The organism is Streptosporangium amethystogenes, assembly GCF_000721075.1.
Taxonomy (GTDB): domain Bacteria; phylum Actinomycetota; class Actinomycetes; order Streptosporangiales; family Streptosporangiaceae; genus Streptosporangium; species Streptosporangium amethystogenes.
The window spans coordinates 630,201-685,785 of the sequence record NZ_JOEQ01000005.1 but is presented as its reverse complement, the minus strand read 5'-3'; the positions used below and the strand labels follow the sequence as shown (position 1 = coordinate 685,785).

58 protein-coding genes (2 of these 58 only partly in view) are annotated in these 55,585 nt (G+C 70.5%); 39 read left to right on the top strand and 19 right to left on the bottom strand.

Annotated elements, in window-relative coordinates; genetic code table 11:
* Positions 1-853, top strand: the 3' portion of a protein-coding gene (locus IG98_RS0110920; protein ID WP_030909397.1) for a threo-3-hydroxy-L-aspartate ammonia-lyase. 110 nt of this gene lie to the left of the window's left edge; 853 of the gene's 963 nt are visible here — the last part of the coding sequence; its start codon lies off the left edge, out of view; the stop codon is at positions 851-853.
* Positions 854-974: 121 nt separating this feature from the next.
* Here IG98_RS0110920 and IG98_RS0110915 read toward each other — a convergent pair whose 3' ends face one another.
* From IG98_RS0110915 to IG98_RS0110905, 3 genes are all read right to left on the bottom strand, one after another.
* Complete coding sequence (locus IG98_RS0110915) at positions 975-1,430, bottom strand: NUDIX hydrolase (protein WP_030909394.1); 456 nt, start codon at positions 1,428-1,430, stop codon at positions 975-977.
* Between the two features lie 90 nt (positions 1,431-1,520).
* On the bottom strand, positions 1,521-2,528 hold the full coding sequence (locus IG98_RS0110910) for a 1-aminocyclopropane-1-carboxylate deaminase (RefSeq protein ID WP_030909391.1): 1,008 nt from the start codon (positions 2,526-2,528) through the stop codon (positions 1,521-1,523).
* A 28-nt stretch (positions 2,529-2,556) separates the two neighbouring features.
* Entirely contained in the window at positions 2,557-3,252 is a 696-nt protein-coding gene (locus IG98_RS0110905; RefSeq protein WP_030909387.1) for a GntR family transcriptional regulator, read from the bottom strand.
* 160 nt (positions 3,253-3,412) lie between these two features.
* Between IG98_RS0110905 and IG98_RS0110900 the strand changes: the two genes are divergently transcribed.
* The 3 genes from IG98_RS0110900 to IG98_RS0110890 all read left to right on the top strand — a co-directional run bounded on the left by IG98_RS0110900 (position 3,413) and on the right by IG98_RS0110890 (position 6,426).
* Positions 3,413-4,114, top strand: coding sequence for a CBS domain-containing protein (locus IG98_RS0110900; RefSeq protein WP_030909384.1), 702 nt, complete (start codon positions 3,413-3,415; stop codon positions 4,112-4,114).
* A 466-nt stretch (positions 4,115-4,580) separates the two neighbouring features.
* On the top strand, positions 4,581-5,564 hold the full coding sequence (locus IG98_RS0110895; RefSeq protein WP_030909381.1) for an alpha/beta hydrolase family protein: 984 nt from the start codon (positions 4,581-4,583) through the stop codon (positions 5,562-5,564).
* A gap of 154 nt (positions 5,565-5,718) precedes the next feature.
* Positions 5,719-6,426, top strand: coding sequence for a hypothetical protein (locus IG98_RS0110890; RefSeq protein ID WP_030909378.1), 708 nt, complete (start codon positions 5,719-5,721; stop codon positions 6,424-6,426).
* Between the two features lie 91 nt (positions 6,427-6,517).
* Here the strand turns inward: IG98_RS0110890 and IG98_RS0110885 are convergent, their stop codons facing one another.
* Positions 6,518-7,333 (bottom strand): IclR family transcriptional regulator, encoded by an 816-nt coding sequence (locus tag IG98_RS0110885; protein ID WP_245651488.1) that lies wholly within the window; start codon positions 7,331-7,333, stop codon positions 6,518-6,520.
* Positions 7,334-7,501: 168 nt separating this feature from the next.
* Between IG98_RS0110885 and IG98_RS46775 the strand changes: the two genes are divergently transcribed.
* The 9 genes from IG98_RS46775 (at position 7,502) to IG98_RS44725 (ending at position 18,442) form a co-directional block, all read left to right on the top strand.
* On the top strand, positions 7,502-8,791 hold the full coding sequence (locus IG98_RS46775) for a flavin reductase (protein ID WP_084195258.1): 1,290 nt from the start codon (positions 7,502-7,504) through the stop codon (positions 8,789-8,791).
* A gap of 40 nt (positions 8,792-8,831) precedes the next feature.
* Positions 8,832-10,109, top strand: a complete 1,278-nt coding sequence (locus tag IG98_RS0110875; RefSeq protein ID WP_030909368.1) for an acyl-CoA dehydrogenase family protein — start codon at positions 8,832-8,834, stop codon at positions 10,107-10,109.
* Positions 10,110-10,147: 38 nt separating this feature from the next.
* Positions 10,148-11,587 carry an aldehyde dehydrogenase family protein gene (locus IG98_RS0110870; protein WP_030909364.1) on the top strand — a complete coding sequence of 480 codons (1,440 nt, stop codon included), beginning with the start codon at positions 10,148-10,150 and terminating at the stop codon, positions 11,585-11,587.
* A gap of 205 nt (positions 11,588-11,792) precedes the next feature.
* On the top strand, positions 11,793-13,226 hold the full coding sequence (locus IG98_RS0110865; RefSeq protein ID WP_030909361.1) for an aldehyde dehydrogenase family protein: 1,434 nt from the start codon (positions 11,793-11,795) through the stop codon (positions 13,224-13,226).
* Positions 13,227-13,504: 278 nt separating this feature from the next.
* On the top strand, positions 13,505-15,031 hold the full coding sequence (locus tag IG98_RS0110860) for an ABC transporter substrate-binding protein (protein ID WP_157594267.1): 1,527 nt from the start codon (positions 13,505-13,507) through the stop codon (positions 15,029-15,031).
* The gene (locus IG98_RS0110855; RefSeq protein ID WP_063766188.1) at positions 15,028-15,981 is read left to right on the top strand and encodes an ABC transporter permease; all 954 of its coding nucleotides are present in this window, start codon (positions 15,028-15,030) and stop codon (positions 15,979-15,981) included. The genes IG98_RS0110860 and IG98_RS0110855 overlap by 4 nt, the downstream gene beginning before the upstream one ends.
* Positions 15,978-16,805 carry an ABC transporter permease gene (locus IG98_RS0110850; protein WP_030909352.1) on the top strand — a complete coding sequence of 276 codons (828 nt, stop codon included), beginning with the start codon at positions 15,978-15,980 and terminating at the stop codon, positions 16,803-16,805. Before IG98_RS0110855 ends, IG98_RS0110850 begins: the two co-directional genes overlap by 4 nt.
* Positions 16,798-17,712: an ABC transporter ATP-binding protein gene (locus tag IG98_RS0110845; RefSeq protein ID WP_051751958.1), complete on the top strand. Its 915-nt coding sequence runs from the start codon at positions 16,798-16,800 to the stop codon at positions 17,710-17,712. The genes IG98_RS0110850 and IG98_RS0110845 overlap by 8 nt, the downstream gene beginning before the upstream one ends.
* Positions 17,705-18,442, top strand: coding sequence for an ATP-binding cassette domain-containing protein (locus IG98_RS44725; RefSeq protein ID WP_051751957.1), 738 nt, complete (start codon positions 17,705-17,707; stop codon positions 18,440-18,442). Before IG98_RS0110845 ends, IG98_RS44725 begins: the two co-directional genes overlap by 8 nt.
* A gap of 3 nt (positions 18,443-18,445) precedes the next feature.
* Here the strand turns inward: IG98_RS44725 and IG98_RS51880 are convergent, their stop codons facing one another.
* A complete protein-coding gene (locus tag IG98_RS51880; RefSeq protein ID WP_211263950.1) occupies positions 18,446-18,595 on the bottom strand; it encodes a hypothetical protein in 150 nt (49 codons plus the stop codon).
* A 12-nt stretch (positions 18,596-18,607) separates the two neighbouring features.
* Positions 18,608-18,889, bottom strand: coding sequence for a Dabb family protein (locus IG98_RS0110835; RefSeq protein ID WP_030909697.1), 282 nt, complete (start codon positions 18,887-18,889; stop codon positions 18,608-18,610).
* Positions 18,890-18,977: 88 nt separating this feature from the next.
* Here IG98_RS0110835 and IG98_RS0110830 point away from each other — a divergent pair, with 88 nt between their 5' ends.
* From IG98_RS0110830 to IG98_RS52435, 14 genes are all read left to right on the top strand, one after another.
* Positions 18,978-20,612 carry a nitrilase-related carbon-nitrogen hydrolase gene (locus tag IG98_RS0110830; RefSeq protein WP_030909345.1) on the top strand — a complete coding sequence of 545 codons (1,635 nt, stop codon included), beginning with the start codon at positions 18,978-18,980 and terminating at the stop codon, positions 20,610-20,612.
* Positions 20,609-21,415: an oxidoreductase gene (locus IG98_RS0110825; RefSeq protein ID WP_030909342.1), complete on the top strand. Its 807-nt coding sequence runs from the start codon at positions 20,609-20,611 to the stop codon at positions 21,413-21,415. The genes IG98_RS0110830 and IG98_RS0110825 overlap by 4 nt, the downstream gene beginning before the upstream one ends.
* A complete protein-coding gene (locus IG98_RS0110820; RefSeq protein ID WP_030909339.1) occupies positions 21,412-22,323 on the top strand; it encodes an alpha/beta hydrolase family protein in 912 nt (303 codons plus the stop codon). Before IG98_RS0110825 ends, IG98_RS0110820 begins: the two co-directional genes overlap by 4 nt.
* Before the next feature lie 9 nt (positions 22,324-22,332).
* Positions 22,333-23,475: an aromatic ring-hydroxylating dioxygenase subunit alpha gene (locus IG98_RS0110815; protein WP_030909336.1), complete on the top strand. Its 1,143-nt coding sequence runs from the start codon at positions 22,333-22,335 to the stop codon at positions 23,473-23,475.
* Positions 23,450-24,157 carry a hypothetical protein gene (locus IG98_RS0110810; protein WP_030909332.1) on the top strand — a complete coding sequence of 236 codons (708 nt, stop codon included), beginning with the start codon at positions 23,450-23,452 and terminating at the stop codon, positions 24,155-24,157. Before IG98_RS0110815 ends, IG98_RS0110810 begins: the two co-directional genes overlap by 26 nt.
* Positions 24,154-25,077 carry a hypothetical protein gene (locus IG98_RS0110805; RefSeq protein ID WP_030909329.1) on the top strand — a complete coding sequence of 308 codons (924 nt, stop codon included), beginning with the start codon at positions 24,154-24,156 and terminating at the stop codon, positions 25,075-25,077. The genes IG98_RS0110810 and IG98_RS0110805 overlap by 4 nt, the downstream gene beginning before the upstream one ends.
* Positions 25,068-25,832: an SDR family oxidoreductase gene (locus IG98_RS0110800; protein WP_030909326.1), complete on the top strand. Its 765-nt coding sequence runs from the start codon at positions 25,068-25,070 to the stop codon at positions 25,830-25,832. Before IG98_RS0110805 ends, IG98_RS0110800 begins: the two co-directional genes overlap by 10 nt.
* Positions 25,829-26,461 (top strand): hypothetical protein, encoded by a 633-nt coding sequence (locus IG98_RS0110795; protein WP_030909323.1) that lies wholly within the window; start codon positions 25,829-25,831, stop codon positions 26,459-26,461. The genes IG98_RS0110800 and IG98_RS0110795 overlap by 4 nt, the downstream gene beginning before the upstream one ends.
* Positions 26,458-27,201, top strand: coding sequence for a maleate cis-trans isomerase family protein (locus IG98_RS0110790; protein WP_030909320.1), 744 nt, complete (start codon positions 26,458-26,460; stop codon positions 27,199-27,201). Before IG98_RS0110795 ends, IG98_RS0110790 begins: the two co-directional genes overlap by 4 nt.
* A gap of 230 nt (positions 27,202-27,431) precedes the next feature.
* On the top strand, positions 27,432-28,397 hold the full coding sequence (locus IG98_RS0110780) for an alpha/beta hydrolase family protein (protein WP_063766187.1): 966 nt from the start codon (positions 27,432-27,434) through the stop codon (positions 28,395-28,397).
* 95 nt (positions 28,398-28,492) lie between these two features.
* A complete protein-coding gene (locus tag IG98_RS0110775; protein ID WP_245651487.1) occupies positions 28,493-29,398 on the top strand; it encodes a hydroxymethylglutaryl-CoA lyase in 906 nt (301 codons plus the stop codon).
* 72 nt (positions 29,399-29,470) lie between these two features.
* Positions 29,471-29,689, top strand: a complete 219-nt coding sequence (locus IG98_RS52445; protein ID WP_030909307.1) for an AMP-binding protein — start codon at positions 29,471-29,473, stop codon at positions 29,687-29,689.
* Positions 29,682-30,008, top strand: coding sequence for an AMP-binding protein (locus tag IG98_RS52440; RefSeq protein WP_030909303.1), 327 nt, complete (start codon positions 29,682-29,684; stop codon positions 30,006-30,008). Before IG98_RS52445 ends, IG98_RS52440 begins: the two co-directional genes overlap by 8 nt.
* The gene (locus IG98_RS52435) at positions 30,005-30,283 is read left to right on the top strand and encodes an AMP-binding enzyme (protein WP_030909299.1); all 279 of its coding nucleotides are present in this window, start codon (positions 30,005-30,007) and stop codon (positions 30,281-30,283) included. The genes IG98_RS52440 and IG98_RS52435 overlap by 4 nt, the downstream gene beginning before the upstream one ends.
* A gap of 1 nt (position 30,284) precedes the next feature.
* Here IG98_RS52435 and IG98_RS0110755 read toward each other — a convergent pair whose 3' ends face one another.
* The 5 genes from IG98_RS0110755 to IG98_RS0110730 form a co-directional block, all read right to left on the bottom strand.
* Complete coding sequence (locus IG98_RS0110755) at positions 30,285-30,884, bottom strand: hypothetical protein (protein WP_030909297.1); 600 nt, start codon at positions 30,882-30,884, stop codon at positions 30,285-30,287.
* Positions 30,885-31,297: 413 nt separating this feature from the next.
* Positions 31,298-31,678 (bottom strand): poly(ethylene terephthalate) hydrolase family protein, encoded by a 381-nt coding sequence (locus tag IG98_RS55130; protein ID WP_483855310.1) that lies wholly within the window; start codon positions 31,676-31,678, stop codon positions 31,298-31,300.
* A 169-nt stretch (positions 31,679-31,847) separates the two neighbouring features.
* Entirely contained in the window at positions 31,848-32,489 is a 642-nt protein-coding gene (locus IG98_RS0110740; protein ID WP_037969803.1) for an isochorismatase family protein, read from the bottom strand.
* A 107-nt stretch (positions 32,490-32,596) separates the two neighbouring features.
* Positions 32,597-33,793 carry a CaiB/BaiF CoA transferase family protein gene (locus tag IG98_RS0110735; RefSeq protein ID WP_030909287.1) on the bottom strand — a complete coding sequence of 399 codons (1,197 nt, stop codon included), beginning with the start codon at positions 33,791-33,793 and terminating at the stop codon, positions 32,597-32,599.
* Entirely contained in the window at positions 33,790-34,422 is a 633-nt protein-coding gene (locus tag IG98_RS0110730; RefSeq protein ID WP_030909284.1) for a GntR family transcriptional regulator, read from the bottom strand. The genes IG98_RS0110735 and IG98_RS0110730 overlap by 4 nt, the downstream gene beginning before the upstream one ends.
* A gap of 313 nt (positions 34,423-34,735) precedes the next feature.
* On the opposite strand from IG98_RS0110730, the gene IG98_RS0110725 reads away from it, so the two are divergent.
* The 3 genes from IG98_RS0110725 to IG98_RS0110710 all read left to right on the top strand — a co-directional run bounded on the left by IG98_RS0110725 (position 34,736) and on the right by IG98_RS0110710 (position 38,194).
* A complete protein-coding gene (locus IG98_RS0110725; RefSeq protein ID WP_051751998.1) occupies positions 34,736-35,422 on the top strand; it encodes a class I SAM-dependent methyltransferase in 687 nt (228 codons plus the stop codon).
* A gap of 634 nt (positions 35,423-36,056) precedes the next feature.
* Positions 36,057-36,680 carry a TetR/AcrR family transcriptional regulator gene (locus IG98_RS0110715; RefSeq protein WP_084195254.1) on the top strand — a complete coding sequence of 208 codons (624 nt, stop codon included), beginning with the start codon at positions 36,057-36,059 and terminating at the stop codon, positions 36,678-36,680.
* Positions 36,677-38,194 (top strand): MFS transporter, encoded by a 1,518-nt coding sequence (locus IG98_RS0110710; protein WP_030909271.1) that lies wholly within the window; start codon positions 36,677-36,679, stop codon positions 38,192-38,194. Before IG98_RS0110715 ends, IG98_RS0110710 begins: the two co-directional genes overlap by 4 nt.
* Positions 38,195-38,290: 96 nt before the next feature.
* Here IG98_RS0110710 and IG98_RS0110705 read toward each other — a convergent pair whose 3' ends face one another.
* Both IG98_RS0110705 and IG98_RS0110700 read right to left on the bottom strand, forming a co-directional pair.
* Positions 38,291-39,505: an acyl-CoA dehydrogenase family protein gene (locus IG98_RS0110705; protein ID WP_030909268.1), complete on the bottom strand. Its 1,215-nt coding sequence runs from the start codon at positions 39,503-39,505 to the stop codon at positions 38,291-38,293.
* A 245-nt stretch (positions 39,506-39,750) separates the two neighbouring features.
* The gene (locus IG98_RS0110700) at positions 39,751-40,701 is read right to left on the bottom strand and encodes a glucosyl-3-phosphoglycerate synthase (protein WP_030909265.1); all 951 of its coding nucleotides are present in this window, start codon (positions 40,699-40,701) and stop codon (positions 39,751-39,753) included.
* A gap of 132 nt (positions 40,702-40,833) precedes the next feature.
* Here IG98_RS0110700 and IG98_RS0110695 point away from each other — a divergent pair, with 132 nt between their 5' ends.
* Positions 40,834-42,633, top strand: a complete 1,800-nt coding sequence (locus tag IG98_RS0110695) for a hypothetical protein (protein WP_030909262.1) — start codon at positions 40,834-40,836, stop codon at positions 42,631-42,633.
* Positions 42,634-42,656: 23 nt separating this feature from the next.
* On the opposite strand, the gene IG98_RS0110690 is transcribed toward IG98_RS0110695, so the two are convergent.
* Positions 42,657-44,126, bottom strand: a complete 1,470-nt coding sequence (locus tag IG98_RS0110690; RefSeq protein WP_051751955.1) for a helix-turn-helix domain-containing protein — start codon at positions 44,124-44,126, stop codon at positions 42,657-42,659.
* Between the two features lie 372 nt (positions 44,127-44,498).
* Between IG98_RS0110690 and aceA the strand changes: the two genes are divergently transcribed.
* Positions 44,499-45,791: an isocitrate lyase gene (aceA, locus tag IG98_RS0110685; protein WP_030909255.1), complete on the top strand. Its 1,293-nt coding sequence runs from the start codon at positions 44,499-44,501 to the stop codon at positions 45,789-45,791.
* Between the two features lie 190 nt (positions 45,792-45,981).
* Here the strand turns inward: aceA and mihF are convergent, their stop codons facing one another.
* Positions 45,982-46,290 (bottom strand): integration host factor, actinobacterial type, encoded by a 309-nt coding sequence (mihF, locus tag IG98_RS0110680; protein ID WP_030909252.1) that lies wholly within the window; start codon positions 46,288-46,290, stop codon positions 45,982-45,984.
* Between the two features lie 163 nt (positions 46,291-46,453).
* Here mihF and IG98_RS50355 point away from each other — a divergent pair, with 163 nt between their 5' ends.
* On the top strand, positions 46,454-46,627 hold the full coding sequence (locus IG98_RS50355; RefSeq protein WP_157594266.1) for a hypothetical protein: 174 nt from the start codon (positions 46,454-46,456) through the stop codon (positions 46,625-46,627).
* A gap of 361 nt (positions 46,628-46,988) precedes the next feature.
* A complete protein-coding gene (locus IG98_RS0110665; RefSeq protein ID WP_030909250.1) occupies positions 46,989-47,276 on the top strand; it encodes an HU family DNA-binding protein in 288 nt (95 codons plus the stop codon).
* A 109-nt stretch (positions 47,277-47,385) separates the two neighbouring features.
* On the opposite strand, the gene IG98_RS0110660 is transcribed toward IG98_RS0110665, so the two are convergent.
* The 3 genes from IG98_RS0110660 to IG98_RS0110650 form a co-directional block, all read right to left on the bottom strand.
* The gene (locus IG98_RS0110660; RefSeq protein WP_030909249.1) at positions 47,386-48,201 is read right to left on the bottom strand and encodes an ABC transporter ATP-binding protein; all 816 of its coding nucleotides are present in this window, start codon (positions 48,199-48,201) and stop codon (positions 47,386-47,388) included.
* 83 nt (positions 48,202-48,284) lie between these two features.
* Positions 48,285-49,868: a serine/threonine-protein kinase gene (locus IG98_RS46755; protein WP_051751954.1), complete on the bottom strand. Its 1,584-nt coding sequence runs from the start codon at positions 49,866-49,868 to the stop codon at positions 48,285-48,287.
* Positions 49,869-50,126: 258 nt separating this feature from the next.
* On the bottom strand, positions 50,127-51,230 hold the full coding sequence (locus tag IG98_RS0110650) for an alpha/beta hydrolase fold domain-containing protein (protein ID WP_063766186.1): 1,104 nt from the start codon (positions 51,228-51,230) through the stop codon (positions 50,127-50,129).
* An 87-nt stretch (positions 51,231-51,317) separates the two neighbouring features.
* Here IG98_RS0110650 and IG98_RS0110645 point away from each other — a divergent pair, with 87 nt between their 5' ends.
* The 3 genes from IG98_RS0110645 to IG98_RS0110635 are packed head-to-tail and all read left to right on the top strand — an operon-like array spanning position 51,318 to position 53,864.
* Positions 51,318-52,289 carry an ABC transporter permease gene (locus IG98_RS0110645; protein ID WP_342666804.1) on the top strand — a complete coding sequence of 324 codons (972 nt, stop codon included), beginning with the start codon at positions 51,318-51,320 and terminating at the stop codon, positions 52,287-52,289.
* Positions 52,290-52,325: 36 nt separating this feature from the next.
* Entirely contained in the window at positions 52,326-53,111 is a 786-nt protein-coding gene (locus IG98_RS0110640; protein ID WP_030909230.1) for an ABC transporter permease, read from the top strand.
* A gap of 3 nt (positions 53,112-53,114) precedes the next feature.
* Positions 53,115-53,864 (top strand): ABC transporter ATP-binding protein, encoded by a 750-nt coding sequence (locus IG98_RS0110635; RefSeq protein ID WP_030909227.1) that lies wholly within the window; start codon positions 53,115-53,117, stop codon positions 53,862-53,864.
* Between the two features lie 13 nt (positions 53,865-53,877).
* Here IG98_RS0110635 and IG98_RS0110630 read toward each other — a convergent pair whose 3' ends face one another.
* On the bottom strand, positions 53,878-54,351 hold the full coding sequence (locus tag IG98_RS0110630; RefSeq protein WP_030909224.1) for a hypothetical protein: 474 nt from the start codon (positions 54,349-54,351) through the stop codon (positions 53,878-53,880).
* A gap of 104 nt (positions 54,352-54,455) precedes the next feature.
* Here IG98_RS0110630 and IG98_RS0110625 point away from each other — a divergent pair, with 104 nt between their 5' ends.
* Positions 54,456-55,004: a hypothetical protein gene (locus IG98_RS0110625; protein ID WP_030909221.1), complete on the top strand. Its 549-nt coding sequence runs from the start codon at positions 54,456-54,458 to the stop codon at positions 55,002-55,004.
* Positions 55,005-55,045: 41 nt separating this feature from the next.
* On the top strand, positions 55,046-55,585 hold the 5' portion of the coding sequence (locus IG98_RS0110620; RefSeq protein WP_030909218.1) for a YcnI family copper-binding membrane protein. It continues 204 nt past the right edge of the window; 540 of the gene's 744 nt are visible here — the first part of the coding sequence; the start codon lies at positions 55,046-55,048; the stop codon falls past the right edge of the window.

Here is a 55,585-nt window from a genome sequence, read left to right as displayed (position 1 = left end):
TGCCGATGTGGTGTTCAAGTGCGAGAACTTCCAGCGTGTGGGCGCGTTCAAGTTTCGCGGCGCGTTCAACGCCCTGTCGCGCTTCACCCCTGAGCAGCGGCGCTCCGGCGTGATCACCTACTCCTCCGGCAACCACGCCCAGGCGGTCGCCCTGGCCGCCCGGCTGCTGGACATCCCGGCCACGATCATCATGCCGCACGACGCGCCGGCCGCGAAGGTGACCGCCACCGAGGGCTACGGCGGGCAGGTCGTCCGCTACGACCGCTACACCGAGGACCGGGAGGAGATCGGCCGCGCGCTGGCCGCCGACCGCGGCCTCACACTGATCCCCCCCTATGACCACCCCCACGTGATCGCCGGTCAGGGCACCGCCGCCAAGGAACTCTTCGACGAGGTCGGTGAGCTCGACGCGCTCTTCGTACCTCTGGGCGGCGGCGGGTTGCTGTCCGGTACGGCGCTGTCGACCCGGGCGCTGTCACCGGACTGCACGCTGTACGGCGTCGAACCCGAAGCGGGCGACGACGGCCGGCGATCACTGCGCCAGGGCACCATCGTGCACATCGACACCCCGAAGACCATCGCCGACGGCGCGCAGACCCAGCACCTGGGCACCTACCCGTTCGACATCATCCGCCGCGATGTCAACGACATCCTCACCGCCACCGACGCCGAACTCGTCGAGAGCATGAGGATCTTCGGATCCATCATGAAAACGATCGTCGAGCCCACCGGATGCCTCGGTTTCGCCGCCGTCCGCAACCTCGCCCCCCGGTTGCGCGGGCAGCGGGTCGGCGTGATCGTCAGCGGGGGAAACGTCGACCTCGACCGTTACGCGTCACTGCTGACCTCCTGACCCGAGAAGCACCGCCGCGGTGCTCGCGCGTTCCCGGACCCATGCGGCCAGGTGGGCCGCCGGGCCCGTCCTCACAGGATCCCCGGTTATTCGGTCCTCAGACGCCGACCGCGTACGAGATTCAGGTCGCCAGGCGGTCGGCGAGGCGGTCGAGACCCTGCCTGATCATCTGCCCGTACCCGTCGTCACCGAGTGCGTCGACGGCGGTGCGTCCGCGCCGGAGGTGGTCGCGCGCACGATCGAGGTCGCCGAGCCTGCGGTAGACGTCACCGAGGTTGAGGTGCAGGGAGGGGTAGAACCCGCTCGCGGGACCGGCGACACCCGCCTGCCGCGCCCGCGCGTCGGTGATCAGATCTGCCGCCTCCAGGGCCCGCAGGTCCCAGAGCAGTTCCTCGTGCGCATCGTCCTGGACGTCGGCCATCGAGTGGGCGAGAGCACAGCGGTGCAGGGGATCACCGGTCACCCCGATCTCCTCCCACAGCTCGGAGAAGAGTCGGCGGGCGGCTGCCCGCTCGCCGCTTTGGCCCAGCTCCATCCCTTGGCCGATCCTGGCCATCGTCGCATCGGGCTCGGTCATCCACTCTCCTTCGCACGGGGTTTCCGGTGACCCTAGCGGCGGGCACCGACAGAACTCAGGCCCGGGGTGAGGAGGGCGGGGACGCGGTGGTCAGCGGAAGAGGGCGCTGTAGGCGTTGACGGCGGGCTGCCCGCCGAGGTGGGCGTAGAGCACGTTGGAGTCCGGACCGATCTCACCGCTCCTGACCAGGTCGATGAGCCCGGCCATGGACTTGCCCTCGTACACCGGGTCGATGATCATTCCTTCCAGGCTGCCGGTGAGCCGCATCGCGTCCAGCGTCGAGGGGACCGGGATGCCGTAGAAGTCACCGGCCCAGCCCTCCAGCACGGTGATCTCGTCTTCCCGCAGGTCACGCCCGAGACCGATCAGTTCGGCGGTGTCGCGGGCGATCCTCTCCACCTGCGCCCGGGTCGCCTCGATCTTGGCGGAGGCGTCGATGCCGATCACCCGGCGGGGACGGTCCTGGCCGGCGAACCCGGCGATCATCCCGGCGTGGGTGGAACCGGTGACGCTGCAGACGATGATCGTGTCGAAGAACACGCCGAGCTCCCGCTCCTGCTGCTGGACCTCGTAGGCCCAGTTGGCGAAGCCGAGGCCGCCGAGGCGGTGGTCGGAGGCCCCCGCCGGGATCGCGTAGGGCACGCCCCCCGCCTGGCGCACCTCCGTGAGAGCCTGCTCCCAGCTGTCCCTGAAGCCGATGTCGAACCCCTCGTCGACCAGCCGCACCTCGGCACCCATGATCCGGGAGAGCAGGATGTTACCGACCCGGTCGTTGACCGAGTCGGGCCAGTCGACCCAGCTCTCCTGGACCAGCAGGGCCTTCAGCCCCAGCTTGGCCGCGACCGCCGCGACCTGCCGGGTGTGGTTGGACTGCACGCCGCCGATGGAGACCAGGGTGTCGGCGCCCTGGGCGAGTGCCTCGGGGATCAGATATTCCAGCTTGCGGGTCTTGTTGCCGCCGAAGGCGAGACCGCTGTTGCAGTCCTCCCGCTTGGCCCAGATACGCGCTCCGCCCAGGTGCGCGGTGAGTCGGTCGAGCGGGTGCACCGGGCTCGGCCCGAACAGCAGGGGATAGCGGGGAAAGTCTGCGAGGGACATGTCGTGCTCCTTGAGTTTCCGGGGCGATTCAGCTTGAAAGTCTCCACGCGCCGCCGGCCGCGTCCCCGGTCGCCGAGTCCAGCAGTGGTGCGAGGGTCTGCCAGTTGGCCCGTGCGGCCAGCGCGGCGCCGTCGGCGTCCCCGGCCGCGCACAGCGCGATGATCTCGTCGTGCATTTCCACGGATCCCCGGCCGGTGAGCGAGGAGAAGCGCAGCCGCTCGACCCGGCGCAGCGCGGGGGTGACCTGCTCAAGCACCGACCTGACCACGTTGTTCGCGCACGCCGTGACGGCGACCTGGTGGAAATCGTCGTCGGCGGCCAGCGCCCCGTCGACGTCACCGCGCCGCAGCGCCACCGCGAACCGCTCGTTGGCCTGACGCATCAGATCGAGTTCCTCCCCCGACAGCACCGGCACCGCTTCGCGCACGGCCAGTTCGTGCATGGCCGCGGCGACGGACTGGGCGTTGCGGGTCTCCCTGTCGTCCAGCGGGCTGACGATGGTGAAGCGGCCCGGTTTCGTCTGCACGAGACCTGCCTGTTCGAGACGGGCCAGTGCCTCGCGGATCGGCGTGCGGCTGATACCCAGCCAGCTGATCAGATCGGCGTCGTTGAGACGTTCGCCGGGCGCGAGGGTGCCGTCGACGATCGCGTCGCGGAGGGCGCGGTAGGCGTCCTCCCGCAGCAGGGACCTGGCGACGAGACCTTGGCTTTTCGGGACCGGCATGCAAAATATTGCACATCACACTTTGCGTATTGTCAATCGGACCTGAACGCTGAACGCCCCATCAGGACCGAAAGACCACCGATGAAGGACTTCCGACCCTCACCCCCGGACGGGTCCCGCTGTCCAATGGAGGAGAGGCTCCCCCTTCGAGGAGGAAACGATGCGGGTGAAGGTGAACGAGGTCATGACGCGAACCGTCGCGTCGGTCAACGGCAGCACGCCGTTCAAGGACGTCGCCGAGGTGCTCATCGCCCACGGAGTGAGCGCGGTGCCGGTCGTCGACGCCGAGAACCATGTCCTCGGCGTCGTCTCGGAGGCGGACCTGCTGGCCAAGGAGGAGTTCAAGGAGCAGTACTACCGCGAGGGCTACCGGCCGCCGCTGCGTGCCCGGCTGCGGTACCGGCTCAACCGGGAGGGGCGTTCCGCCAGGGAGAAGGCCCACGGCGACACCGCGGCCGAGCTGATGACCGCGCCCGCCGTCACCATCACCCCGAACGCCCCGGTGGTGTCGGCGATGCGGCTGATGGACGAGCACGGCGTCAAGCGCCTGCCGGTGGTCGACCGTGAGGGCAGGCTGGAGGGCATCGTCAGCCGTCAGGACCTGCTCAAGGTGTTCCTGCGCACGGACGACGAGATCGCCCGCGAGATCAGGGAGGACGTTCTCGATCACTCCCTGTGGGTGGACACCTCCCAGGTGAAGGTCACCGTCAAGCAGGGCATCGCGAAGCTTAGCGGCCACATGGCACGGCACAGTGACGCACTGATCGCGGCCCGGATGGCGCTGCGGGTCCACGGGGTGGTCGACCTGATCGACGAACTGGAGTGGGACGAGGACGACACCCCCGCGTGGCAGGGCGGGTAGGAGTACCCACCCGCGGTGTCACGCCGGCGATCAAGGCCGACGGCGCCTGGAACCGGTCCCCTCATCAGCGGGCGCGGAGAAGCGGCCCACGCCGACCAGCGGCGTGGGCCGCTTCCCTGTTCCCGCGCCGCCCCGCCAGGAGCCGAGCCACGTCCCGGACGACAGGTGGAACGTTCCCCGGAAGATCAAGCAATCCCGGGCATTGCATCGCGTGGGCCTGAAGACATACTGTGCGAAACAACGTTTCCATTTTCGCGAAACGGCGTTTCCATTTTCTCTGCCCGGAACCCGTGAAGGGGTGTCTCTTGACGCGCATCGATCAAGGCGTGACCTAACCCCGCAGTCGCCCCGGCCGGTGCGTCCACGACCGTGCCGGATGGCGTCACCCCGGGTTTCGGGAGCATCGCCGGATCACGCCGGCCCCGCCGGGCCGGTACCGCCCCCCACCGAGCACACAGGGAGAAAAGTGAAGGTCAACGTCAACAGACGTCCGCGGAGGATCATGGTCGCGTTCGCCGCCGTGATCGGCATGCTTCTGACGACCACGATCATGGCCGCCCCGGCCGCGCAGGCCGCCACGGCGTGCGGCGGCTACTCCTCGAGCACCACCACGTGTGTCACCGAGTCCACGACCATCGCCGGAACCTCGTACAACCTGACCTGGTACCTGCCGAACGGCACCGCCACGGCCCTGATGCTCGCCCAGCACGGATTCAGCCGCAACTGCTCGCACCTGCGCAACACCAGCAAGGCGATCGCCGAGAAGGGCGTCATGGTGTTCTGCGTGGACGCCGACATGAGCAACGGCAACCCGGCGCTGGGCAACCAGCTCGGCGACCTGCTCAGCTCTCGCGCGATCACCCCGCCGAACGGCAAGGCCCTGCCGGTGAAGTACATCGTCGGCGGGCACTCGGCCGGCGGCCACTTCGCGAGCGTCGTCGGCGCCCGCCTGGCCGGCAACGGCTACCAGAACCTGAAGGGCGCGATCCTCTTCGACGCGGTGGCCGCCTCGGACTTCACCCAGAACCTCCTCGCCGTCTCGGCCGGCAACACCCGCCCCGTCCTGCAGATCGCGGCGCGGCCGAGCGTCATCAACCTGTTCAACAACTCCTTCGGCGCGCTGGCGGCGCTCGGGTCGAACTTCGTCGGCATCCAGCTCGTGTGGACCAAGTACACCCTGGGCGTCCCCTCCGGTGGCAGCTGCCACATCGACTCCGAGGGCGAGAACACCGACACGATCGGCATCCTCGGCGCCACCTGCTCACCCAACCCCCAGCAGACCTCCTGGCTGCGGGACTTCGCCTCGACCTGGGCGCGGGACCTCGCGACCGGCTCCTACACCGCCTCCCACTACTGCACCAACTCCGACAACCTCTCGACGTGCGGCAGCAAGGCCAACGTCGTCCTCGGTGGCAGCCTGCCGCTCGCGGCGGTCATCCCGAACTCCTGACCCGAAGCTCCATCGGACCTGAACGGTGCCGCCGGGCGGAGACGCCCCGGCGGCATCGTTCATGGAGGGACCTCCGAGACCCACGAGTCCCCTTTCCCATCCTGTTTCGGACACTGTAACTTCGTTCCGAAATCGATAAATAAGGGAGTGTTGAGTGGGACCTCATCCGCACGGCTGGTGGATCGTGCTCCACCTGGTGCTGTTCGTCTTCTGGCTGGGCGGGGACCTGGGCGTCTTCTACTCCAGCAGATCCGTGCTGAATCCGGCACTGACCCCCGCCGCTCGCGCCACCGCACTGAAGATCATGAGCGGCCTGGACCTCGGCCCGAAGATCTGCCTGGTGCTCTTCCTGCCCAGCGGGGTGACGCTCATGGCGCTCGAACCGCACGGGGCCGAACTCTTCGGCGTGCGTCTCTTCCCACTTTGGTCGGTCCTGCTCGTCTGGGCCTTCGCCGCCCTCTGGCTGGTGCTGACCGTGGCCGACCACCGCACCCACGGCCGATTCCCCCGGGTACGGCAGGCCGACTGGGCGATCCGGATCGCACTGGTCACCGCGATCGTCGGGGCGGCGGGCTACACCCTGCTGGCCGACCGTCCGTTCGGGGTGGACACGAACCCCCGATGGCTGGGGGCCAAGCTGCTGCTCTACGCGCTGGCCCTCGCGGCCGGACTGGGCATCCGGCTCAAGCTCCGCACCTTCGGCCCCGCCTTCGGCACCCTTGTCACCACGGGCTCGACTCCGGAGGTGGAACGCACGTTGCGTGGCTCCGTCGACGGGTGCCTGCCCTATGTCTGGGTGATCTGGGGCAGCGTGCTCGCGGCGGCCCTGTCGGGCGTGTTCAAACCGGGGGCGCTTCTCTGACGGCGACCTGCGCTCCCCCCGCCCCAGCGTGACGGCTCCGGGAGAGAGCCCGGCCGGCACGGGGGCGGGGCACCTCACCGCCGCGAACGGATCAGCGGTGGTGACCGAGCTGGGCCGAAAGACGGTCGGCGGCCTCGACCACCAGGGGAGCCGACTCCTGGATGTGTGACCTGAACCGGGTGCTCGGCCCGGACACACTGATCGCCGCGATCACACCGCCGTCATGGTCGAACACGGGGGCGGCGATCGACGTGGCCCCCTCCTGCCGCTCACCGTGCGAGGTGGCGTAGCCTCGGCGCCGGATCGCGGCCAACTCGGCGTGGAGCTTGGCCGGATCGGTGATCGTCTTGTCGGTGAGCGCCTCCAGACCGTGCCGGCTCAGATAGCTCTCGATCTCCTTCTCGCGCAGGAAGGCCAGGATGGCCTTGGAAGAACCACCGGCGTGCAGCGGGTAGGGAATGCCGAGCGAGACCTCCATTCGCAGCTCCTGCTCGGGGACCACCTGCTCCACATAGAGGCGGGTGTCACCGCGTCGTACCGACAGCGTGGCGGTCTCCCTTGTGCGGGCCGCCAGCCCACGCAGCTCGGGGCCGGCCATGGCGCGCAGGTCGGTGCGGGCCAGATAGGCCCGGCCGAGCGCGATCGCGGCGTGCCCCAGTGAGTAGCGCCTGGTGACCGGGTCGGCCGCGATGAGCTCGCGACTGCGCAGCGCGGTCAGGATACGGTGCACGGCCGCCTTGGTCAGGCCGAGCTCCGCGGCGATCTCGGTCACCCCCAGATCCGGACGGTTGCTGCGCCCGAACAGCAGCAGCACGTCCATCGCGCGTTCCACTGCCGCGATCGACCGGCTCTGGCCGTCGCCCTCGTCCGCAGCGTCCGCCGGTCTCACGCTGGTCCTCGCTGACACCCGGCCTCCTCTCGTCTTCGCAGGAGTCCACTCTACGGCGAGAGATTTCCCCATTGGAAACACGATCACCTCCATCTGGAAACACAGTCACCTCCGCGTTGACACCGGCCACGCAACATCGTTACCTTCAGCGGTACAACGTTTCCAACAGTGAAACAGTGAGGGGCAGTGGCTACTGACGGTGTTTCCTTCCGCGCGGTGCTGGCGCAGTGGCCGAGTGGCGTGGTCATCGTCACGACCGGCACCGCCGACGGCGAGTGGCACGGCATGACGGCCAGTTCGTTCTCCAGCGTCAGCGTGGATCCGCCGATGGTCCTGGTCTGTCTCGCGAAGACCAGCCGGACCCACCACCTGGTCGAGGAACGGGGAACATTCGCCGTCAGCATCCTCGGCAGGGACCAGGCGGCGCTCGGCCGCCGGTTCGCCGGGCAGGAGCCCGCACCGGACGGCCTGTTCACCGACGCGCGCTGGAGCACGGGCGTGACCGGCTCCCCGGTGCTCGCCGACTCGATCGGCTGGCTCGACTGCCGGGTCGCGCACGCCTACCCGGGCGGCGATCACACGATCTTCGTCGGCGAGGTGCTGGTGGCGGACACGCCCCGGCGGGTGGCTCCTGTGCTGTTCCACTCCCGGGCCTGGGGCCAGCTCGCCGACCCGCTTCCCGACGAGGTCGCCGTCGCCGACACCGGCCTGCTGTCGATCCTGCGCACCCGCGGTTACGAGGAGGCTCGGCTGTCCAGGATCTCCCGCGCGCTGCGCGCCGCGGGCACCAGGGTCCGGCTGTTCGACCCGTACGGCGATCCGCTTCCCGCCGACGACCTCGACCCGGTCACCGCCTCCGCGTTGATCGCGGAACCCACCCGGGTCCAGTCCGCCGTCCGCGCGGGTGCCGGGGTGGTCGAGTTCGTCGTCCCGGCGGAGGCGTACGGCGCCTCCGCCGCACGTGCGGGCGCCGGCCCGCCGGCTCTGGAGAGCGCGGCCGCGACCGTGGAGGCCGCCCGGCGGGCGGGCCTGACGACGGTCGCGCACATCACCGAGTCCTTCGCCGAGGATCGCGCGGAGGTCGTCGTGTCCGCGGTCGGAAGGCTGGCAGACCTCGGCTGCGACGAGATCGGACTGGAGGAGGGCAGACTCCCCGCCTCCCCGCTGCGGGTGCGCGAACTCCTGCGGGACGCCTCCGCCTCGGCCCGGTCCGCCGTCCTGCGAATCCGCCTGCGAGAGCGGAACGGGATCGGCATGGTCAACGCGCTGGTCGCGATGAAGAGCGGGATAGGGCACTTCGACACCACGCTCGGCGGAGTGGACGGCTCACTCCCCGGGGAGGACGTGCTCTTCCTGGCCTCCCAGCTGGAGGTCGCCAGCTCCGTCGACCGTACCGCCCTGGTCGCCGGCGCCACCGAGCTGGAGAGCTCCTGGGGTTCTCCCCTGCCCGGACGCACCTACCGATTCGTCAGTTGAACCCGTACCACCCGACTCCACCTGCCTGAGGGGGCACAACGTGACCGACAAGCTGACCGGCGAGCGTCTCGTCGACGACATGACCGATGCCGAGCGCGCCCGCGCCGCCCGGGTCGAGGCGGTGCTGCCCACGCTGCGCGCCGCCGCGGCCAAGGCCGACGAGGACGGCCTCTTCCCGATCGAGCACATCACGCTGCTGCGCGAGGCCGGGCTGCTCGGACTGGTGGTTCCCGAGGAGTACGGCGGGCTCGGCGGCACGCTGCGCGATCTGGCCGCGGCCACCTTCGCGATGGGTACGGCGTGCCCGTCCACGGCACTGGCCTACTTCTTCCACAACACCAGCGCCTCCCGGGGGCTGCTGCCGCTGGAGGCGATCGAGGCGGGTCTGTTCACCGACGAGGAGGTCCCCGTGGTGCGGGCCTTCGCCGAGAAGGTGCTGACCCGGATGGCGTCCGGGACGTGGCTGGCCAACTTCGCCTCCGAGTCGGTCAAGAGCTCCGGCGCCAACATCACCATCGCCACCACCGCCCGCCGTACCGAGGGCGGCTGGATCCTGGACGGCGAGAAGTCGTTCGGCTGCGCCACCGGGGTGGCCGACTACTACCTGACCACCGCCAAGCTGGAAGGGTACGACACGGCCGAGGGCCTGGTCACCTTCTTCGTGCCGCGTGACGCGCCGGGGGTCTCCGCCCGCGCGCCGTGGGATGGTCTGGGCATGCGGGCCACGGCCAACAACGGCATCCGGCTCGACGGTGTGTTCATCCCCGAGGACGAGGCGCTGACGATCCCCGGGGCGTTCACCCGGATGCTGCAGATGAGCCGGGGCAGCTTCGTCGGCAACCAGCTGGCCATCTCCGCCGCCTACACCGGGTGCGCGCAGAACGTCTACGACGTCGTGGTCGAGCAGCTCACCAAGAAGACCTTCGCCGACACCGGGCGGCCGATCGCCTCCAGCCCGATGCACCAGGTGCTGTTCGGCGACATGACGGTACAGCTGGAGACCGCCTACCTGTGGCTCCGCCGCCAGCTGCAACTGGAGACCTCCGAGCCGCCGCTGCGGTCCAAGCCCGAGGTGTTCCGGCAGTGGCGGATGGGCAAGGGCTCGGTCACCGAGGCGTGCTTCCAGGTCGCCCTCGGCGCGTTCAAGGCCTCCGGCACCTCCGGCGCGATGATGGGCGGCGTGGTCGGCCGCGCCCTGCGCGATCTCGCGATGGGACTGGTGATGACCTTCCCCGCCGAACGCGGCAGACTTGAGGCCGCCCAGATGGTCACCCAGGCCAAGGAGAACGAGCTGTTCGCCACCGCGGACCGTCCGTGACACGACCGGGCGCCCCCGAGAACAGCCCTGGAGCATCCATGATCGACATTCCCGAGGTCCAGGACCTGGTCGACGGCACCTGGGCCGCCTGTACCGACGACCTGGGCTTCGACCTGGAGGACCCCGCGACGGGCAGGCCGGTGACCCGGGCGGTGGGCACCTCCGCCGCCCGGGTCGGCGCGGCGCTCACCGCGGCCGAGAACACATCGGCCTCCTGGGCGGCGATCTCGTCCGAACGCCGGGCCGAGATCCTTGGCTCCGTCGCCGACGCGCTCGAAACGCGGATCCCGGCGATCGTCGCCCTGGAGTCCTTCGCCACCGGCGTGCCGATCCGCCAGACCGCCCCGCTGGGAATGATTATCGGGGGCGCGTTCCGGCTGGCCGCGGGACAACTGCGCGAGGGCCTGCTGCTCAGCACCGAGACCCGTGAGGACGGCCGCACGGTGGAGGTGCACCGGCTTCCCCTGGGACCCGCCCTGTGCCTGGTGCCGTGGAACGCCCCCGCGCCGATGGCGGCGCACAAGACCGCCAGCGCGCTCGCCGCCGGCTGCCCGGTGATCCTCAAGGTGAGCGAATACGCCCCCTACGGCTCCCAGCTGCTCGCCCAGGTCCTGCATGAGAAGCTCCCCCCGGGTGTCTTCCAGCTCGTCCAGGGCGGCCCGCGGACGGGCGAGCGGCTGGTCGGCGACCCGCGCGTCCGCGCGGTCTCCTTCACCGGTGGCCTGGCCGGGGGCCGGTCGGTCGCCGCCGCCTGCGCCGCCGGCCTGCGCCCGGCCCAGCTGGAGCTCGGCGGCAACAACCCCCTGGTGGTCCTGCCCGACGCCGACACCGAGACCGCCGCCCGGGCCGCGGCCGACCTGCTCACCACGCTCAACGGCCAGTGGTGCCGGGCACTGGGCCGCCTCATCGTGCCCCGCGACCGCCTCGGCGAACTCGTCGAGGCCGTCGGTGAGCGGCTGCGCGCGCTGCGCGCCGGTCCCCCGCTGGAGGAGGAGACGGACTTCGGCCCGCTGATCCACTCCGCCCATCTGCGGCGGGTCCGCGACGCGATCGCCGCCGCGGGGGGCCGGGCCGTGTCGTACGGGACCGTACCGGAGGACGGCAACTTCCTGGCTCCCACACTGATCACCGGCACCGACCTCGCCGATGAGATCTTCGGCCCCGCCGCGGCGGTCGTCCCCTACGACACCGTGGACGAGGCGGTCGGCCTGGCCAACGCCACGCCGTACGGGCTGGAGGGGTACGTCGTGGGAGCGGACGAGGAGCGGGCCCTCGCGGTCGCCCGGCGGATCCGGGCCGGCGAGGTGAAGGTCAACGGCTCCAGCATCATGAGCCTGCACCTGTCCACCCCGCGCCCGGCCTGGGGCCTGTCCGGCCTGGGCGAGGAGGGCACCCACGAGACCCTCCGTTTCTTCACGGGCGCCAGAGTCGTCGGGGTGGAGGGCGGTTTCGCCCTCCACGGGAGGCGGCAACCGTGAGGAGCGTGCCGGCAGCCGGGGCCGGTCCGGTGGGGTCTGCCATGACGCTCGCACCGGCCGGGGGCGCGGAGCCGCGCACCGGCCTGATCTCCTCCTCTCGTGACGCCCGCTGACCCGGGGCGGGGGCGCGTGCGGTCACGGGCCCGGGGCGGGCCCTCGTCTCGTCCGTACGACCGCGGGGCAAGAGTCCGCGCAGGGAGATCCGATGCGTGAGAACGTGATCGTCAGGGAGAATCCGGCTCGCGTCGACGAGCTCGTCGGAAGCGTTCCGGTCACCGACCCCGCCAGGGTGGACGAGGTCGTCCGCCGTGCCGACGGCGCGTTCCGCGAGTGGTCGCGGATCCCGGTCACGGAGCGGGTCGCCACCCTGCGGCACGCCGCCGACGCCGTGTCCGCCCGGCTGGAGGAGCTGGCGACGCTGCTGGCCAGGGAGACCGGCAAGCCGCTGGCCGACTGTCGCGGCGAGATCGGGTTCGCCGTCACGTTCCTGCGCTGGACCTGCGACCGGGCCCCGGCGGCGCTGGCCCCCCTGGAGGTCGACGACGCCGCCGGGCGGCTGGTGGTGCGGCGCAAGCCGTACGGGGTGGTGGGCTGTGTGACCCCGTGGAACGCCCCGATCATCCTGGCGATGCTCAAGCTGGGGCCCGCACTGGTGGCGGGCAACACGGTCGTGCTCAAGCCCGCACCGCTGGCGCCGCTGGCCGTCACCGAGATCGCGGCCATGCTGCCCGCCGTCTGGGTGATCCACGGCGGCGCGGAGACCGGCCGCGCACTGGTCGGTCACCGGCTCGTCCGCAAGGTCGCGTTCACCGGCGGCGAGGCCGCCGGGCGGGAGATCGCCGCGACGGCCGGGGCGATGATCACCCCCTCGGTGCTGGAGCTGGGCGGCAACGACCCGGCGGTCTTCCTGCCGGACTACACGCTGACCGACGCCGACTACGAGCGGCTGGTCATGGCCTCGTTCGCGACCAGTGGGCAGGTGTGCATGGCGGCCAAGCGGCTGTACGTGCCGCGGGCGCGGAGCGCGGAGTTCACCGAGGCCTACGTCGCGGCGGCCGGACGCGTCCTGGTGGTCGGCGATCCCCTGGATCCGGAGGTCACCATGGGGCCGGTCATCTCGGCCGGCGCGGCCTCCCGGATCCGCGCGCTGGTGGCGACCTCGGCGGCCGTGGGAGGCGGGACGGCGGTGCCACTGGGCCGATCCGCCCCCGGCCATGACCCGGGATCAGGATATTTCGTGACTCCGCAGCTGGTCATCGGCCTGGACGATCACGCACCGCTGGTGTCCGACGAGCAGTTCGGCCCGGCGGTCCCGCTGCTCGTCTACGACGACGAGGAGGAGGTCCTGGCCCGCGCCAACGCGGGTGAGCTGGGCCTGGGCGCCTCCGTCTGGTCCGCCGACGAGGAGCGCGCCTTCGCGCTGGCGGACCGGTTCGAGGCCGGGTTCGTCTTCGTCAACACGCACAACCGCACCGGCATGTCGCTGCGCGCGCCCTTCGGCGGGGTCAAGCGCAGCGGCTACGGCCGCGAGTACGGCGAGGAGGGACTGCTGGAGTACGTCCAGTCCACGGTCGTCCACGCCCCGGCCGCGTTCCGTCCCGGCGGAGGCGGTATGGCCGCGGGCGCCTACCCCGGCTGACCGCCCTCCCGAAGACAGGCCGCGAGCGTCCTGGGCGGCTCGGCCGGCCTGCCCCCGACGGCGCCGCGGCCGTCCAGTGGCCGCCGCGGCCCCTGCGGCTCGCCCTGCCTCCACGACCTCCGGTCATGACAGGTCACGGGCGTTCGGAGCGCTCCGCGGGAGAGGTCCCGGGGACCTCTCCCAACCGCGGGGCCACCCCCTTGACGATCCCCCAATCCCCTCTTAGGTTTCCTCTATTGGAACGGCGTATCTCATAGAGATACAGGAAAGGTGGCGTCGTGGAACTCACTCGCCGAAGGATCCTGCAGATGGGCGGGCTGGCTGCCGCGACGTTCGCCACCGGGTGCGCGACCACGCCGAAGACGGCTGGAACGGGAACGTCCGCGGCGGGAGCGGCCGACGCGCCGCTCGTCGTCGCCTCCTCGGCCATCACCAACTCCCTCGACCCGGCCGCCGCGCTCTCCAACGTGGGAGCCACCTTCAGCGCCCAGGTCTACGAACCCCTGCTCACATTCGGCGCGGACGGCAAGCTGGAGCCGGCTCTGGCCACCGCCTGGCGCGTCATCGACGAGCTCACGGTGGAGTTCACACTCCGCCAGGGGGTGAGGTTCCACCGCGGTGGAACCTTCGACGCCACCGCGGTCAAGGCCAACGTCGATCGGCTGCTCTCCGGCGATCCGACGTTCGCCTTCCGCGTCGGGCAGATGGGCACGCTCTCCGGTGCGGAGGTGGTCGCCCCGGACACCGTGCGGATCACGACGGACAAGCCTGACCCCATCCTGCTGAACCGGCTGGCCAGGCTGGCCATCACCGACCCGGCGATCTTCAAGGAGAAGCCGGGCAGCGTCGCCTCGGGCACCGGCCCCTTCAAGGTCACCGCCTACGCCCCGGCCAAGAGCATCGATCTGGAGGCGTTCCCCGACGCCTGGCGGAAGTCCGGGAGCGTCAAGATCGCCCGCATCGTCGCCATCCCCGACCCGGGCACGCTGACCACCGCGCTGCGCACCGGCGAGATCGACGGCGCGTACGGCCTGCCGCCCTCGGTCGCGGCGGAGATGGCCGGCTCGTTCGTCGTGAAGCCCGTCCCCGCCGGATCCTGCGCGATCCTGAGCATGATCGGCGAGGTGGAGCCCAAGCTGCGCGACAAGCGGGTGCGACTGGCGCTCAACCTGGCCGTCAACAAGGAGGAGTTCGTCAAGTCCGGGCTGTCGGGCTACGGCAAGGTGCCCAACGGGCAGCTGCTCCAGCCCGGCTACGTCGGTCACGAGCCCTCGTTGGAGGCCTTCCCACATGACCCCGAGCGGGCCAAGACCCTGCTCAAGGAGGCCGGCGCCGAGAGCCTGACCCTGAACATCGCCACCACCGCCCTCTTCAAGCAGCAGGCCGAGATCACCGCCGGCTACCTCGCCAAGGTCGGGATCAAGTGCGAGGTGGTCATCCAGGACCTGTCGAGCTTCATCACCTCGCTGCTGAAGAAGAGCGAGACCCCCCTGCTCTACTGGCAGACCGACTACGTCGACCTGCACGACATCTCCGGCGTCAACCGCCTCGGCCCGCAGCCCGAGGGCGTGCAGCGGCACGTGGAGGACGAGGAGTACATCAAGCTGTTCGCGAGCAGTCAGAGCGAGACAGACCCGGCCAAGCGGGAGACGGTCATCAAGGCGATGGCCAGACGGCTCCATGACGAGGCCGGGGTGGTCTTCCTGGCCTGGCCGCAGACGGTCTACGTGCACTCGTCCAAGTCCGACCTGACGCTCAACAGCGACGGCAACGTACTGCTCGCCGAATCCAGGAAGGGTGTATGAAATCAGACCGTACGGGCCCGCGCGTGCTGCGCGCGGGCGCGGTATGGCTGGTCCGGCTCGCCGTGACGGTGCTGGGTGTGCTGACCCTGCTCTTCTTCCTGCTGCGTCTGTCCGGTGATCCCGCCGCGGTCCTCGTGGGGCCCGGCGGCACCCTGGAGGACATCGAGCGGGTCCGCCGCGAACTCGGCCTGGACCTGCCGCTGTGGACGCAGTACGGCGCGTTCCTCGGCGATGTCGCCCGGCTCGACTTCGGCGTCTCCTCCTACACGGGGGAGCCCGCCATCTCGGCGGTGCTGGTCCGGCTGCCGCTCACCCTGCAGGTCGTCGGTGCCACGCTCGCGCTCGCGCTGCTGGTCGGCGTCCCGCTCGGCATGCTCGCCGCGGCCCGGGCCCGCCGTCCCTCCGGCCGGGCGATCACGGCGGGCGCGGCGGCCGCCCAGGCGGTCCCGAACTTCGTGCTCGGCATGCTGCTCCTGCTGGTCTTCTCGCTCTGGCTCGGCTGGCTGCCGAGCTACGGATCGGAGAGCCCGCTGCACTCGGTGCTCCCGACGTTGACCCTGGCCGCCTTCACCGTCGCCCGCGTCGTGCGGCTGGTGCGGGCCGGCCTGCTGGAGGCACTCTCGCAGGACTTCATCCGGACGGTCCGGGCCAAGGGCGGCAGCCGCCTGCGCGTGCTGGCGCGGCACGCACTGCCCAACGCCTTCCCGCCGGTGCTCGCCTTCCTCGTGGTCGACAGCGCCTACCTGTTGTCCAGCACGGTGATCGTCGAACAGCTCTACGCCTACGACGGGATCGGCAAACAGCTGGTGGACGCGATCTTCCAGCGGGACTACCCGATCGTGCAGGCGACGGTGTTCGTGGTGGCGGTACTGGTGGTCGCGGTCAGCGCGGTCGGCGACGTGCTCGGCGCGCTCGCCGACCCCAGGGTCAGAAGGGAGGCGGCCGGATGAGGCCGTCGGTGCGGATCGCGTTGGCGGGACTGGTGCTGATCGCGCTCGCCGTGGCGGTCGGGCCGCTCCTGCTCGGCGTGGACGCGCTGGAGCAGGATCTGCCGGCCAAACTGGCGCCGCCGTTCTGGATGGAGGGCGCGCTGGCCGGTCATCCCCTCGGTACCGACCAGCTCGGCCGCGATCTGCTGGCGCGCGTCCTGGTGGGCGGGCGGACCTCGCTGCTGGTGGGCTTCGCGGCCAGCACCCTGGCCTGCGCGGTGGGAATCGTGGTGGGGCTGCTCTCGGGCTACCTCGGCGGCTGGATCGACCGGCTGATCATGGGGCTGGGCGACCTGTGGATCGCCTTCCCCTTCCTCGTGCTGGCGATCGCGACCATCGGTGTCGTGGGCTCCTCGACCCCTGTTCTGATCACGCTGCTCACCCTGGCCGGCTGGGTCACCTCCGCCAGGGTGACCCGGACGATCGTCAAGCAGGTCAGGGGAGAGGACTACGTGGCGGCCTCGGTCGGTGCGGGCGCCGGTCACCTGAGCGTGCTGACCCGGCATCTGCTGCCCGCGGTGGCCGGCGCCAACCTGGTGATGTGGACCTTCGTGGTCGGCACGATGGTGCTCGTCGAGGGCGGCCTGTCCTTCCTCGGTCTGGGCGTGCGTCCCCCCGCCCCCTCCTGGGGCACGATCCTCAGCGACGGGCGCGAACTGCTGGAGACGGCCTGGTGGATCCCGCTGTGGCCGGGACTGGCGCTCACCCTGACCGTGCTCCTGGTCAACCTGCTGGGCGACGGACTCCGTGACGCCCTCGACGTTCGGATGGACGACCATGCTTGAGGTGAAGGACCTGGTGGTGACCGCCGGCGACGTGCGGATCGTGGACGGCGTCTCCTTCGAGGTACGGCCGGGCGAGGTGCTCGGTATGGTCGGCGAGTCGGGCTCCGGCAAGACGATGACCATGCTCGCGGTGGCCGGTCTGCTGTCCGGCCCCGCCAGGGTCGCCGGGGGGACGGCCGTCCTGGACGGCACCGAGCTCACCGCGGCCCGGCTCGAACGGCTCAGGGGACGCCGGATCGGCTTCGTCTTCCAGGACCCCGCGACGTCGCTCAACCCGCTCATGCGGGTCGGCACGCAGATCTCGGAGGTGCTGCGGATCCACGGTGTGAGCCGCAGCGAGGCGCGGCGGCGGGCCGCGGAGCTGCTGGAGCAGGTCGACCTCGGCCCGGAGCGGGCCGGGAGGTATCCACACGAACTCTCCGGCGGGCAGCGGCAGCGGATCGTGATCGCGATGGCCATCGCACTGCGGCCGTCGCTGCTGATCGCGGACGAGCCCACCACCGCTCTGGACGTCACGGTCCAGGAGCAGGTCATGCGGGTGCTGCGTACCGCGCAGCGGGAGACAGGAGCGGCGACCGTGCTCGTCAGCCATGACCTCGGCCTCGTCGCCGAGGCCGCGCACCGGATCGCGGTGATGTACGCCGGCCGCCTGGTAGAGACGGGAACCGTACAGGAGGTCCTCGGCACGCCCCGCCACCCCTACTCCGCCGCGCTCATGCGGTCCCGGCCGCGGGTCGGCACGGGCCGGGGGCCGCTGCCGGTGATCCCCGGGTATCCGCCCGCGCCGAAGTCGCGACCACCCGGCTGCGCGTTCCATCCCCGCTGTCCCGTCACGCTCGACCGCTGTGCGAAAGAGACCCCGCCGCTCGTCGGCGGCGTGGCCTGCTGGGCGGTGCGGGATGACTGAACCGCTGCTCCGCGTCACGAACCTGTCCAAGAGCTACGGCGCGCTGCGCGCGGTGGACGGTGTGACGTTCGAGGTCGACCGGGGCGAGACGCTCGCGATCGTGGGTGAGTCCGGCTGCGGGAAGTCGACGCTGGCCCGGTGCGTCGCGCGGCTGACGCAGCCCACCGGTGGGAGCGTGCGCCTGGACGGGGTGGAGCTGGCCCCTCTGTCACGCCGGCGGCTGCGCCCGCTGCGGTCCCGTTTCCAGCTCGTCTTCCAGGATCCCTCCACCTCGCTGAATCCGCGCTGGACGGTCGGGGAGATCGTGCGGGAGCCGCTGCGTCTGCAGGACGTACGCGGGGACGTGCCCGGCCTGCTCTCCGAGGTGGGTCTGGACCCGGAACTCGCGGGTCGCCACCCGCACCGGCTCTCCGGCGGGCAGCGGCAGCGGGTGGGTATCGCGAGGGCGCTGGCCCTCTCCCCCGACCTGCTGGTGCTCGACGAGCCGGTCACCGCCCTGGACGTCTCGGTGCAGGCCCAGATCATCAACCTGCTGCTCCGGCTGCAGGAGGAGCGCGGCCTGGGCTACCTGTTCATCTCGCACGACCTGGCAGTGGTGAGCGCCGTCGCCCATCGGGTCGCGGTGATGCACGCCGGTCGGCTGGTCGAAACAGGGCCGGCCGAGCAGGTGCTCGGCCGGCCCTCGCACGACTACACCAGGGCACTGGTCGCGGCCGTCCCCGGTGCCTGACCGCTACGCGCGGGCCACGACCGGACGCGCGAGACCGTAGTGCCCGCGAAGGGTCCGGCCCTCGTACTCGGTACGGAACAGGCCCCGGCGCCGCAGCTCCGGCACCACGTGGTCGACGAAGTCGTTCAGGCCGCCGGGCGGCGTCGGGGACACGGGCCGCCCAGATCACGGAACATGGTCCACCACGGCACGAGCTTCGAGCCTCGGACGGAGCCAGCCCGCCACCTCGAGGTGCGCCGGATGTCCCTGGTAACCGCGCAGTTCGTCGAGGGACTCGTGCCGCGTGATCATGCACAGGTCGTAGGAGACCGGCGACCCGACCACGTCCAGCCAGACGGTGAGATCCCGGATCTGCTCGACCCTGCCTCCCATGCCCTCCAGCAACTCTTTCGCCTTCGGCGCATCCCTCGGATCGACGAACTTCATCAGCACCACATGGGTCAGCACGATTGACTCCTAGACATTTCCTCCGGTTTCGCGAGATCCTATGTCTAGGAAACACTGTTTCTCTAGCCGTAACAGTTGAGGAGTGCAGATGGTACGTGTCGCCGCGGCGCAGTTGGAGGCAGGCCGTGACCCGGCCGTCAACCTGGCTGCCTGCCTGCGTGCGATCGACTCGGCCGCGGCCCAGGGGGCCGAGCTGATCGTGCTGCCCGAGTTCTGCAACCACCTGTCCTGGTACGAGGACCGCGCGCACGCCCGGCGACTGGCCTGTCGCCACGGGGACCCGTTTCTCACCGCTATCTCCGAGCGGGCCGCCAGACACCGCGCGTATGTCAAGATCGGTGTCACCCTCGCCCGGGAGGACGGGCGCACCACCGGCGCCTCCCTGCTCTACGGCCCGGACGGTGCCCTCCTCGGCGAGGCCGACAAGCAGACCCTGATGGGCGCGGAGAACGACCACCTCGATCCCGGGACGGCCGTGGGCCCGGTGATCTCGACCGAACTCGGGCGGCTCGGCATGTACGCCTGCATGGAGGGCGTGATCAGCGAGGTCACCCGCGGGCTGGCGCTACGCGGTGCGCAGGTGCTGCTCAACAGCCTGAACTCGTTCGCCGTGGACGAGGCGAGCCTGCACATCCCGGTCCGCGCCGCGGAGAACAAGGTGTGGGTGGTCGCCGCCAACAAGGTCGGGCCGCTGATCCCCGCCGACATGCTGGAGTCCGTCGGCGCCGGGCTCGGCGTCCCGCCGGAGTGGCTGCACGGCGCGGGCGAGAGCCAGATCGTCGCCCCGGACGGCACGGTCGTGGCCAGAGCACCGCGGACCGGCGAGGCCGTGGTCGTCGCCGACATCGACGTGCCCCTCGCCGACTCCAAGCTCCGCCCCGACGGCACGGACATCCTCACCGCCCGCCGCCCCGCCCTTTACGGACCGATCGCCGCCGAGCCCCGCGGCCGCCGGGCACCCGCCGGAGCCGAGCGCCTGACCGCGGCCGTGGTCAGACCCCGCGACGAGCCGGGCACCGCCGAAGAGCTCATCGGGCAGGCGGCCGCGGGCGGAGCGGAACTGATCGTGCTCCCCGAGCTGTGCGGGGTGAGCGCCGAGGAGGCGGCGCGAGCCGTCCGCGGGACCGCGGCGCACGTGGTGCTCAGCGAGATCCGCCAGGGGGCGCACGAGGGACTGCTGATCTCGGGCGAGGGGGTCGTGGGACGGCAGCGGGCCCTGCACCCCGTCACCCGGCACGCCGGGCGGGTCACCTCGCTGGGCGACGGCCTGGAGATCTTCGAACTGCCCTGGGGCCGGCTCGCCGTCATCGTCGGCGACGACGCCCTGTTCCCCGAGACGTTCAGGCTGGCGGCGCTGGCCGACGCGGACGTCGTCGCGGTGCCGTTCACCCCGTCCGAGGCCTGGGAGCTGGAGTACGGCCTGCTGGAACGGGCCGCGGAGAACCGGCTCAACGTCGTAGCCGCCGGCCACGACGGACCGGCCGGCCTGGCCGGGGCCATCTTGGCCACCCCGCGCGACTTCACCCTCTGGACCGCCTGGGAGGGCCCGTTCAGCGGCCGCATCAGCCACCCGATCGTCACCCCGGTCAAGAACGGCGACCACGTGGTACGCGCCGACGTCTACCCGGCGCAGGCCGTCAACCGGCACGTCTCACGCGGCACCGACCTGGTGGACGGCAGGCCGTGGCGGCTGGTGGACGCACTTCAGGAAGGAACGTCATGAAGGAAACCTTGCAGTACGTCGAGCAGATGCTCGACGAGTCTCCGACCATCGACGTCACCGAGACGTTCGAGCGGTTGCAGACGGTGCTCGCCGAACTCAAGGCGAAGATCGACGCCAGGTTCGAGCTGACCCGAGACCCCTCCAGCGAGGAGTTCGACAGCTACGGCACCTATCCTGAGGGGCCCGGCGGCCGGATCGAGGCCTACACCGGGCCGGAGATCGACTGGATGGTCCACTCCTGGCTGGGCAACCCGAAGGCGAGCTTCGCCAACCTGCACCTGACCGTCTGGCTGGGCCCGCAGGTCAACGTGCCGCACCTGGGCATCGCGCTGCTGGTCTGGCCGGAGGGCTGGTTCTACCAGGACTTCATCCCGCGGGTGAATCTGGTCGAGCAGGGTGAGCACTACGACCGCCACTATGCGCCGCTGGACGCCGACTGGCTACGGTTCAAGGAGGAGAATCCGGACTTCACCTGGTTCACCAGCCGGGCCGGGTTCATCCGCGAGAGCCTGTCCTCCAACGCCTACTGCTACTCCTTCCCCCGCGCCCAGCAGCACATCGACGCGGTCCGCGAGCTGCTACACGCCCGCGTTGACGACTGGCTGCGCTGGGTGGACGAGGCGGAGCCGGTGCCCGAGGCCGACCGGCCCGCGTTGGCCGCGACCGACCTGGCGATCCGGCGCAACATCGCCGATCGTGACCCGGCCAACGTGATGGGGGTGCGCTACTTCGGCGAGGAGATGACCGGCAGACTGGTGCGGGCACTGTGGGGCGGCGACCGCGTGCTGCCGAGGCCCACGTGATCCGATCGCTGTGGTGGGCGGCGAAGACCGGCGGCGAGTCTCCGTTCGACACCGCGCACCTGAAGGTGTACTACCCGGCCGAACCGGACGGCGACCGGCTGACCGGGGTGTTCCGGCCTGCAGGCGGGCCGTACCCGGTGGTGCTGTTCCTGTCCGGGATCAACGTGGGTCAGGACGCCTACCGGTGGCTCGCGACCGAGATCGCGACCGCCGGGTTCGTCTGCGTGACCTTCGACCGGGTGGGCGAGTTGTTCGGCGGCGAGTACGGGCTGACGCCCGGCGTCGACCTGGACGCCGCCCGGCCCGGAAGCTACGGCTCGCGCCCGACCTGCCCGGCGATCCCGGCGGTCCTGTCCGCGCTGGCCGAGATCGACCTGCTGAAGGGCGCCGTCGACCTGGAGCGGGTCGCACTCGGCGGGCACTCGGCGGGCGGCTCCCTGGTCCTGCAGTCGGCCCGGTACTTCCCCGAGGTCAAGGCCGTGTTCGCCTATGGCGCGCACACCATGGTGGCCACCATGCTGGGCTGGCCCGCGGGAACCGTGGTACCCGCCCAGGTGGACTGCCCGGTCCTGCTCTCGGTCGGCACCAGAGATGGCGTGATCATGGGCAGCTCGGATCGGTACGGTCAGGAGGAGCACCCCGCCGATCCCGTCACCCGCACCTTCGACGAGGCACTTCCCGACCGGGACGGCTCCAATCTGCTGGCCGTCATCGAGGGGGCCAACCACTTCGGGATCGCCGACCCGGTGGATCCCACCGCCGCACGGGCCTTCCTGGATCTGCCGGCCAGTACCGAACCTCAACCGGCCCTCACTCAACTGATCACTACGTTTCTACGAACACACCTGTGCGGTGACGGCCACGCCCGATCGGAACTCGATGGCCTGCCTGGCCTACGACGCCGCTAGGAGAAGGACATGCTGAAAAATTTCTGGTACGCGGTCGAGTTCGCTCACGAGGTGGGGCGACAGCCGCGCAAGGTGACCTGCGTCGGGCAGGACTTCGTCCTGTGGCGGCGCAGAAACGGGCAGGTGGCCTGCCTATCGGACCTGTGCGTCCACCGCGGCGCCGCGCTGTCGATGGGTTACCTGGTCGACGAGGAGCGCATCACCTGCCCTTACCACGGGTGGGAGTACGAGCCCGACGGGACGTGCGTGAAGATCCCGGCCAACCCCGAGGGCAGGGGCATCCCCCGCAAGGCACGGGTGGACTCCTACCCGGTGGCCGAGAGGTACGGGATGGTGTGGATCTTCATCGGCGATCTGCCCGAGGAGGAGCGGCCGCCGATCCCGCACATCCCCCAGCACGACGATCCGGCGTTTCGGGCCGTCTACTGGCAGACGACGGTGGAGGCCAACTACGAGCGCACGCTGGAGAACGTCGTCGACGCGGCGCACACACCGTTCGTGCACGGAACCGCGTTCGGCAACCCCGACAAGCCGGCGATTCCCGACTACGAGATCACCGGTGACGACTGGCACGCCGAGGCCGACATCCTGCTCAGCCCGCCGCTGCCCAAGGGCCTGTGGGGCGCGCTGGCCAGACGCAAGGAACGCGCCGAGCACGTCACGGTCAGCAACGGCTGGTACCTGCCCAACATCGTCAAGTTGCACGTACGGCTGCCGTTCGGCGACCTGATCCTCTACGACCACAACATCCCGCTCGGCCAGAACCGGACACTGGTCAAGATCGTCGGTTACCGTAACTTCTTCACCGGCGCGTGGGCCGACGCCAACGCGATGAAGCGCATCAGCAGGATCTTCGAGCAGGACCGCCCGGTCGTCGAGAACCAGCGGCCCGAACTGCTGCCCTTCGACCTGTCGGCCGAGCTGCACCTGCGCAGCGACGCGCTCCAGGTCGCCTACCGCCGCCGCCGTCAGCAGCTGATCGACCAGGGCTGGTGGATCGGCGGCGACGACATCATCACCGGTGACGGGCCGCGCAGGGAGGCCACCGTCGTGCCTTCCCCCGCCCGTCGCGACAACCCCGAACTCGCCCGCGCCTGGGTGCACAAAGCCCGAGGAGAAAAGATCGATGAGTCTGCCCGCATCGCTAAATGAGCGCGTGCTCGACCGCCTGATCGCCGCCACCGAGCTGACCCCGCTTGCCGACACCGAGCTGACCAGCCCGATGTCGCCCGCCCCGGTGGGCCGGCTCCGTACCTTCTCCCCGGCGGCCCCGGCGGGCACCGGCCTGGAGAAGGTGGTGTCGGTCAGCCTGGTGGTGCCGATGATCAAGCTCGACAGTCACATGATCTTCGCGTTCACCGGGCCGGAGTCGGCGGTGCCGCACTTCACGCTGGACGCGGTCGCCTCGGCCGACTATCACGCCATGCACCTGGACCTGATTCCCCGCCTCGAACTGGCGACCCATCTGGAGTACCTGGACGCCTGCTTCTTGCCGCTGACGGAGCCGCTGGAGGCCGCCTGGAAGATCGACGGCGTCTCCCCCGCCGCGATCGGCCCCCGCCAGCGGGCGATGATGTCCCCCTGGATGGTGGTCTGCCGGGCCACCGAGGATGCCTTCGCGAAGCTCGGCCCGACCGTCGACACCTACCTCGACCACTGGCTGAGCCTGCTCGACACCGGTGTGCCGGATCAGGGTGACACCGACCTCGCCGCCCGGGACACGGCCAACCGGGCCAACCTGTTCAGTCCGGAGGTGGACCCGGTCTGGCACCAGGTCACCCGGCTCATCGGCGCGGAACAGTCCGACCTCGTACGTGGAGAACTGATCTCGTGACCGACACGACGCAACCCAGCGAATGGCAGCGGCGCATCGCCGGAGAGTGGCACGGCCGCCCCTCCCTGTTCGACGCCACCGGCACCTGGCAGGGATACGAGGACATCCGCCGCTCCTCGGACTTCGTCGACGGCGTGACCACCTACTACATGGACGGCGGCCTGGAGGGCGGCGGCCCCCTGGCCGGAAGGTTCCGGCTGGGTGCCCCGTTCGCGTTCGGCGTCGTCGACTCCGACGCCAACCGGGTCTACACCGGCCCCGACTTCTACGGCACCGGCCAGCCGTACGGTTCCTTCGTCGACTCCCACTACTACGGCCCCGGCTGGCAGGTGGACCTCAACACCTGGAACCAGGTCCTCGCCGACGAGGACATCCAGGTCTACTCCTCGATGCTCTACCAGGGTCCCGCCGTGGTCGGCTGCTTCAACGGCCTCTACACCCGGGACCCCGCCAAGGTGGCGGACTGGCTGGCGGCCGAGACCCGGAACGGGCCGGTGCCCCACATCCTGCCCACCAAGACCCCGGGCGCCTTCTCCGGCACCTGCGAGGTCTTCGGCGCCGACCAGAAGCCGCGCGGCACCGTGGACGTCACGGTCGAGGTGGAACCGCTGGATCTGCTGCGGGCCCGCCACCACGTCACCTGGTCCGGAGCCCTGGACCGCCGCCACACCGTCGAGGTGCGGCGTGACGGCTTCCGGTCCTTCTACGAGGGTCCCGAGGCCTGGGGCAACGCGCAGGCGTACGGCAGGGCGAACTACTCGAGCCTGCACTTCCGTGACGTCTGGAAGCTCAAGGGCCGCGAGTTCATGATCGACGCCACTCCGGGGATGAGCGCCGGCAAGACGATGGCGGTCGTCTACGAGTTGTTCGACGGCAACGTGCTGTCCGCCGTCGTCCACGGGGTACTTCGATGGTCGTAGTCGTGACGGGCGGCACCAGGGGCATCGGGCTCGGGCTGGTCAGGGAGCTCCTCTCCCGGGATCAGCGAGTCGCCTTCTGTGGCCGTACCGACGAGTCCGTCAAGAAGGCGCTGGCCGCGCTGGACAGCGATCGGGTACTGGGGATGGCGGCGGACATGGCCGACCGCACCCAGGTTCAGGCGCTGTGGGACGCGGCCGTCGACCGGTTCGGCTCCGTCGACATCTGGATCAACAACGCCGGGATCTCCCAGACACGCGCGCCGCTCTGGGAGCTCCCGGCCACCGAGGCGTCGGCGGTCGTCGACGTGAACCTGACCGGTGTGGTCAACGGCAGCGCGGTCGCCATCACCGGGATGATCGAGCAGGGCCGCGGCCACGTGTGGAACATGGAGGGTCTGGGCAGCGACGGCCGTACGGTCGCCGGTCTGTCCGTCTACGGCGCGAGCAAGCGGGCGGTGACCTACCTCACCCTGGCACTCGCCAAGGAGGTGCCGCCCGGTGTCTCGGTCGGCCTGCTCAGCCCCGGCATGGTCGTCACCGACCTGCTCACCCACGACTACACACCGGATGAGCTGGCCAAGGCCGCCCGGATCTTCAACATCCTGGCCGACCGGGTCGAGACCGTCACCCCGTGGCTCGCGGAGCAGGCGCTGACCCGGACCCGCAACGGCGCCCACGTCCGCTGGCTGACCCAGGGCAAGATCCTCGCCCGGTTCGCCTCGGCCCCCTTCTCGAAACGCCGGGTGATCCCGTGATCGAGTACCCCGTCCCCCTCGCGGTGGAGGACTTCGTCCCCGTCGTGCTGACGACGTGCGGTGTCACCCTGCTCACCCGGCATGTGGACGCCAGATCCCGGCCGGGTGTGTTGCTCGCCGCGGTTCTCATCTGCGCCGGCGGGCTGGCCAAGGCGTCATGGAAGCTCACCGTCGCGCTCGGCGGCCCGGACGTGACCTGGCTGGAGCAACTGCTGTTCCCGCTGCTCACCGCCGGGTTCGGGCTGCTGGCCTGGATCCTGGTCAGCCACCACCACTCCCGGACGCCCCAGTGGATCCCGCCGCTGGTGATCGGCCTGTCCCTGCTGTGCGCGGGTGGCGCCGCGCTGGCCGGGGGCATGCTGCCACTGCTGGTCAGCACCACGGTCTTCGCCACTCTCAGTGGCGTCCACCTGATCCTGGCCGCCCAGCGGAACCGCGACCCGCTCACCGCCGCCCTGTTCGGCCTGCAGCTCCTGGGGTTCTTCATCCTCAGCCCGCTGGCCGCCAGGCCCGACCAGACGCTGGCCCTGCAGTGGGTCGAACAACTGTCCAACAGCGCGGCACAGGCCGGGTTCGCGATCGCCGCGTTCCGGCTGTGCCGCCCCCGACGGCTGGAGGCCGTACGATGACCGACGCGCTCGGCTGGCGCCGCAAGTTCGGCGTGATCGCCCCGTCCACCAACACGATCGTGGAGCCGGACTTCTACCGGATGACCGTTCCCGGGGTCACCGCGCACTTCAGCCGCATCCACATCCACGACCAGAACATGGCCGGGAACGAGGGCATGGAGCGCCTGCTCGACCAGATCCGCGAGGAGATCGGCTCGGCCTGCGAGCGGGTGATGACCTGCGAGCCGGACTACATGGTGATGGGCATGTCCGCCGAGACCTTCTGGGGCGGTGTCGAGGGCAACCGGCAGTTCGTCAAGCAGATCCACGACCTCACCGGCCTGAAGGTGGCGACCGGCGCGGAGGCGTGCGAGCGGGCGCTGAACCTGTACGGCGCGCGCAAGCTCGGCGTGGTCACCCCCTACCAGCCGGTCGGCGACGAGAACGTGGTGCGCTTCTTCTCCGAGATCGGTTTCGACGTGGTCGCCATCGAGGGTCTGAAGTGCCCCACGGCCGTGTCGATCGCGCACGTCACCGAATCCACCCTGCGTGAGGCGCTGATCGAGGTGAACTCCCCCGACGTGGACGCGATCGTGCAGTGTGGCACCAACCTGTCCATGGTCGGCCTGGCCGACGAGGCCGAGCGGTGGCTCGGCAAGCCGGTCATCGCCATCAACGCCGCCACCTGGTGGATGGCACTGCGCGACAACGGCGTCGAGGACAAGGTCTACGGCGCGGGCCGGCTGCTGCGCGAGCACTGAGGGCCCGGCCTCGACCACCTCACCCCGGCCGCGCGAACACCAGGGACCCGCCTCCCTGCCACCCCACTCCCGCCGCGCGAGCACCGAGGGCCCGGCCTCGACCACCTCACCCCGGCCGCGCGAACACCAGGGACCCGCCTCCCTGCCACCCCACTCTCGGCACGGGAGTGCCGAGTACGGTCCCCGACCGTCTCTTCCCCATGCCATACATCACCCCCACTGGAGGAAGCATGTCTATTTCCACTAAATCCACTCGGCGGATTCGCGCCGGGCTGGTCGCCGCGGCGCTCACCGTGGCGACCGCGCTGACGCCGTCGGCGGCCCTCGCCAACGGCGCCACCGCGTCCACCGCGTCCACCTTGACGTCGCCCTCCTGGGTCGGCCAGTACGAGACGCAGATCGGCAACGACCCGGCCACCGTCTACTACCCGGCCACCCAGACCCCCCTGCCGGTCGCCCTGCTCCTGCAGGGCGCGAACGTGCCCAAGGAGAGCTACGGCGAATTCGCCAAGATCGTCGCCGGCTTCGGCTTCGCCGTGGCCGTCCCGAACCACCAGCGCACCGTCGGCCCGGTCTCCGGGCTCTTCCCCGAGCAGTCCCAGACCAACGCCGCCGCGACGTGGGCGGCGGCGGAGAACGCCCGCGCGGGCTCCCCGGTGGCCGGACGGCTGGACGCCAACCGGCTGGTCCTGCTCGGGCACTCCTTCGGCGGGGCCGCCGGGCTGTTCGCCATCGGCAACACCTGCACGGTCCCGTTCTGCTTCGGGCCCGTCTACCAGCGCCCCGCGGCGCTGCGCGCGGCGGTGTTCTACGGCGCGAGCACGGCGACGCCCGGCGGCGGCGCCGTCCCGATCGCCAACGCCGGGGTACCGGTCGCCCTCGTCCAGGGCGGCCTGGACGGCAACAACCTGCCGGCGGCGGCCCTGGCGACCTACAACGGTCTCAGCGCGGCGCCCAAGGCGCTCATCACGGTGACCGGCGCCAACCACTTCGGTCTCACCGACACCCAGACCCCGGCCGGTGCCGTTCCCGACGCCACCCCGCAGACGCTGACGCAGGAGGAGAGCATCGACGCCGCGGCCAAGTGGAGCGGGCTGTTCCTGCGTGCCTCGCTCGGTGACACCCTGGCCGCGGCCTACGTCTACGGCTTCGGCGACGCCTCCGACCCGAAGGTCACGGTGATCTCACAGCGCTAGTTGCATACAATTTTCTAATAAAATCTCAAAAATTACTGTATATATAGATTTATTGCATACAACACTGATACACCTGGAACATGTCTTCTCCCCGCATGAACATCGTTGAGGTGGGGCCCCGGGACGGTCTGCAGAACGAGGCCGTCCCGGTCGGCACCGACGCCAAGGTGGCCTACATCGAGGCACTGGCCGACGCGGGCCTCACCCGCATCGAGGCGGTCAGCTTCGTCCACCCCCGCCTGGTCCCCCAGATGGCCGACGCCGAGCAGGTGATGGCCCGCGTCCCCCGGCGCGACGGGCTCAGCTACATAGGCCTGATCGTCAACGGGCGCGGCCTGGACCGGGCCCTGGCCGCGGGGGTGGACGAGGTCAACGTCACGATCGTGGCGACCGAGACCTTCTGCCGGCGCAACCAGGGCATGACGGTCGCGGAGGCGCTGGACTCCTTCGCCGGGATCGCCGACCGCGCCCACGCGGCCGGGCTGCGGGTCACCGCGACCGTCGGGGCGGCCTTCGGCTGTCCCTTCGAGGGCGAGGTGGCCCCCGGCGGCGTGGCCGAACTGGTGCGGCGGTGCGCGGACACCGGGGCCGACGAGATCGCGCTGGCCGACACGATCGGCGTGGGCGTGCCCGCCGACGTGCGGCGGCTGACCGGGGCCGTACGCGAGGTCACCGACCTGCCGCTGCGGTTCCACTTCCACAACACCCGCAACACCGGCTACGCCAACGCGCTGGCCGCGGTCGAGGCGGGCGCCACCGCACTCGACGCGAGCAGCGGCGGGATCGGCGGCTGCCCGTTCGCCCCGGCGGCGACCGGCAACATCGCCACCGAGGACCTCTCCTACGCACTGCGCCGCTCGGGCATCGCCACCGGCGTCGACCTCGACCGACTGCTCTCAGCCGCCTCCTACATCGGTGAGCGGCTCGGCGCGCCGCTCCCGGCACTCCTCGGCCGCGCGGGCGACTTCCCGCCCGCCCCGGATACCCGAACTCTCGACTGACGAGCGCGTCCCACCCGCGACATGCTATCGATAATGGAAAAATGTTTCTCCATACGAAACACGAGGGGCCCTATGCGGCTTTCCATCGCCGGCGGGATCCGCGAACTCGCCGCGGCCACCCCCACGACGGTCGCGCTGGTCGACGGCGACCGGAGACTGACCTACCGCGGCCTGGACGACCGGTCCAGCCGCCTGGCGAACGCCCTGCTGGCCGCCGGACTGCGGCCGGGTGAACGGGTCGCACTGCTGCTCGGCAACCGGATGGAGTATCCGGGGGGTCGGGGTGCATGAGCTGTACGGCTCGACCGAGGCCGGGATCATCAGCGACTGCCGCCCGGCCGACGCCCGCGACAAGATCGGCTCGGTGGGCCGCCCGTGGTTCATGACCGAGGTCAGGGTGGTGGACGACGAGGGGAACCCCGCCGACCGGGGCGAACTGTTCAGCCGCTCGCCCTACCTGATGAACGGCTACCTGGACGACCCGGCCGCCACCGCCGCCTGCACCACCCCCGACGGGTTCCTCACCAGTGGCGACATCGTCGAGCGCGACGAGGACGGCTTCATCTACATCGTCGACCGCAAGAAGGACATGATCATCCCTGCTGGGTGAACATCGCCCCGCGCGAGGTCGAGGAGGTTCTGATCTCCTTCCCCGGCGCCGCCGACGCCGCCGTCGTGGGCCTGCCCGACGAGCGATGGGGCGAACAGGTGGCCGCCTTCGTGGTCACCCTGCCCGGCGCCGCGGCCGACGCCGAGGCACTGGCGGCGCACTGCCGCACCAGGCTGGCCGGCCCCAGGCTTCCCCGGCGGGTCGAGTTCGTTCCCGCACTACCCCGCAACGCCGCAGGAAAGATCCTCAAGCGCGAGTTGCGTGACAACAGTTGACTCAGACCGCCCCTCGTCCGCCATCGTGGGCGCCCGTCGCCGCGATGGCCGCGATCAGTACGGCCTCACCCGCGTTGCCCAGGACGGGCAACGCCACGGCGGCACCCGCGGTCGCCAGGAGCGCGGCCGCGCCCAGGAAAAGCCAGGGCGCGCGCCACCGCACCCACAGCACGAGCCCCGCGACCAGCAGGATCACCGTGGTGACCAGCGCCGGGACCGGCGGGCCCGACGCATCCGCGGAAACATAACGCAGGGTGTCCGACCACCATCGGGGCTCCAGCCTCAGATCCACCAGGCCCACCACCTCGAAGACGATCAGAACACCGGCGAGGCCCCACGCCGGAACGACGAGGCCGCGGCGCACGAGAACCGCCCCGTGGACGATGAGGAGCGGGGTGAGAACGGCATGGACGGCGAAGCGTCCGGTGTTGAGCGCCTCCAGCCCCGGTCCCTCACCGATCAGCCGCCCGGCTCCGACGACCGCCGAGTCGTAGGCGACCCCCGTCGCGACCGCGAACGGGATCCACCGGCCTGATCGTGCCAGCCATATGGCCAGGGCCACCTGGATCAGGGCCAGCCCGCCGTACAGGAGCGAGATCACAGCTCGTGGCCGACGACGGCTCCGGCGGCGAGCCTGGGAGGGATCTGCCCCTCAGGCTCTTTGGGTGGCCCTTTGGGCGCCGAAACGGCCCCATGGCCGATGGGCTCCACCTGCACGACCCTGTCCGGCACAGTCGCCTCCTAGATGTTTCCTCCGGTTTCGCGAATCCTATATCTTGGAAACATTGTTTCTCTAGAGGTAACACGAGTCCGGACGGGCCTTCGTGCCGGACCTGTTCGTGCCCGGCATGTGGCCGCCGACCCTGCACCCGCCCCGAGCCGAGGCGGGTGCGCCGGAGCGCCGTTACCGGACGCCGAGGAACTGAACGTCCGGGTCGGTCTGGGCGGCCGTGCCCCAGACCGTGTCGTACTGGGCGGTGTCGTCACGGAGGTAGTACAGCAGCCAGGCGGTGGTCACCCGGCGGGTGATCGAACCGCTGTCGCAGCCGAGGCCGCCGGAGTCGGTGAAGCCGCAGTGGAAACCGCCGACGATCGTACGCAGCTGCTTGGGAGCGAGCTTGGCGTGTAGATGGGGATCTGGTGACCCGACGGGCCCGCGACGGTGTCGCCCGTGCCGGCGACCAGCTGCATGGGAACCGCCGTGGTGGCCGCGGCGGTTACGGCCGAGGGATTGGTCTCGGCCGCGGCCAGGTTCGTCACCGTCCGCACCGCCGAGTTGCGCGCGGTGGCCAGCACACTGGCGCCGCCGCCCATCGAGTGCCCCGACAGCCCCAACCGGTCGGTACGCACGTGGGCGTTGAACCGTGACCCGGCGACGCTGTTCTGCGCCACCATCCAGGTCAGCGCGGCGTTCAAGTCATCAGCGAAGGCGCTGTGACTGGGAAGCAGGCCACCCTGCGAGGTCGTCATGGCGCGGCCTGTCCGTGCGCGGGGACCGGCGACCGCTCCCCGCACACGGACAGGCCGCAGACCCGGCCGGTGTCACCGGCCGGGTGGGTGATCCTCACACGGTCGGCGGCCCCTGCACGGTCCGCGGCGGAGCGAACCGTTCCAGTACTGCCGCCTCGTCCCACACCTCGCCGTACTTGGCCTGGATGTCGAACAGGTTGGCCTCGTGCGGCCGGAGGTCGCGATCCCCGACCGCCTGCCGCACCACGACCGGCACGAACCCGTGCTGTATCCCGTCGACGGCGGTGGCGCGCACGCAGCCGCTGGTGGACACGCCCGCGATGACGAGCGTGTCCACCCGCAGCGCGTTGAGCGTCGAGGCCAGCACCGTACCGAAGAAGGCGCTCGCGTACTGCTTGACGATCATCGTCTCCCCCGGTCCGGGCGCGACCTCCGGCATCAGCTCGCCGAGCGGCCCGCCACCGTCCACCAGGTGGCGCAACGGGGCCACCTTGCGGAAGAACAGGCCGCCGTCGACGCCGTCAGGACCGAACGCGACCCTGGTGTGGATCACCGGAACGCCCGCCGAACGGGCGGCGGCCAGGACCCGCGCGGCCGAGTCCAGGCAGTCGCGCGACCCCATGTAGAGCTCGGCGCCCGGCTCGAAGTAGGCGCGCATCAGGTCGATGAGGATCAGCGCCGGACGCTCCCCGAACGGCAGGGAACGCCCGTACACCTCGTCGTGGTCCCTGATCACATGCGGCTCCGGGGATGGCGGGCACCCGCCGCGCGGCGCGCGGGGGGTTCCTCGGGTGCGAGGACGCGGACGGTGGGCTGGTGGGGCATGGGGGGCTCCCTTTGGTGTCAGATGACTCCGGCGGCCGACAGGCCGATGAACTCCGCCTCCGTCAGGCCAAGGAGCCCGCGGTAGACCTCTTCGTTGTGCTGCCCGAGCGCGGGCCCGGCACTGCGCACGCTTCCGGGGGTGTCGGAGAGCTTGGGGACCACGTTCTGCATGGCCAGTTCACCGAAGTCCGGGTGCGGGACGCGGACGATGGCCTCACGGGCGGCGAAGTGCGGATCGGCGAACATGTCCTTGGCCGTGTAGACCCGCCCGGCGGGAACACCGCCCTCGTGCAACGACTGGAGCAGCTCGTCCGCGGGGATCCCCGCGGTCCAGACCGCGATGATCTCGTCAAGCTCGGCCATGTTCGCGCCGCGCGCGCCGTGGGTGGCGTAGCGCTCGTCGGCGGCCAGCTCGGCCCTGCCCATCAGGGTCGCCAGGCGGGTGAAGACGCTGTCCTGGTTGGCGGCGATGAGGATGGTGTCGCCGTCCTTGGTCGGGTAGACGTTGCTGGGCGAGACGTTGGGCAGCACGGTGCCGGTGCGCTCACGCTGGTAGCCGGCCTGCTGCCATTCGGGCACCATCGACTCCATCATGGCGAGCACCGCCTCGTAGATCGCCGAGTCGACGACCTGGCCCCTGCCGCTGCGCTCGCGCTCGTGCAGCGCGACGAGCGTGCCGATGCAGGCGTGGGTCGCGGCCAGGGAGTCGCCCAGCGAGATGCCGGCGCGCGCCGGCGGCCGGTCGGGGTCGCCGGTGACGTGGCGGATGCCGCCCATGGCCTCACCGATCGAGCCGTATCCGGCCCGGGGGGCGTAGGGGCCGCTCTGGCCGAACCCGGTCACCCGGGTGATGACCAGGCGGGGGTTGATCTCGTGCAGCCGGGCCGGGGACATGCCCCAGCGCTCCAACGTGCCGGGCCGGAAGTTCTCCAGCAGCACGTCCGCCCGCTCCACGAGCCTGATGACCAGGTCCTGCCCCTCGGGGGTGCGCAGGTCGCAGGTGACCGACTTCTTGTTGCGGGCCACGACCGGCCACCACAGCGACTGGCCGTACGGCTTCTCCCGGCCCCACTGGCGCATGGGGTCGCCCCGGCCGGGGTCCTCCACCTTGATGATCTCGGCGCCGAAGTCACCGAGCAACTGGCCGCAGAACGGCCCGGCGAGCAGCTGGCCGAGCTCGACGACCCGGATGTCTCCGAGCGGAAGGCCTCTCACGTCTTGTTCTCCTGACGACGGGGACCGAGCAGGGACGCGCGGGCGGAGAACAGGTGGGCGCGCATCACGGCCTCCGCCCATTCGGGGTCTCCGGCGCGCACGGCCGCCACGATCTCGATGTGATGGTTGACGCTGCGGCGCATGGCCTCGGAGTCGAAGGCTCCGTAGGTGCGCAGCAACACGGGCGAGTGGACCAGCGAGCTGATCGACTGGGCCAGCACCTGACTGCCACCGAGCCTGACCAGCGCCTGATGGAAATCGGCGTTGAGGCGGTAGACCGCCTCGACGTCGTGGCGGTCGGCGTGCTCGGCCAGGGTCGTCGCCAGCTCGTGCAGGCGCGCGATGTCCTGCTCCGTCGCGACGGCCGCCGCCTGCCGGACGGCCAGCCCTTCGATCCTGGCGCGCAGCTCGAAGATCGTCTCTAGATCGGCGCGGGGATACACCACGACTCTGGCGCCCTTGTTGGCCGTGATCTCGACCAGTCCCTCGGCCTGCAGCCGCCGCAGCGCGTCGCGGACCGGGGTCCGGCTGACGCCCAGCGCCTCGGCCAGCTCGACCTCACCGAGGTGGTCACCCGGCTCGTAGTGACCGCTGAGGATCAGGCCACGTAGGCTATCGATTGTCGACATGTATACACCCTTACCGAATTTTCCCCAACAATGGCACTTAAAAAGGAAAATAACAAGATTTTGCATACAACTTGGGGGCGTCGGTACGGTGACCGAGAATCCTCAACGGCTCCCTCGGCGGACCGCGCCGGAGATCGTCCCCGTACTCCCGCCGTCGCCTCCCGGTGAACGCGGCCGGGCGGCGCATCGCTGAGCTTCGCCATGCGATGCCGTCGACGACGGGCGGCCGGGCCGGGGAACGGGCATCACCCGAAAGCCACTACTTCGTTCTCCCCACCCGTGCTTCGGCGCGCCGCCGAACAGAATGGGGATCATGACCCCACGACGGATCTACGACGGCACAGGCCCTGGACCGATCACCCCGGACGGCTGCTCGGTCGAGTACTACACCACCCTCACCCCAAGGGGCGAACCCGAACTCATCCACGCCTCGATCCCGGCCGGGGCGAGCATCCTCGAACTCGGCGCGGGCGCGGGCCGGATCACCCACCGCCTGCTGGAACTCGGGCACGAGGTCGTCGCGGTCGACGAGTCGCCCGAGATGCTCGCCCACATCCGCGGCGCCGAGACCGTGTGCTCTCCCATCCAGACCCTGGCCCTGCCCAGAACCTTCGACCTCGTGCTGCTGATGTCGTTCGTCATCGAAACCTCCGACGACAACCTGCGCGCCGCGTTCCTGCGCACCTGCGGCGCGCACGTCTCCGCCGGCGGCTGCGTCATCCTGCAGCGCCAACCCCCCGAGTGGTACGACACCGTCCAGCCGTTCGAACGCGAAGCCGGCCCCGGTCGCACCGTCAGCATGACACGGATCAGCCGCCCCGCCCCCGACCTGCTCGACGCCACCATGGAGTACACCATCGGCGAGCAGCGCTGGACCCACACCTTCGTCAGCCGCCGCCTCGACGACGACCACCTGGAAAGCGAACTCAACCAGGTGGGCCTGACCATCTCCGGATTCCTGAACGACGACCGCGGGTGGGTACGCGCCACGCCTCTTTGACGCCCACCTCTCCCCGAACGACCGAATCAGAGCCGGCATCGGCCCGCCGGTGACACCGGGCACCAGGCCGCCACCTCGCCGAAGCGGTCGTCACGAGCCCCTCCGGGGAGAAGCTCCGCCCCGCCCCGTCCGCGAGCCGTGCGGCGCTCATCCGCCCGAGGCGGGGCGGGGCTCGACCCCATGGCGGCGAAGACCTCGCAGGCGGCCGCTATCAGCGCCGCCCGGTTCTCCGCCGCCCTCTTCCTCGCCTCGGCCGCCGGGGCGTCAGGTGGCGGAGATCCCCCGACTACCCCGACTACTATCCGGACCGGCCGGGCGGCAAGGTGGGCCGCTCGATCGATGTCGCGGCCTTCGACACCAAGCTGCTCGGCGACTGGTATGCCACCTCCCGCGCCAAGGACAGCATCCCGCTCCCGCTCATGACCCAGTGGCCGGCGACAGTGCTGCCGTCGATTTTGAGACGCGCGGCCTCCGACCCGCCACCCGCCGGCGCAGCGTCCCGCCGAACAAAGGCACGGCGAGCGCGGCTCGCGCGAGGAAGGAGTGCCATACCGATACGCTCGGCGACACGAGAGACTAAGACAGCAAGGTATTGTTTGAGACATCTATGTCTCAAACAATACGGAGCTGACTGATGGCTGTGAGTCGCGATCAGATCATCGTCGCCGCGATCCAGCACCTCAACCACGACCCTGCCGCGTCGATGGCCGACATCGCCGAGGCGACCGGAGTGAGCCGCGCCACCTTGCATCGGCACTTCACCGGTCGAGAAGACCTGCTGCTCGCACTCGGCCACCGCGCGCTGGATCGATGGGAGGAGGCCCAGGAGGACGCCGGGATCGAGCAGGCCGCCCGCTCCGCGGAACCGATAGTGATCACCACCGCTCTGCGGGAGATGCTGAGTGGGCTGATCGGAGAGGCCGAGGAGTACAACTTCGCACTCACCGACCTGGTGATGTCGGTGCCCGAGCTACGGGAACGCGGTGACGAACTGGAGGGCAGGGAGATCGCGCTCTACCGGGCGGCCCAGCGCGCCGGGGTCCTGCGGGCCGACCTGCCGGTGCGGTGGATCAGCAACACGGTGTACGGCCTGCTGCTCGCCGTACGGGAAAGCCTGAACCGGGGCGACGTCGCACGGCGCGACCTGCCCGGGATGCTGCACGAGACCTTCTTCCGCGGCGCCGGCGAACACGATCCTCACCCTGGCAGAGGTGAACGGCCGCCGGAGGGTGGTTCGCAGGGCGGGAGGAGGCCATGACGCGCACCTCCCACGCATCGTCGACGGAGCCCGGGGTGTCGCGGCGGCGGCGCTGGGCCGGGCTGGCGGTACTGTCGGCGAGCCTGCTGCTGGTGGTCATGGACATGACCATCCTCAATGTCGCCCTGCCCGCGATCTCGGCCGACCTGCGTCCCGGCTCGGTCGAGTTGCTGTGGATGGTGGATGTCTACGCGCTGGTGCTGTCCGGCCTGCTGGTCACGGTGAGCGCGCTCGGTGACCGATGGGGCCGCAAGAAGATGCTGCTCACCGGCTTCGCACTGTTCGGGCTGGCCTCCACGGCGGTGCTCTGGGCCGACTCGCCCGGCGAAGTGATCACGGTACGGGCGATGCTCGGCGTCGGAGGCGCCATGATCATGCCCTCCACACTGTCGATGATCCGCACCCTGTTCACCGACCCCGGGGAGCGAGCGACCGCGCTGGGCGTCTGGTCCGCGATGGCCGCCCTGGGCGGCGCGCTCGGGCCGATCCTGGGTGGGTTGCTGCTGGAGCACTTCAGCTGGCACGCGGCGTTCCTGGTGAACGTTCCAGTGATGGCGGCGGCGATCGTCGCCGGCCTCTTCCTGCTCCCCGAGTCACGCAATCCGCGCCCGGGCCGCTGGGACGTGTCCGCCACGGCACTGTCGATCATCGGAATGGTCTCCCTGGTCTACTCGATCAAGCAGTTCGGTAAGGAGGGCCCGGCCGGCATCGGTTCGTGGGTCACCCTCGGCCTCGCCGTAGTGGCCCTCACCTGGTTCGTCCGGCGCTGCCTGAACCGCTCCGACCCGCTGCTGGAGATTCGCCTGTTTCGCAGCCGGCCGTTCACCGCGGGCACGATCGCCGCGCTGAGCACGTCGACCGCGATGGCGGCGATGATGTTGCTGATGGCGCAGTGGATGCAGCTCGCAGGCGGCTACTCCCCGCTGGAGGCCGGCGTGCGGCTGCTGCCGACCGCACTGGGCGCGCTGGTGCTGTCACCGCTGGCACCCTCACTGGCGGCGCGCGTCGGAACCCGCCCAGTGCTGGCCGGAGGGCTGGTGGTGTCCGGGCTGGGATTCGGCGTGCTGTACGCCGCGCCCGTCACCTATCCATGGATCGCCGTGTCGCTGCTGCTGATCGGGCTGGGTATGGGCTCGCTGGCGATCGCCTCGGCGGTCATCATGGCGGGTGCACCGCCGGAGAAGGCGGGCAGCGCCGCCGCGATCGAGGAGACCAGCTACGAGCTGGGCGGCGTACTCGGCGTCGCGGTGCTTGGCAGCGTCGCCGCCGCCGTGTACCGGGAGGCGCTGCCGGCCGCCGCGGGTGATGCCGCCCGCGAGTCACTGGCCGCCGCGATCGAGGTCGCCCGCCAGACCGGAGCCACGGGGGCGCATCTGGCCCAGCAGGCCAAGGCGGCGTTCACCTTGTCGTTGGAGATGACCGGGCTGGCCGGGGGCGTGCTCATGCTCGCCGCCGCGCTCGCCGTCTGGTGGCTCGTCCCGCGCGACCTCGACGTCACCGCCGGGCACAACTGATGGAATGGGGTCCCGCCGCGGCGCCCGCCTTACCGGCACCGATGGACCAGTGACGGACCCGAGATCCAAAACGCCTTTCAGCAGAAGCAGGCATCTTCAGCGAACGGGCAGGCCGGTCACGGCGCGGCCGATGATCAGGCGCTGGATCTCGCTCGTCCCCTCGAAGATGGTGTAGATCTTGGCGTCGCGGTGGAAGCGCTCGACCGGATGGTCGCGGGTGTAGCCGGCCCCGCCGAGGATCTGGATGGCCTGGTCGGTGACCCAGACCGCGGTCTCGCCGGCGACCAGCTTGGACATGGAGCCCTCGGCCTGGCCGAAGGTGCGGTTGTTGCGGGCCATCCAGGCGGCACGCCAGGTCATCAGGCGGGCGATGTCGACGCGGGTGGCCATATCGGCCAGCAGGAAGGCGATGGCCTGGTTCTCACCGATCCTGCGGCCGAACTGCTCGCGCTCGCGGGCGTAGTCGCGGGCGTACTCGTATCCGGCGCGGGCGATGCCGACGGCCATCGCCGCCACCGAGGGGCGGGTGGTCTCGAAGGTCCGCATCGCGCCCTGCTCCCCGGCCCGCTCGCCGGAGCGGACGCGGGCGAGCCTGGCGTCGAGCTTCTCCCTGCCGCCGAGCAGGCAGGATCCCGGCACGCGCACGTTGTCGAGGACGACCTCGGCGGTGTGGGAGGCACGGATGCCGTGTTTCTTGAACTTCTGGCCCATCGACAGGCCGGGGGTGCCGGCCGGGATGACGAAGGACGCCTGGCCACGGGTGCCCAGGGACGGGTCGACGGAGGCGACGATGACGTGGACGTCGGCGATGCCGCCGTTGGTGGCCCAGGTCTTCACGCCGTTGAGGATCCAGTCGTCGCCCGAGGGGACGGCGCGGGTGCGGATGGCGCCCACGTCGGAGCCGGCCTCGGGCTCGGAGGCGCAGAACGCTCCGAGCCTGACCTCCGAGGGGGTGCCGAACATCTGCGGGAGCCACTCGCCCAGCTGCTCGGGGGTGCCACTGGCCGAGAGGGCCGCGGCGGCGAGGCCGGTGCCGACGATGGACAGGCCGATGCCCGCGTCTCCCCAGAAGAGCTCCTCGAAGGCCACGGTCAGGCCGAGCCCGCTCGGCTCGAACCACTGCTGGGCGAAGAAGTCGAGGGAGTAGAGCCCGATCTTGGCGGCCTCCTGGATGATCGGCCAGGGGGTCTCCTCGCGTTCGTCCCATTCGGCACCGGCCGGACGGACCACCGAGCGGGCGAAGTCGTGCACCCAGTCACGCACCTCGCGCACGTCGTCACTCAGCTCCGGGCAGAAGCCGCTCTCGCTCATCGTGCATGCCTCCTCAGCGTGCGTTACCAACGGTAACACCCAAACTTTACCGGCGGACGGACCGCTCCGCGCAACCGGCGGACCGCCCCTTCTCCGGCACCGGCCGGCGAACGGCCCCGCTCCCGGAGGTCTCGTTCACCGGCGCCGAGGGGCCGTCCATCGCCGCGGGGGAATACCGCCGGGCCACGTGCTCCCCGGCATCGCGAGCTCCGTACGCCGCCCGGGATCACGCTCGTACGGCGTGGTCAGCGAGCGGCGCGGTAGGCGGGAACGGTGATCATCGGCGGGCGTTCGGCGACGGCGACGTCCCGGACGCTCATCTGGTGGCCGCTCGCCCCCCGGCGGAACTGGGCCAGGCGCGGAGAGGGGCTGTGCAGGGAGACCATCATGTTCTGGCGCTCCAGGCGCGACCAGGAGGTCTGCAGGATCTGGGCGGCCATCCCGCCGAGCGCCTCCGTCGACTGGTGGGAGTGGACCCGGCGGCCCAGGTCGACCTGGGCCAGGGCGTCGAGCCCGGCGAGGTCGAGCAGATCGATCAGCAGGCCGAGCTCCACACCGTAACCGGTGACGAATGGCACGCTCTCCAGCACGGACCTGCGCCCGGCGTACTCCCCGGCGAGGGGCTGTACGAATCCGGCCAGCAGCGGCCAGTGCAGGTTGAGCAGCGGACGCGCGACGAGCTCGGTGACCCGGCCGCCGCCGCTCTGCACGTTCTGCAGAGGCCGGTCGTAGCAGCCCTTGACGTAGACCACCGTCTCGTCGGCGAGCAGCGGGCCGAGCAGCCCGGTCACGAAGGACGTGCGGAACTCGCGCAGGTCGGCGTCGATGAACACGAGCAGGTCACCGGAGGTGGCGGCGAGGGACTTCCAGAGCGCCTCGCCCTTGCCGTCCAGCGGTTTGAGGTCGGGCAGGACCTCGTCCTGCGAGATCACCGTCGCTCCGGCGCGCGCGGCACGTACCGCGGTGTCGTCGACGGAGCGGGAGTCGATGACCACGAGCTCGTCGACGAGCGGCGCGGCCTCCATCAGGTCGTGGCGGATCGCGGTGACGATCTCCCCGACCGTCTCCTCCTCGTCGCGCGCGGGCAGCACGACGCTGATCGTCGTCTCACCCTTGGCTCTCAGCAGCTCCGGCAGCGACCAGTCGCCCGAGGATGAGGTGCGCTCGCGTAGCCATGCCTCGGCCTCAGGCAGCACAGCCCACCCTTCCCATCACCTCGGTACTTACGGATATCACCTTATGTGGCGCTGATTCCGCACAAGTACCGGCTCCCGTCCTCACCGCACAGGTGGGAAGATCAGTCCTGTCCGGCACGAGGAGGGGAAGGCATGGACCCGGTAGCCGTGCTGCGGGCGGCACGCGCCGTTCGCGACGAACTTGACAGCTTGATGGGTGGTGCCTCCACGGAGCTTCGCGACCGGCTGGATCCGCTGCTGGCCGAGGCCGGCAGCCGGCCTCCGGGGCAACTGGCCGACGCGATCGTCATGCTGGTCGCCCAGTACGGCCCGGCCTGGAGCCGGCTCTCCGCGTTACTGAACCTGGACCACGGCCTCGCCACCGAACAGGTGGTCCCCGTGCTCACCGACACGGGCCCGCAGAACCTGGGCGGGGCCGCGTACGGTGGCGGATACGACGACCTGCCCCCCACCGGTGCCATGAGTCTCGACTGGACGCGCCCCGACCAGGCGCCGTCGTCCGAGACACCGCAGGCACCGTCCCCGCAGGCACCGCCGACGCCGGCACCGCCGACGCCGGCCGCCAAGGGCCGAGGCCCCTCGATGCTCGACCGGCTGACCGGGGCCTTTCGCAGGCGGCGCGGGGACGCGCCCGCCCCGGCGCCCGAGTCCGGGTGGGAGGGGATCCCGCTGATCGAGGCGCCAACCGAGTCGGTCTCGGGCTGGGGCACGGAGGTGTCGATCGGCGTCGCCCCGGGCCGGGGACAGGACGGCACCGTGGCACCGCGTGAACCGGTCGAGCTGGACATCCAGCTCGTCGCCGAGGGCTTCGACGCACCGGGCGGGTGGCAGGTACGGCTGCGTGTCGACGCGGCGTCGCCCTACCCCCGCGCGACGGTCGGCCTCGTCGCCCTCGCGCAGCAGGAGCCCGAGGTCGCCCGGCAGATCCAGGCGATCTGTTCGGTGCGCGGCCAGGTGGTCGGATTCGGCCTGCGCTCGATCACGCTGCACGGCTCGCCCGGCCGGCTTGGCCGGGAGGAGCCGCCCGAACCGGTCGCCGGCACCCGGATCCGTCCGGCCCTCGTGGGCGAGCCGGCGGACGTCACGGTGGCCATCGTCCACGGTGACGAGCCGGGACGGCTGTGGTGGACCTACCGGTCGCCGCACTTCGTCACCCCCGACCGGGCCGAGCTCTGCGACCTCGGCATGCGGGCCTCGGAGTTCGGCCGGCAACTGACCGGGCAGGGTCGCCTCTCCGAGGAACTGGGACGGAAGGTCGGCTCGCGCGTGCCCAGGGGGTTCTGGGAACTGCTGAACGCGGTGGCCGGCCGGGTGGCACCGCGCCGTCCGAGCGTGCTGATCCTCTCCCAGGAGCCGCACGTGCCCTGGGAGCTGGCCGTGCTGGAGCATCCGTACGACCCGTCGCTCCCCCGCTATCTGAACTGCCAGACGGTGACCGGCCGCTGGCCCCTCGGCGGCCGTCGCCCCGAGCTGCCGCCCCCGGTGAGCGCGCGGGCGGATCATGTCGCGGTGGTGTACGACGAGGCGCAGGCGCACCCGCTGGTGACCGAGTACGGCGCCACGCAGGTCTCCTCCGCGCTCGGTGACGTCCTGGGCGTACTCGGACAGGGGCCGGACATCGTCCACCTCACGACCTGCGGATCCGCGGCCGAGGCGCTGGGCCGTGACCTGGCCGGCGCCCCGTTCGTCTTCCTGGAGGAAGCGGGGGACGCCCAGGCGTTCCTGCTCGCCGGTGCGAGCGGGGTCGTCGAACCGCTCTGGCCGGTCGGCGGGGGCCTGGCCCGGGACTTCTACCGGCGCTGCTTCACCGGTGAGCCCCCGGCCGAGGTGCTGCGGTCCATGCGCGCTCAGGCCCCCGACAGCGCGGGCGCCTACCGGTTCCACGGCCACCCGTCCCTGACGCTGCGCCGGACGCCCCCGCCCTCGAAATGAGCCACCGTGCCCGGATCACGTGCTCAGTGGACGGCGTGGCGCTCCAGGAAGGTGTAGACGTCGGCCTCGTCGACGCCGGGGAAGGACCCGGGCGGCAGCGCGGCCAGGATGTGGGAGTTGCCCCGGGCCGAGGGCCAGGCGTATCCCTCCCAGCGCTGGGTCAGCTCGGCGGGCGGGCGGCGGCAGCAGTCGCCGTTGGGGCAGTCGGACTTGGTGCGACTGGTGGTCTCGCGCCCGCGAAACCAGCGTGACTCCCGGTAGGGGACACCGAGGGTGATGGCGAAGTCACGCTCGCGCGACGGGTCGACGTGGGCGACGCAGAAGTAGGTGCCGGTAGGCGAGTCCGAGTACTGGTAGTAGACGGAGAAGCGGTCGGGCGACAGGAAGACCTGGCGCCCGGACCACTGCAGGCACATGCGCTGGCCCTCGATCGCCCCCTGCTCGTCGGCGGGGAAGACGATGCCGTCGTTCTCGTACGCCTTGTAGATGATCCCGCCGGCGTTGTTGCGGACGAAGTGGCAGCTCAGGTCGAGAAAGTGGGTGGCCAGATTGGTGAAACGGTGCGCGGCCATCTCGTAGGAGACGGCGAACACGTCGCGCAGGTCCTCCACGCTCAGCGCCCGGTCCTTCTTGGCCTCCCTCAGGTACGGCACGGCGGCAGTCTCAGGCACCAGGATGGCGGCGGCGAAGTAGTTGGCCTCGGTCCGCTGGCGCAGGAAGTCCGCGAAGTCACGGGGCTTGTGGTGCCCGAGGGAGAGGTGGCCGAGGGTCTGCAGCAGGATCGTGCGGGGGGTGTGCATGCCGACCTGCTCGTGCTTGACGTAGATGCGCCGGTTGCGCAGGTCGGAGATGGAGCGCACGGTGCGCGGCAGGTCCTGGACCGTCTGCACGGTGTAGCCGAAGTGGCTGACCAGCGCCTGCACCGTGCTCTGCGACAGCGCTCCGGAACGGTAGCCGACCGCGGCGAGCGCCTCGGCGGCGGCCCGCTCGATCTCCGCGAAGTAGTTGCCCTGCTCGCGCTGCTTGCGGCGGAGCTCGGCGTTCGCGGCACGGGCCTCCTCGGGGGTGGCGGTGCCCTTGGCCTGGCGTGAGCGCAACTCCCCGTAGAGGCCGAGGATGTGTTCGAGCACGTCGTTGGGGACGCGCGCGGAGACCTTCAGCCTGGCCAGGCCGAGCCCGGCGTACAGGGGGTCGCGCTGCGCCTCCTCCAGGGCCATCTCCAACTGCGCCCGCCGGTTGGGCGCCTGCCTGCGCAGTAGTTCCTCGATCGGCACGCCGAGCGCGGCGGCCAGGGACTTCAGCAGCGACAACTTCGGCTCGCGCTTGCCGTTCTCCAGCAGGGACAGCTGGCTGGGCGCGCGGTTCACCCGTTCGCCCAGGTCGGACAGGGTGAGACCACGCTGCTTGCGCAGGTGCCGGAGACGCTGGCCGAACGCGATGAGATCGAGCTCCTGCGTCAAGGAAAGCGGTTCTTCACCCACCAAAGATGCCATAGCACGATGCTAAACGAAATTTCCTAGGAAATTTCACAGCCTCGCGCGCCACCTGGGAGAACGCCGCCGCGACCTCCGGGGCGCCGCGAAGACCGGCACCGCGGTGACGGCGCTGGCCGGCCGATGGTGACCTCGGGGCGAAATCCCGGAACGGCGGTCTCCGGCGCCCCACGACCGGCAGGCCGCAAAGCGCACTACCGAAATTGGTCTAGTCCATAGCGAAAACTATGAAATTCTTCCCATCTGAATACCGATGAGTATTGATGATAGGGGAAGAATCTTCATTCTTTCGTTGGAGTCGGCCTTGTTCGACCGTTTTGTCGGGGCACACACTCGGAGTAAGGCACCCAGGGGACGAAAAGGAGTTACACCATGAGTGATCGCCTCAAGGGAGCCGCAGACGAGCTGCGGCGCGAGTGGGAGACCAACCCTCGCTGGAAGGGCACCGAGCGGACGTACACGGCCGAGGACGTGGTTCGACTCAGAGGGTCCGTCCAGGAGGAGCACACTCTCGCCCGGCTCGGCGCCGAGCGGCTGTGGGACCTGCTGAACACCGAGGACTACGTGCACGCCCTTGGCGCGCTGACCGGCAACCAGGCCGTGCAGCAGGTCAAGGCCGGTTTGAAGGCGATCTACCTGTCAGGCTGGCAGGTCGCCGCCGACGCCAACCTCGGCGCGCAGACCTACCCCGACCAGAGCCTCTACCCGGCCAACTCGGTTCCGGCGGTGGTTCGCAGGATCAACAACGCGCTGCTGCGCGCCGACCAGATCACCTGGTCGGAGGGCGACCAGGACGCGCCGCACTGGCTGGCGCCGATCGTGGCCGACGCGGAGGCCGGCTTCGGCGGCGTGCTGAACGCCTTCGAGCTGATGAAGGGCATGATCGCCGCAGGTGCCGCGGGCGTGCACTGGGAGGACCAGCTCGCCTCGGAGAAGAAGTGCGGCCACCTGGGCGGCAAGGTGCTCATCCCCACCGGCCAGCACATCAAGACCCTCAGCGCCGCCCGCCTGGCCGCGGACGTGCTGGGTGTGCCGACCCTGGTCATCGCGCGGACCGACGCCCAGGCCGCGACGCTCCTGACCACCGACGTCGACCCCCGCGACCAGGCGTTCACCACCGGCGACCGCACCGCGGAGGGCTTCTACCGGGTCCGTAACGGCGTGGACGCCTGCATCGCCCGCGGCCTGGCCTACGCGCCCCACTCCGACCTGCTCTGGATGGAGACCTCCACCCCGGACCTGGACGTGGCCCGTGAGTTCGCCGAGGCCATCAAAGCCGAATACCCCGACCAGATGCTGTCCTACAACTGCTCGCCCTCGTTCAACTGGAAGAAGCACCTGGACGACTCCACCATCGCCAAGTTCCAGCGCGAACTCGGCCACATGGGCTACAAGTTCCAGTTCATCACGCTGGCGGGCTTCCACTCGCTGAACCACTCCATGTTCGACCTCGCCAGGGGCTACGCCGAGGACGGCATGACCTCCTACGTCCAGCTCCAGGAGGCCGAGTTCGCCGCCGAGGCACGCGGCTACACCGCCACCCGCCACCAGCGCGAGGTCGGCACCGGATACTTCGACCTGGTCAGCACGGCCATCGCGCCGGACTCCTCCACCACGGCCCTGAAGGGGTCGACGGAGGAGGAGCAGTTCGCAGAGGCTCACTGACTCTCCGGACCGAGCTCGCCCAGACGACTTCCGGGGCATGGAACGGTTCCCCGGGCGAGCGCGATGACCAGGTCGTCGGCCGAGGCCCCGCCGTACGGATCTTCCCCTAATCCGTGCGGCGGGGCCTTCCCGTACCCGTCCCGCGCTCCGCGGCGCGCCCCAGGCGCGACCACGCGGGCGGGCGAGTGCCTCAGCGGCCGACGGCCTCGATGAGCTTGCGGCGCTGCTGGGCGCCGAGACCGCCCAGCCGGCGTGCCTCGTCCACGTCGGCCTGCGCCATCAGCTGCGCGGCCTTGACCGTTCCGACTCCGGGCAGCGCCCGAAGAGCCTGAGAGACCTTGATGCGCTTGGCGATGTCGTCCTCGCGGCCAAGCAGCTGCTCCAGGCTCAGAGCACCGTTCTTGACCTCGGTGAGAAGCTTGGCGCGGGCCGTACGGGTCTCGGCGGCCTTGACCAGGGCGGCCTGACGCTGTTCGGGGGTGAGCTTGGGCAAAGCCATGGTGTTTTCTCCCTGATGACGGTAATTCCAGCGTCCTGTTACCCAAAGCGACTGGGTTAATCATCGGAGAGCCTACGGATAGATCCACAGGACCCGTACTGTGCATCACGATATGCCCGTTTGGTTACCCCGCCCTTACCCGACCCTCCGTAGCCTCGGGCTCATGGGTATCTGGCGAAGCCCTCAGGGCATAGAGGTTGAGGCCGTCGTGGTTCACGACGGCCCCCGTCTGCTGGTCACCCGCCGGATCGACGGGCGGCGGGTTCTCGTGGCGTACTGCATGGACATCCGCGAGGTCGGAGAGCACGTCGACCTGGCGGAGCTCGTCCCCGCGTAGGCGAACGCCCAGGGTCGAACCACGACCGAGTCCAGTTCGGTACGGCTGTCAACTTCTGCGACCACTGGGGCGTCAGACTGTTCAGGGAGGCTCGATGGATGTTCTGGTCGGCCTCGTTGACGAAGATCTCCGCCTGGAGCTCATCCTCGTCGAGGCACTGCACACCGAGGCGGAACGGCTGGCCGCCCAGCCCGACCGCTGAACGGGGGCGGGTGCCCGTCCCACGAACCGGGCGGGCCCCGCCCCACCGGCGACCGATGGAGGACGGGACTCGATTCCTCGGGCGGGGATGGCGTTAACTTTCTCCTTGACCTCCTCCCCACGGCTTGAGGCCCGGGGTCTCCACGCTCAAGGAGATGTGATGAACAAGCGCGAGCTGATCGAGAAGGCCGCCGCCGAGGCCGGGCTCACCCGACGGCAGACGGCCGCGGCTCTCGATGCGATCCTGGGGACGATCCAGACCGCGGTGGCGGCCGAGGACAAGGTGGCGATCCCCGGGTTCGGATCCTTCGAGATCGTCCACAAACCCGCACGGACCGGACGCAACCCGCAGACCGGCGAGCCATTGGAGATCGCGGAGACCTGGACGGCGAAGTTCAAGCCCAGCCCGGGGTTCATGGGCCTGATCCGCCAGCGCAAGAAGGACTGACCATTCCGGTCCCCCGGGCGCGGCCATTCGAACAGCTCACCACCGCAGACCGCCCGGCCCCTTCACCTCCGCCGCCTCCGCCGAGGTGGACGGGGCGGCGGCGCGACCTTCAGCCGCGTACCGCGCGGGCGGACCATCGGCCGTCGAGGTGGTCGACGCGCAGCGGCCGCCCGAAGCACTCCGAGAGGTTCTCCGCGGTCAGGATCTCCGCCACCGGACCACCCGCCTGGATCCGGGCGTCGCGCATCAGCAGGGCGTGGGTCGTGGTGGCCGGGACCTCCTCCAGGTGGTGGGTGACGGTGACCGTGGTCAGCACCGGGCGGGTCGTCGCCAGGTCCTCCACCGCGGTGATCAGGTCCTCTCGGGCGGGCAGGTCGAGTCCGGCGAACGGCTCGTCCAGCAGCAGGATCACCGGCTCGGCCATCAGGGCTCTGGCGACACGGACACGAGCCCGCTCGCCCTGGGAGCAGACGCGAAAGGGCCGGTCGGCGAGGTCCTTGCAGCCCATGTCCGCCAGCAGGCGGTGGGCGCGCTCGTGCTCGGCGGGTCCGTAGCGGTCCCAGAGCGGGACGCTGGACCCGGTGTAGCCGGTCAGGACCACGGTGTGCGCGGTGGCCCCCTCCTCCTCCAGCAGTTCCTCGTCGACGAGCCGCTGGCTGGCCGCGACGAGGCCGAGGTGGCGGCGCAACTCCCGCAGGTCGACCCGGCCCAGCCGCTGGCCGAGCACGGTGACGGTCCCCTCGGTGGGATGCCGGACGGCGGCGGCCAGCGACAACAGCGTGGTCTTGCCGGCCCCGTTGGGGCCCAGCACCACCCAGTGCTCTCCGTACCCGACCCGCCAGCCGATGCCGTCCAGCAGGGTCCGGCCGACCACCCGGACCCCGACACCGCTCAGCTCCACCGCACCGGGCACAGGCTCGCCCATCGGTCTCCCCCTCCGCCTCGATTCGCGGCGCTCACTTTAACCGATCCAGCGATATTTCCCGGCAAATCATCTGAACAGGTCATTCAGCCCATCTGTATGGAAGGAGTGGGCACGGGGGTGATGGTCGTCCCCGAGGGAGCCGGAGCGGTGGGCGTCGGAGACGGGCTCTCCCCGTCACCGGTCTGCGGGATCTGGGTGAAGGAGGGCTTGGGGCTGCTGGAGGCCGTCGGGCAGTCCCTGTTCCTCCCCCTGCCCTTCGCGGTCGCGTCCGCGCAGTCCTGCCGGTCGTCACCGTCGTCGGGCGAGCCGCCCGAGCCCCGCGGACGCTCCGGCACCGGCTCCTCACGGCCGTTGTGGCCGTCGTGGCCGTCGTGGCCGGTGATGGGCAACGAGACAGTCCTGGTGGTGGTGATCTGGATCGTGGAGGGAGTGGCCGGAAGGACTGCCCGTGGCCTGCCCGCGGGCGGCCGGGCCCCACCGCGGAAGACCGAACCGGAGGGCGTGCCGTCGGCGGGCAGGACCAGCGGCGCCGGCTCGGGCATGCCCGAGCCGGCGCCGGAACCGATCCCGCCTCCACCGGCCGCGGCGGCCACGGTGACCGCCGCCATGGAGACCGTGGCCAGCGCCGCGAAGCCGGCCTGCGACAGGTGCGCCCCCCTGCCCGGCCTGGTCCTGCGCGAAGCCCTGGCGGGGACCTCCACCGAAACCGAGGGCTCGTCGTGGAACGAGGGCGGCGTCGCGAGCCGCACCCTCCCCGCTCCCGGCGCGTGGGGCACCGGGGTCCAGATCTCCGCCAGCACCTCCGCGACCGCCTCACGCAGGTCCCACGGGTCGCCCACACCACCCGCGGCGAGCAGCGCGCCGAGCAGGTCCGCGGCCCCCGGCCGGTCAGCGGGGTCCTTGGCCAGAGAGGCCTCGACGGCCGGGCGCAGCAGCGCGGGCACCGAGGCCACCCTCGGCTGCTCGACCATGATGCGCCGGGTCAGTACGTCCGCCTCACCCGTGCCGAAGGGATGGTGGCCGCCGGCCGCGTAGGCCACCAGGCAGCCCCACGCGAAGACGTCGGAGGCGGGCAGCGCGAGCCCGCCGGTGAGCCGCTCCGGGGCGACCCAGCCGGGACTGCCCATGACCTGCCCCGCCTGCGTGTGCGCGGCGAGAACGTCGATGTCCCTGGCGATACCGAAGTCGATCACCCGCGGACCGGTGTCCGACAACAGCACGTTGCCCGGTTTCAGATCTCGGTGGACCAGCCCGGCCTCGTGCACCGCGACCAGAGCGGCGGCCACCCCCAGGGCGACCCCGTAGGCCAGGTCGGGGGTGAGCGGGCCGTGCGTGGAGACCACCTGGGAGAGCGCGGGGCCCGGAACGTACTCCGACACCAGGTAGGGGCGGTCCTTGTCCGTGCCGTCCTCGATGACGGCGGCGGTACAGAAAGGCACCACTCTCCGGGAGAATCTCACTTCCTCGGCGAAACGGGCGCGGAGCGTGGCATCGTTGAGGTGCATCGGGTGCGGAGTCTTGATCGCCACCACCCCGCCCTGCGGGTGCTCGGCCAGATAGACGATGCCCATGCCGCCCGTGCCGAGGCGGCCGAGCAGAAGGTAACGGCCGATGATGACCGGGTCCCCGACGGTCAGCGGCCGCACACCGGTCGGCATGCCGCTCATGGGACCTGTTCCCCCACGTGCCATCCTCATTGAGCCTCTCGTGCGCGGGCTACGGCAAGCACACTGTGACGGGATTCGAGCGCCCTTCGCTGCCGACAGGCCAGAAGGGATATGAGAGGTAAGGCGAATGATCCCCGAGGGTAAGGAATCCGTGGTGTGCGGGATGCCTTTGAGCCTGGACGGGACGGCGTGACCAGCGGGAAGGACCCGCCCCACATCGGGAACCCGGACCGCGGCGGGTCCGCCACCTCCGCGCGCTCAGACCGCCGCGGAACCGGACTGCGCGGGCGGGGTCCCGAGAGCGGAGGCGTCCTCGGCGGGAAGGCCCGACACGGAGAGATCCGCGGCCAGGAGGTCCTGGGCGGCGAAGCCCTGGTCGGGGACGTCCTGGGCGAGCAGGTCCCGCGCGGAGACCTCGCCGACGGGCAGGAGGTCCTGCGCGGCGGCGAGGAAGCGGGCGATGTGCGAGTAGACCTTGCGGGCCTCGGGGACGACGTCGGCGAGGATGGCGAAGACGTGCGGCATACGAGGCCACTCCTCGTACATGACCGGCACCCCGGCCGCGCGGGCCCGCTCGGCCACCCGGCGGCCCTCGTCGCGCAGGACCTCGGTGGAGCCGGTGACGACCATCAGCGGCGGCAGACCGGTGTAGTCGCCGAGGACCGGGGAGAGCAGGGGGTCATGGGGGTCGAGACCGGCCGTCCAGCGGCGGGCGAGCCAGTCGACGCGGCCGGCCGGGATCATCGGATCGAGCATCCGGTTGACCCTGCGGGGCGTACCGGTGAGATCCGTCCACGGCGACAGGCACACGGCGGCGGCCGGCAGCGGCATGCCCTGGTCGCGAAGCGCCAGCAGCGTGGCCAGGGTGAGGTGGCCGCCGGCCGAGTCCCCGCCGAAGACGATGTCGGCGGGGTCGTAATCCTGCTCCAGGAGGCACCGGTAGGCGGCGATCGCGTCCGCGAGCGCCTCGGCCGGCCTGTGGACCGGCCCCTGGCGGTAGTCGACCGCCAGTACCGGTCGCCGGGCCGCGTCCGACAGGCGCCAGGTGATCGACCGGTGGGTGACCGGGGAGCAGGCGAAGTAGCCCCCGCCGTGGAAGTAGAGCAGGACCTTGCGCTCGTCGAGTTCCTCGCCCGCGCGGACCCACTCCCCCGGACACGGCCCGGCCTCGTCGGGTGTCACACGCACGTGGACGGGCAGACGGAGCGGAACCCTGCCCGCCAGAGCCAGGATGCGCGAGGCCGCGACGAAACCGATGTCGGTTCTCAACAGCAGCTGGGAGGCGGGTTTGAAGGTGCCGCGCATGATCGCGTTGAGGGTCGCGGCCTGCCAGCTGAAGGGGTAGGCCGGACTGACGTCCATATTTATCTCATAGCGCATGGGGGACCTCCGCAAAAGGACATTCCCCTCAGAACATGCTTCTATGGGCGATTGTACATATCGACCAGATTGCAGCTATGTATCGCAACGGTATACAGCGCGCCGGGGACACGACCGAATCCAGGTGGCATCCCGGGAAAGCCCGATCGCCGACCGGGCCGCCACGCGCCCGCCCGACACCGAAAATACGGTTGCCCTCGCCCCGGCCACCCAGCAGGATGGCAGGGCCGTTCTGACGCCCACCGGGAGGCAGCCTTCCTGCTCTACGCGCGTATCGCCGGATACGGCTTCCGCCGCCATTCCACCTACCGCGCCGCCGCCGTCGCCGGGGCCTTCACCAATACCGTCTTCGGCATCCTCCGCGCCTACGTCCTGATCGCCCTCTGGCAGGCCCGCCCCGGCCTCGCCGGGTACGACCTCGCCGACGCCGTCACCTTCTGCTTCCTCAGCCAGGCATTCATCGGTCCCATGCAGGTCTTCGGCGGCGGCCTGGAGCTCTCCGAACGTGTGCGCAGCGGAGACGTGGCCCTGGACCTGGTCCGCCCCGCCTCCCTGCAGATGTGGAGCCTCGCCGACGACCTCGGCCGGGCCGCGTACCTCCTCCTGCTGCGCAGCCTGCCGCCGACGGCCGTCGGCGCCGCACTGTTCGGCCTCGTCGCACCGGCCGGCCCGGCGGCCTGCCTCTCCTTCGCAGCCGGCCTCGTCCTGGGAGTGGTCGTCAGCTTCGCCCTGCGCTACCTGGTGGCGCTGTCCGCCTGCTGGATGGTCGACGACCGGGGCGTGCAGTCGCTGTCACTGGTGACAACGCTCTTCTTCAGTGGCATGGTCCTGCCGCTGAACCTCTTCCCCGGCTGGCTCGGCACCCTGGCCGAGGCACTCCCGTGGTCGGCCATGGTGCAGGTACCCGCCGACCTCTATCTCGGCAAGCGAGACGCCCTGGAAGCCCTGGGGTTCCAGCTCGCCTGGGCGGTGGCACTACTGGCCCTGGGAGCCCTGGCCACCGGCGCCGCCCGCAGGAAGGTGGTGATCCAGGGTGGTTGACGACACGCGGAGGACCGCCGGGACGAGCGGCCGACGATGAGGACGTACCTCCTGCTGGCCTGGACCTGGCTGAGAGCCTCGGCACAGTACCCGGGGCCGCTGATCATGATGATGCTGGGCTCGTTCGCGGTCAACGCGCTGGACGTGGCGGCGATCTTGGTGATCTTCGAGCACACCGGGTCGCTGGGCGGCTTCGGCCTGGCCGAGGTGATGTTCCTGTACGGCACCTCCGGCCTGTCCTTCGCCCTGGCCGACATGCTCTTCGGCAACGTCGACCGGCTCAGCCAGCACATCAGGAGCGGCAGCTTCGACACCATGCTGATCCGCCCGGCGAGCGCCTTCACCCAGATGGCCGTCGACCGCTTCAGCGTGCACCGCTTCGGCAGGACGGCACAGGCCGCCGTCGTGCTCGCCCTGGCCCTGCCCCAGCTCGGCCTCGCCTGGAGCAGGGTCTGGATGATCCCGCTGATGGTCCTGTGCGGGATCGTCATCTTCGCCTCGGTCTTCACCCTCGGCGGCGCCATGCAGTTCCTGCTGACCAACGCCCCCGAGGTGGCCAACGCCTTCACCTACGGCGGCAGCACCCTCACCCAGTACCCGCTGAGCGTCTACGGCTCCGAACTCGTCAAGGGCGTCACCTTCGTCGTGCCGCTGGCGTTCGTGAACTGGCAGCCCGCGCTGTTCGTGCTCGACCGCGAGGACCCCTTCGGCCTGCCGTACTGGCTCCGTTTCGCCTCGCCTCCGGCGGCCGTCGCCCTGGCCGCCGTCGCCGCCCTCGCCTGGCGGGCGGGCATCCGCCGCTACCGCTCGACGGGAAGTTGACACATGATCGAACTCGACCGGGTCGGCCGCTCGTTCACCGTGGGCCGCCGCAGGGCCAAAAAGACCGTACACGCCGTACGGGATCTGTCGTTCAGGGTGGAGGCCGGGGAGTTCGTCGGCTACCTCGGCCCCAACGGCGCGGGAAAGTCCACGACCATCAAGATGCTCACCGGCATCCTGGCGCCGACCTCCGGCAGCATCCGGGTGGCCGGGCTCGATCCGACGCGCCGCCGCACCGTGCTGGCACGCAGGATCGGAGTGGTGTTCGGTCAGCGGACGACCCTGTGGTGGGACCTGCCGCTGCGGGACAGTTTCGAGCTGATCCGACACCTTTACAAAGTAGATCAGAAAGATTTCCGGCGGCGACTGACCGAGCTGACCGAACTCCTCGGCCTCGCCGGCTTCCTGGGCACTCCGGTCCGCCAGCTCAGCCTCGGCCAGCGCATGCGCGGCGACGTCACCGCCGCGCTCCTGCACGACCCCGCCGTGCTGGTGCTCGACGAGCCCACGATCGGCCTGGACGTGGTCAGCAAGGCCGCCATGCGCGACTTCCTGCTCCGTCTCAACGCCGAGCGCGGCACCACCGTCCTGCTCACCACCCACGACCTGGGCGACATCGAGAAGCTCTGCCGTCGCGTCATGCTGATCGACCACGGCAGCCTGGCCTTCGACGGCACCCTCGACGACCTGCGCGCCACCGCCCCCGGGGAGGCCTCCATGGAGGACGTGGTCGCCCGCCTCTACTCCGCCTGATCCCCCTGAAAGCTCAGCGGTAGTCCTGCTCGCCGGACTCCTCGTACTCCTCCTCGTCCCGGAACCGCGGGGCCCAGCGGGAGGGCATCAGCACCGGCAGGAACAGCAGGATGCCGAGAAGGGCGTAGACACCGGTGGTCAGCAGCAGGCCCATGCCCCGCCCCGCCTGCAGGAGCAGCCGGTGGAAGGTGGGGTCGTCGGGAACCAGGCCCATGGCGCGGCGGACGTCCAGGGTGTAGACCACGGTCCAGGCCAGCAGCACCATCGACGGGACGAAGGTGGCCAGCGGGGAGGCGCGGCCGACGACCACCAGGCCGACCAGGAGTCCGATGGCGGCCATCACCCCGAGGGCGATCCAGATCTTCGGGCCGCTCTCCGCGGGAAGGGGCACCAGGCCCACCCCCGCCTCCTGCACCGCCCAACCGGCACCGAAGAGCAGCAACGCCGTCACAACCAACCCGACAAGCACCCCAAAAACGTGCCGCATCCCTACCACCTCGGATTGAAGGATCTGTCAGGATCGCGGCAACCATAGCGACAAAAAACTTAAAACGGCAGACACCTCAGCGCCGTGAGAACATATGGGGCACCATGCGCGCCCGCCTCCCACTACGCCTCATGCGGGCGGCCGCCTTCTCGGCCGTCTGCGTGACGCTCGCCGTCCTCGGCCACGTGGTCGCGGGCGGTTCAGGACCGCAGCCGTGGGCGGTGGCGGGCGGCGGAGCCGCGGTCATGGCGGTGAGCGTGCTGCTCGCCGGGCGCGAGCGGTCCACCGTGGCGATCAGCACCGTGCTGTCCGTCCTGCAACTGTCCCTGCACGAGTTGTTCCTCCTCGGTGACGCCACCGGGATTCCAGCGGCCCCGCACCCGCACGTCAGGGGGCTGGGAGAGAGTCTCGGCATGCTCATCGCGCACCTCACCGCGACACTGGTCACCGGATGGTGGCTGGCCCGCGGCGAGACCGCCCTGTGGGCGCTGCTCCGCTCGGCCCGGCACCGCCTCGGCGCGATGTTCCGGCTGCTGCGGCTCCCGGCCGTGGCCGCGCCGCGTTCCGCCCGCACCCCGGTCGCGCCCGTCTTCGCGCGCGCCGTTCTCCGTCACTCCCTCAGCCGGCGCGGCCCTCCACTCCCCGCCGCCTGACCCGCCCCCGAGATCCTGAAGTCCCGAAGTGGAGAACCCCCATGCCGCTTTCCCATGTCCGCCGTCTGGCCACCGTCACCGCCGGTGTCACCGCCCTCACCCTCGGTCTCGCCCTGCCCGTCCTCGCGCACGTCACCATCAATCCCAACAGCGCCCAGCAGGGCGGCTTCACCAAGGTCGCCTTCCGGGTCCCGAACGAGCGTGACGACGCCTCCACGAACAAGCTGGAGGTGACCTTCCCCGTCGACCACCCGCTGGCGTTCGTCTCGGTCAAGCCGGTACCCGGCTGGAAGGTCAAGGTGATCGAGGGCAAGCTGCCCAAGCCGGTCACCACCGAGTACGGCGAGCTCACCGAGGCGGTCACGAAGGTCGTCTGGTCGGGCGGAAAGATCGAGCCCGGCCAGTTCCAGGAGTTCGAGGTGTCCATGGGCAAGCTGCCCACCGACACCGACCAGCTCATCTTCCCCACCACCCAGACCTACACCGGTGGCGAGGTCGTCAAGTGGGCGGACGAGCCCAAGACCGACGGTTCCGAGGCCGAGCGGCCGGCCCCGGTGCTGAAGCTCACCCCCGCCTCCGCC

Excerpts from the sequence above, each read along its gene's own strand:
- IG98_RS0110730 (WP_030909284.1), bottom strand. The coding sequence starts at position 34,422 with ATGTCGACAATCGATAGCCTACGTGGCCTGATCCTCAGCGGTCACTAC.
- IG98_RS0110845 (WP_051751958.1), top strand. The coding sequence starts at position 16,798 with ATGCTTGAGGTGAAGGACCTGGTGGTGACCGCCGGCGACGTGCGGATC.
- IG98_RS0110910 (WP_030909391.1), bottom strand. The coding sequence starts at position 2,528 with ATGTCCCTCGCAGACTTTCCCCGCTATCCCCTGCTGTTCGGGCCGAGC.
- IG98_RS0110665 (WP_030909250.1), top strand. The coding sequence starts at position 46,989 with ATGAACAAGCGCGAGCTGATCGAGAAGGCCGCCGCCGAGGCCGGGCTC.
- IG98_RS0110690 (WP_051751955.1), bottom strand. The coding sequence starts at position 44,126 with ATGGCATCTTTGGTGGGTGAAGAACCGCTTTCCTTGACGCAGGAGCTC.
- IG98_RS0110915 (WP_030909394.1), bottom strand. The coding sequence starts at position 1,430 with ATGACCGAGCCCGATGCGACGATGGCCAGGATCGGCCAAGGGATGGAG.
- IG98_RS0110705 (WP_030909268.1), bottom strand. The coding sequence starts at position 39,505 with ATGAGCGAGAGCGGCTTCTGCCCGGAGCTGAGTGACGACGTGCGCGAG.
- IG98_RS55130 (WP_483855310.1), bottom strand. The coding sequence starts at position 31,678 with ATGGTGGCGCAGAACAGCGTCGCCGGGTCACGGTTCAACGCCCACGTG.
- IG98_RS0110865 (WP_030909361.1), top strand. The coding sequence starts at position 11,793 with ATGCGTGAGAACGTGATCGTCAGGGAGAATCCGGCTCGCGTCGACGAG.
- IG98_RS0110640 (WP_030909230.1), top strand. The coding sequence starts at position 52,326 with ATGAGGACGTACCTCCTGCTGGCCTGGACCTGGCTGAGAGCCTCGGCA.
- IG98_RS0110630 (WP_030909224.1), bottom strand. The coding sequence starts at position 54,351 with ATGCGGCACGTTTTTGGGGTGCTTGTCGGGTTGGTTGTGACGGCGTTG.
- IG98_RS52445 (WP_030909307.1), top strand. The coding sequence starts at position 29,471 with ATGCGGCTTTCCATCGCCGGCGGGATCCGCGAACTCGCCGCGGCCACC.
- IG98_RS0110715 (WP_084195254.1), top strand. The coding sequence starts at position 36,057 with ATGGCTGTGAGTCGCGATCAGATCATCGTCGCCGCGATCCAGCACCTC.
- IG98_RS0110695 (WP_030909262.1), top strand. The coding sequence starts at position 40,834 with ATGGACCCGGTAGCCGTGCTGCGGGCGGCACGCGCCGTTCGCGACGAA.
- IG98_RS0110905 (WP_030909387.1), bottom strand. The coding sequence starts at position 3,252 with ATGCCGGTCCCGAAAAGCCAAGGTCTCGTCGCCAGGTCCCTGCTGCGG.
- IG98_RS0110825 (WP_030909342.1), top strand. The coding sequence starts at position 20,609 with ATGAAGGAAACCTTGCAGTACGTCGAGCAGATGCTCGACGAGTCTCCG.
- IG98_RS0110855 (WP_063766188.1), top strand. The coding sequence starts at position 15,028 with ATGAAATCAGACCGTACGGGCCCGCGCGTGCTGCGCGCGGGCGCGGTA.
- IG98_RS46755 (WP_051751954.1), bottom strand. The coding sequence starts at position 49,868 with ATGAGCGGCATGCCGACCGGTGTGCGGCCGCTGACCGTCGGGGACCCG.
- IG98_RS0110815 (WP_030909336.1), top strand. The coding sequence starts at position 22,333 with ATGCTGAAAAATTTCTGGTACGCGGTCGAGTTCGCTCACGAGGTGGGG.
- IG98_RS0110625 (WP_030909221.1), top strand. The coding sequence starts at position 54,456 with ATGCGCGCCCGCCTCCCACTACGCCTCATGCGGGCGGCCGCCTTCTCG.
- mihF (WP_030909252.1), bottom strand. The coding sequence starts at position 46,290 with ATGGCTTTGCCCAAGCTCACCCCCGAACAGCGTCAGGCCGCCCTGGTC.
- IG98_RS0110900 (WP_030909384.1), top strand. The coding sequence starts at position 3,413 with ATGCGGGTGAAGGTGAACGAGGTCATGACGCGAACCGTCGCGTCGGTC.
- IG98_RS0110830 (WP_030909345.1), top strand. The coding sequence starts at position 18,978 with ATGGTACGTGTCGCCGCGGCGCAGTTGGAGGCAGGCCGTGACCCGGCC.
- IG98_RS0110870 (WP_030909364.1), top strand. The coding sequence starts at position 10,148 with ATGATCGACATTCCCGAGGTCCAGGACCTGGTCGACGGCACCTGGGCC.
- IG98_RS44725 (WP_051751957.1), top strand. The coding sequence starts at position 17,705 with ATGACTGAACCGCTGCTCCGCGTCACGAACCTGTCCAAGAGCTACGGC.
- IG98_RS0110800 (WP_030909326.1), top strand. The coding sequence starts at position 25,068 with ATGGTCGTAGTCGTGACGGGCGGCACCAGGGGCATCGGGCTCGGGCTG.
- IG98_RS50355 (WP_157594266.1), top strand. The coding sequence starts at position 46,454 with ATGGGTATCTGGCGAAGCCCTCAGGGCATAGAGGTTGAGGCCGTCGTG.
- IG98_RS0110790 (WP_030909320.1), top strand. The coding sequence starts at position 26,458 with ATGACCGACGCGCTCGGCTGGCGCCGCAAGTTCGGCGTGATCGCCCCG.
- IG98_RS0110780 (WP_063766187.1), top strand. The coding sequence starts at position 27,432 with ATGTCTATTTCCACTAAATCCACTCGGCGGATTCGCGCCGGGCTGGTC.
- IG98_RS0110850 (WP_030909352.1), top strand. The coding sequence starts at position 15,978 with ATGAGGCCGTCGGTGCGGATCGCGTTGGCGGGACTGGTGCTGATCGCG.
- IG98_RS0110725 (WP_051751998.1), top strand. The coding sequence starts at position 34,736 with ATGACCCCACGACGGATCTACGACGGCACAGGCCCTGGACCGATCACC.
- IG98_RS0110810 (WP_030909332.1), top strand. The coding sequence starts at position 23,450 with ATGAGTCTGCCCGCATCGCTAAATGAGCGCGTGCTCGACCGCCTGATC.
- aceA (WP_030909255.1), top strand. The coding sequence starts at position 44,499 with ATGAGTGATCGCCTCAAGGGAGCCGCAGACGAGCTGCGGCGCGAGTGG.
- IG98_RS0110650 (WP_063766186.1), bottom strand. The coding sequence starts at position 51,230 with ATGGACGTCAGTCCGGCCTACCCCTTCAGCTGGCAGGCCGCGACCCTC.
- IG98_RS0110710 (WP_030909271.1), top strand. The coding sequence starts at position 36,677 with ATGACGCGCACCTCCCACGCATCGTCGACGGAGCCCGGGGTGTCGCGG.
- IG98_RS0110635 (WP_030909227.1), top strand. The coding sequence starts at position 53,115 with ATGATCGAACTCGACCGGGTCGGCCGCTCGTTCACCGTGGGCCGCCGC.
- IG98_RS0110660 (WP_030909249.1), bottom strand. The coding sequence starts at position 48,201 with ATGGGCGAGCCTGTGCCCGGTGCGGTGGAGCTGAGCGGTGTCGGGGTC.
- IG98_RS0110775 (WP_245651487.1), top strand. The coding sequence starts at position 28,493 with ATGAACATCGTTGAGGTGGGGCCCCGGGACGGTCTGCAGAACGAGGCC.